The organism is Terribacillus sp. 7520-G, from assembly GCF_002271665.1.
Taxonomy (GTDB): domain Bacteria; phylum Bacillota; class Bacilli; order Bacillales; family Amphibacillaceae; genus Terribacillus.
In genome coordinates, this window is the sequence record NZ_NQFP01000023.1 from 1 (window position 1) to 57,671 (window position 57,671).

Sequence of the window (57,671 nt, forward strand, 5' to 3'; positions counted from 1 at the left end):
TAAGACAAAGAATAATATAACATATCGAAAAGCTAGATGTCAATAAAATATAAAAAATGGCGGAGGAGGGGGGATTCGAACCCCCGCGAGCCTTAAACAGGCCCCTGTCGGTTTTCGAGACCGATCCCTTCAGCCGGACTTGGGTACCCCTCCATGCTTTTGTCTCCAAAAGCTATCTCACCATATTTTCATCATTCCTGTCAAGGTCTGTGCTTAGCGAATTTCTGTTTTCCCACCCATATAAGGAATCAACACTTCCGGAATTTTCACCGATCCGTCTGCTTGCTGATAGTTTTCCAAGATGGCAGCGACCGTCCGTCCCAGTGCCAAACCTGATCCATTCAATGTATGGACAAACTCCGGCTTGCTCTTGTCATCGCGTTTGAATCGAATGCCGGCACGACGCGCTTGGAAGTCCTCAAAATTGGATACGGAAGAAATTTCGCGATACGTACCGCTGCTAGGCAGCCAAACTTCCAGATCGTATTTCTTCGCTGCAGTGAATCCAAGATCACCTGTGCACATGCTCATGACACGGTATGGAAGCCCTAGCAGCTGCAATACTTTCTCGGCATGTCCTGTGATTTCCTCCAGCACCTGATAAGAATCCTCCGGTTTGACGAACTGCACAAGCTCTACTTTATTGAACTGATGCTGACGGATCAAACCACGAGTATCCCTGCCGGCGGAACCCGCTTCGGAACGGAAGGAAGCACTGAATGCAGCAAATTTCTGCGGCAGCTGATCGCCTTTCAGGATCTCTTCACGATAGTAATTAGTCACTGGAACTTCCGCAGTCGGCACAAGGAAGTAATCCCAGCCGTCCAGCTTGAATGCATCTTCTTCGAATTTTGGAAGCTGACCGGTGCCAGTCATGCTCGTTCTGTTCACCATATATGGCGGGAGCATTTCCTGATAACCATGCTCATCCGCATGAAGATCCATCATGAAATTGATCAAAGCACGCTCCAGGCGGGCTCCTAAGCCTTTGTAGAATACAAAGCGGCTTCCTGTCACCTTTGCAGCTCGTTCAAAGTCAAGGATACCCAAATCAGCTGCAAGATCCCAATGTGCTTTTTCTTCGAAGTCCTTCTGCTGCACCTCACCCCATTTGCGCGCTTCCACATTATCATCCTCGGATTCGCCCACAGGGACGCTCTCATGCGGAATATTGGGGATGGAGAGCAATAGCATATCCAACTCACTTTCGACGGCTCTCAGCTCTTCATCGTATGCTTTGATTTGATCGCCTACTTCACGCATCTCCTTGATCTGTGCATCCGCATCCTGCTTCTCCTTTTTTAGGACCGCAATCTGTTTGGATACCTCATTGCGTTTCGCTTTCAATTCTTCCGTCTCATTGATAAGCTTACGGCGGCGTTCATCCAAATCCCCGAATTTATCAAGGTCCGTCAAATCTTCCCCGCGATTCGTAAGTTTCTGTTTTACTTCGTCAAAGTTTGAACGTAGATATTTCATATCCAGCATAATGCTTCCTCCTTTTTTCTCGAACAAAAAAACATCCCATCCCCATAGAAAAGGGACGAGATGTTCCACCCGCGATACCACCCTGGTTGAAGACAAAGATATCTTCCAGCTCGGCAAGGTAACGGTTTGTACCGGGTATGTCTCCATACCATTCCAGGATGGATTCACTTACAGTCCTGCATCGATTCCCACCAGCCATCGACTCTCTAAAAGCATGCTGTAAGCTACTATTTCCTATCATCACGTTGTCGTTATTCTTCCTACAGAATAGCTAATTCCAGGTAATTATGCAAGTATGATATGCAATTCCAGCTTTAGGATTTACATACCAGCATGGAATTATACAAAAAAAGCGGAAAGGGCTATGATCTTTTCCGCTTTCGATGTTGTCCAGCTATAGAACCAGAAACTGCGGTATAGGCGATAAATCCCTGCATGAGGAAAGGCACCCCATTCCGTGATCTCACCTATCCCTCCGTTCCTAACGTTCTTTTTCGCTTTTCGTATTAGAACCAGCCTTTGACTGTATCGGCTACGCTGTTGAAGATACTGGCGAAGAAGTCACCGATTGCCCCCAGGGAGAGCATGAACCAGTTGGACTTCTCTACATCCTCGGATGCTACGACATCGACAGTATATGAGCCGCCGTTGATATTGCCTTGGTCGTCTCCGTCATAGACAAGTGTCGCAGTTCCGACTTTATCGCCTTTTTTCACTGGAGCGACCAATTCGCCGTCAGCATTCAGCTTGTCCTTGTCGACTTTGTACTCCAAGTGGTATTTATCTTCTTCCCCATTCTTCACAGAAGTGGTGACCGAATCTTTTAGCGAGATGGCTGCACTGTCTTCTTTCCCTTTTGCCACCGGGACGGAAGCATGGTCCTTGATTTCCGTTCCAGCTTTGTAAAGTTCAGTCTGTTTGAACTGGTTGAAGCCGTAATCCAGCAGCTTTGCTGTTTCCTGGAAGCGTGCTTCTTCACTATCCGACTTCATTATCACGGTGATATAGCGCTGCCCGTCGCGCTCAGCTGTACCTGTGAAGCAGTAGCCAGCCACGTCTGTATGGCCCGTTTTCAAGCCATCCATCCCTTCATATCCATAAGCTTTCAGATAGCCAGGCATGTCCGGGAGCATCCAGTTCCAGTTCGTGATTTTCTTGCCGTCAAAATCCGTTTGTGTAACACTGGATACCTCGAGTGCTTCCGGATGATCCTTGATCAAGTTGTAAGCAAGGATACCGGTGGATTTTGCAGTCATCAGGTTTTCGTCATTGACGTTTGTTCCCTTTGGACGGTTATCCCCCAAGTCCGAATTGGAAAGTCCAGAAGCATTGACGAATTTATAATCCTTCATGCCTATTTCTTCCGCTTTTTCATTCATCATTTTGACGAATTCGGTCTCACTGCCACCTACAAGCTCTGCAAGTACGATAGTTGCGGCATTATCAGAATTGATGGCCATCGCATTATATAGATCGCGAACAGTGTAGTCCTTGTTCTGTGTGAGTCCTGTACCGGAGAAATCCGTATTCGAGGAAATGCTGTAAGCATAATCACTTACTTGCGTTGTCGTATCCCAGGAGATAGTTCCTGCTGCGATTGCATCCAAGATAAGATATTCCGACATCATCTTCGTCATGCTTGCTGGAGGTAAAGTGAGATCTGGCTTCTTCGCGTATAATATCTCGCCAGAGTTGGCGTCTATTAAAATTGCGGATTCCGCTTTGATATCCAAGCCTTCCGCAGCTTGTGTGTCTAGTGGCTTTGCTAGAAAAGTGTTAAACGTAATCAGCATCGCGAGCAAACCGATCATCGATGCTTTCAAAAGATGTTTCAAGTGTTCCTACCTCCACAAAAAATAGAATCGTTACTGTGCATCCCCGCTATTTTACCATAGACGATAGGCAATGGGGAACGTTCTTTGTACCGATTCTATATTTTGTTCACAGGTCTGGAATACACCAGTCAATCGGCTCCAATCCATTGGCTTCCAATATTTCATTCGTCTTGGAAAATGGCTTGCTGCCAAAGAATCCGCGCCTTGCAGATAATGGACTTGGATGGGCCGAGGTCAGCGTATGATGCTTTTCCGTATCTATCAGCTTCTGCTTTTCCTGTGCGTGTCTTCCCCAAAGGATGAATACGACCGGATCCTGTTTCTCATTCAATGATTCAATCACACGATCCGTGAAATGCTCCCAGCCTTTGCCCCGGTGAGAGCCCGCTTGATGAGCTTCCACCGTCAAGGCGGTGTTCAATAGCAGCACCCCTTGTTCCGCCCACTTCCTCAAATAGCCATGTGATGGGATCGGACAGCCGATATCATCCGCCAGTTCCTTGTAAATATTGATGAGCGACCGCGGTATCGCCACCTCCGGCTGTACCGAAAAGCTGAGTCCATGTGCCTGATTCGGTCCATGATAAGGATCCTGTCCCAAAATGACTACCTTTGTATCCGCAAATGATGTCATTTTGAGCGCTTCATAGATATGATGCATATCCGGATAGATTGTCCTCTCTTGATATGCTTCCTTCAAAAAGCTTCGCAGTTCCTTGTAATAGTCTTTTTCAAATTCATCCTGCAGAATTTCCTGCCAGTCATTATCGATAAGTTGTTTTGCCATGCCAATCCACCTCCAAGTCATTGTATCAGACCTATACCCGTTATGAATAAAGAAAAAAGCTGTCCTGATACAGGACAGCTCTCACTTCAGCTTGCAACCGGCTGATTCATTTCAGATCGTTTGAACATGTATTGGCATGCAATCAGTGCTGCGAAAATAATCAAGCCAGCCATGCTGAGCCAGACTCCCGGATAAATCAAGGCAAGGCCAGCTGCAATGGCAACAAGGCGCTCCGGCCAATAAAGCCTTCGGAACCAGTAACCGATCATACCTGCCCCGATGACAATCATGCCCAGGAAGGCGGTAAGGAATATCCAGGCCACCTCCACATAATTAGATGTTCCGAACAGCAGCAATTCCGGGGCAAACACAAACATATAAGGAATGATGAAGGCTGCTATTGCCAGCTTGGTCGATATAACTCCCGTAGCAATCGGCCGGCCTCCTGATATACCTGCTGCCGCAAAGGCCGCCAAGGCAACTGGTGGTGTAATGTCAGCCATGATGCCAAAGTAAAATACAAACATATGGGCCGGCAAATCATTCACTCCCAATAGGATGATTGCCGGTGCCGCTATCGTCGACGTGATGATATAGTTGGCTGTCGTCGGTGCCCCCATCCCAAGAATCAAGGATGCAATCATCGTAAAGAACAATGTCCAAAACAGCTGTTCATTCGCAAGACCTACCAGGCTGTTGGCAAGGCTGAGACCAAGACCCGTTTTCGTTACGACTGCCACGATGATACCAGCCGCGGCAGTCGCTGCAATTACGCTTAAGGCAGATCGTGCACCATCCACCAGTGCCTCGATCGTCTCCAGGAAGTTACGGTCGAAGAAGTAGCTGACAATGACAGTGGCAAGTGCGGCAATGATCAACCCATTCTCGATGGACAAGCTGCCGGTTGCGCCGCCATAGATCAAATAAGCAGCCAGCACGACTCCGAATACAATCGGATACAGATGGCGGTAGACTTCCTTTCTGACCAGGGCAATAAGGACACATGTGACGATTCCATATAAAGCGGCACGCATAATGCTGAGTCCGGAACTCAAGTAGAAAACCATCGCCAGGATAGGCAGCAGCAAATAGAGCTTGCTTAGCACTTCCTTCTTATCCGGAAGCTCTTCCTTCTTCAATCCCCGCAAACCCGTACGCTTTGCTTCAAAGTGGGTCATGATCCAAATGCCGGAAAAGTAAAGGATAGCCGGGATGATTGCCGCTTTGGCAATCGTCCAATAGCTCACACCGATGAACTCGACCATCAAAAAAGCAGCTGCCCCCATCACAGGCGGCATGATTTGTCCCCCGGTGGAAGAAGACGCTTCTACAGCTCCTGCGAAGTTTTTGGAATAGCCTAGCCTTTTCATCATCGGAATGGTAAAAGACCCTGATGTCACTACATTCGCTACCGAACTGCCGCTTACCGTCCCTTGCAATGCACTTGAGAAAATGGCAACCTTTGCCGGTCCGCCGATCCTCCTTCCGGCAACGAGCAGAGCAAGATCATTGAAATACTGCCCGACACCTGTCTTCACCAAGAATGCCCCGAATAAAAGAAAGAGAAAAATGTAGGTTGATGATACACCGATCGGCGTTCCAAGCATACCTTCTGTCGTGAAGAACAGCGAATTTACGAGTGTATCGACATCCACTCCGGGATGGACGATGAAATCAGGCAGCTGCCTGCCCCAATAGGCGTATGCCATAAAAAGGATGGCAATGATGACGATTGGGAGCCCGACAGTACGTCTGGTGGCTTCCAGGACGAGCAGTACCGCTATTGCACCTGTAGCGAAATCCAATGTCGTCATCTGTCCGCCTTGGGCAATGATACTGTCATACATGACCGGCCAATAAGCACCGACATAAAACCCTAAGGCTGCCAATATATAATCGTACCAGGCAATTCGTTTAACCTTGCTCTTGCGTTTTGCCGGGAACAATAAATAAATCAGGACAAGCCCGAATCCCAAGTGGACGGATCGATGAATCTGTGTTGGTACATTTCCGTATGTAGCTGTATAAAGCTGATATATCGAGAACGCAAGCAACAGGAAAAACACGACTGCCCCCATGATGCCCGCAAGCTTCCTGAAATTGGATTCACTGTCGTATTTCTCGAGCAGCTTCTGCTGTTCTTGATCCGACAATACGTCATTCATCGCTTTATCGTTCATTCAAGCCGTTCCCCCTTCCATAGGTTCCATAAACTTGTGTATACTGCTTGGATTTTGATAGAGGCACCTGGTCCGATATTTTCCTGGAGAGAATAGCTTTGCTTTTGGTAAACCAGCTGGTGATTCGCCACCACTTCTCCGATTGTCAGATGAAGGGCCTCCCGATAGCCTTTCATATTCCGTATATAATACTTCCCATCTTTCATTTCGAATGTCTCTTGCTGCTTTGCATCTGCATCTGCCGGCATGCCAACAGCAGTATCCTCATAGACAAGCTGATATGGGTACAGCCTGTTTTGCTTGATCGTGTACTCCTCCGTCACTTCGGAAAGATGGATCGAATGGGTGTAACGGATGCTCACATGCGCCCCATCCGCGACTGGTAAGTAAGCAAGAAGCTGATCACTCTGCAGATCTTTACAGGCGACTATATGCCGGAAGGGTACAAATATGTACGAAACAATCAGTACCATGATCATTAGACTGATCAGAAGGATAATACGGACTCGCAACACGATACACCTGCCTTTTGCAAAAAAACGCCGGTAAAGAAGCTACCGGCGTTTTTCAGTATTCAATCAGGAAGAAGGCAGCTCCACTCCTGCTTCCTCCAAATAACGCTTGGCACCAGGGTGGAATGGGATGCTTACACCATCAGCAGCCGTTTCTGCCTTTATGAACTCTGCCTTTTGATGGCCGATATCTCCTGTATTTTCATACAATGCCTTTGTCATGTTATAAACAAGTTCTTCATCCATGCCTGCTGTAGTCACAAGCATCGCATTTACGGATACTGTTTCAACTGGCTCCTCCAAGCTGTATGTGCCTGCTTCGATCGTGTAAGGAGCATAATAGGGCTTCTCTTCAATCAATTGATTCACTTTATCTTCATCCAATCCGACTATCGTGACCGGAGTCGTAGCCGAAAGACTTTCCACCGCCCCTGTCGGTGTACCGGCTGTAATGAATGCCGCATCGATCGTTCCATCCTGCATGCCAGCTGTCGATTCGCCGAAATCAAGATTCTGCACCTCGATATCATCCACATTCAAGCCATGGATTCCAAGGATATCCTCTGCACTTGCATTCGTTCCCGATCCCGGAGCGCCGATTGATACGGTTTTCCCCTTCAAATCTTTAACGGTTTGGATACCGCTATCTTCCGTTGCGACAATCTGGATCGTTTCCGGATACAAGGAACCGATGGCCTGTATGTTCTCGATTGCTTTCCCATCAAACATCAGCGTCCCTTCTGATGCATAGGCAGCGATATCCGTCTGACTGAACGCGACGATATCATCATTGCCTTCACTCAGTTTATTCATATTTTCAACGGATGCCCCCGTCGATGTAGCTGTCGCTTTTACATTTTCAACATTGGAATTAAGAATTTCTGCAATGCTTCCTCCAAGCGGGTAATATGTACCCTCCGTCCCTCCAGTGAGCAGCGTGATGAATTGCTGTCCGCCGCCGTCACCGCCGTCGGAATCCCCTGATCCCCCGGCTGTACCCCCTCCGCAGGCACTGAGAATAAGTACCATTACCGTCATAAGGATTACCGCAGAAAGTGATTTTTTCATTTTCATACATTCATCTCCCCCTTAGGCTATATCAATTCTCCATAAGGGCACCAAACCCTTCTAGTTTTTAAAATATTATTTCTATTGAAAAAAATCTGTTAATTTGTTAGATTATGTACTATAAAAAAGAAACGACGCCGATTTTGGCGTCGTCTCAAGTATGAATAAGATTAGTTGATGGAATAGTTCGGTGCTTCTTTTGTAATTTGGATATCATGCGGGTGGCTTTCGCGCAGACCTGCACCAGTCATACGGATGAACTGTGCATTCTCGCGGAAGTAAGCCAAATCAGGAGCGCCGCAGTAGCCCATGCTTGCACGCAAACCGCCAAGCAGCTGATGAACCGTATCAGCCAAAGCTCCTTTGTATGCGACACGTCCTTCGATGCCTTCCGGTACCAATTTCTTCGCTTCTTCCGTTTCACCTTGGAAGTAGCGATCCTTGGAGCCGGATTTCATGGCTCCGACAGAACCCATTCCACGGTATACTTTATATTGACGGCCTTGGAAGATTTCAGTTTCCCCAGGGCTTTCCGTCGTACCTGCAAACATGCTTCCGAGCATGACAGCATGTCCGCCTGCAGCAATTGCTTTCGCAATATCGCCGGAGTACTTGATTCCGCCATCGGCAATGATGGAAACACCATGCTTGTCAGCTTCGACTGCACAATCATTGACAGCGGTGATTTGCGGTACACCGACACCCGCCACAACACGCGTTGTACAAATGGAGCCAGGTCCGATCCCGACTTTGACTACATCGGCACCAGCTTCGATCAAGGCACGTGTGCCTTCAGCTGTTGCTACGTTTCCTGCAATCAAATCAACTTCAGGGAATTTCTCCTTGATTGCCTTCACTTGCTCCAAAACGCCTTTGGAATGACCATGCGCAGTATCCACGACAAGGACATCCACTCCAGCTTCCACCAGTTTGCTGATGCGTGTCATTGCGTCACCAGTTACCCCGACAGCAGCGCCGACTAATAGACGGCCATGTTTATCTTTTGCGGAATTCGGGAATTCGATCACTTTCTCGATATCTTTGATCGTGATCAAGCCCTTCAGTACACCCTTCTCATCGACAAGCGGAAGCTTTTCGATTTTATGCTTCTGAAGGATTTTCTCGGCCTCATCCAATGTAGTGCCCACAGGTGCTGTCACCAAGTCTTCCTTCGTCATGACATCGGAGATCGCGATGGAGTAATCCTGTACGAAACGAAGATCGCGATTTGTCAGGATACCGATCAGCTTCTGTTCTTCTTTGTTGTTAACGATTGGCACACCTGAAATGCGGAATTTGCCCATCAGATGCTCTGCATCGAATACTTGGTTTTCCGGGCATAAGAAGAATGGGTCCGTGATAACGCCGCTTTCCGAACGTTTGACGCGATCCACCTGCTCAGCTTGCTCCTCGATGGACATGTTTTTGTGGATGATCCCAAGTCCACCCTGTCTAGCCATGGCAATGGCCATGCTTGCCTCTGTTACAGTATCCATGCCAGCACTGATCAATGGGATATTCAAAGTGATATTTTTCGTCAATTTTGTCTGGAACTTCACATCACGGGGCAGCACTTCTGATTTTGCCGGTACAAGCAAGACATCATCAAAAGTCAAACCCTCTTTTGTAAACTTGTCTTCCCGCATGTTTATCCTCCTTTTATCATGAAATGTTTATATATGGTTAAAATACTGCTATTAAAACCTATTTCTACTTACAATACGCCAAGATGCGCGGTTTTTCAACTATATGAGCACTTAAAAAATATTGGAGGATTCTGTATGCATGATGAAAACGTATCCACCTTCTTTTCTTATCTTGAAGCAGAGGATGCAGCTCTTACCTTCCTGCAAAACAGCTACCGGCATCTCGACATACCAGATGCAGAAACACGCAGCTACCAGAATATTTCCGCTTTCCTAGCTTATCTGGAACACGGCAAGTCTTATTACGCCTATGGAAAAAACGCTCCGCTATTGATGAAACCTGTTTTATTATTTTACGGAATGACCCATTTTATGAAGGCTAGTTTGCTCCTGACACGCCCTGCCTATCCGGAATCCACTGCTGATTTGGCACATGGCCTCTCCACCAGGAAGCGAAAAAAACGGGATTATCAGTTCATCCTGGATGAAGTCATGTTACAGCAGCGCGGCTTATTCCCGTATTTTTCCCGTTATGTGTGCAAGCGGGACATCCCGGCTGTCAAAAAGGTTTCCATGGGGGATATGCTGCGGCTTATACCTGAACTCCAGGATCTCCTTTCCTTGCAGCAGGAAAAAAGGAGTCTCGTCGAAGCAGGCAGGAAAAAAGATATCATCGTACTTCCGGATTGCTTACTCGACGACTTCCAATATACAAAACGCCGCTTTTTGGCATTCCTGCAATCATACTCCTACCAGGCAACAGAACAGGCGCCGCTTTCCCTGCAGCAGCCGGACTCCCTTTGGCAGGCTGCAGGGCCCCTGTTTTACAATCCATTAAGCCAGCAATACTATTTTATCCGGCAAAGCTATTGGAGCGGCTTTCATGAATGCATGGCCCATTATGCACTTTCCTACAATTTAAGCATGATATGCCGCTATGAAGCGGAATGGTGGATGGATTTATTGCATATCAACCGGCGTAATGAATATCCGCTCATCATGCGTTTTCTGGAAATCACTGCGGATAAATTCCCCTTATTGATAGGATCGTATATGCTGAAGCATTTCCAGGATATAAAAAAAGCACGCTAGTCAGCGTGCTTCATCTCGAAATGATCTCAGTGATGCGTATATGCGGCATATCCTTCAAGGCTTTGACTTGCCCGGTCTGCCCCTCGCGGACCATCGGCCTGGCAGGATGGTTGTTATCCGTGAAGACGACCTCTGCGATCTCCCCGGTGGATAACCTGACCTTCGTATTTTGCTGGGCATCGACAAATGCCTGGATGAAATGCTTGATCATCACTGGATCAAAGCGCTTGAATTGTTCCTTCAGAATGATATCGACCGCTTCATATGGTGATACGGCAGCTTGATAAGGCCGATTGGATATCAAAGCGTGATAAGTATCGCAAATCGAGAGGAGACTGGCAAATGGGTGTATCTTCTCCTTCGTTAATCGCAGCGGATAACCCGTCCCATCTGCTTGCTCGTGATGCTGAAGGATGGCAAGCTTCGCTTTGGACGAAAGGATGGAGGCATCCTCAACCATCCGATAGGACAAAGTGGGATGCCGCTGGACATCAACCAGGTCCTTGTCATGAAGACGACGTTTCTGGATATGATAAGGCTGTTTTAGTTTGGACATACCGCAATCAGCCAGGAAAGCAGCCAAACCGATTTGCTTGATGTCAGCTTCAGGGAAATTGGCTCTTTGCAATACAGCCGCCACAAGAGCGGCTGTGCCTGCTGCATGCTCCGGCAGGTAATCGGATTGCTCACGATATGCGGGCAGATTGAAAACATTGCCGTCCCACTTGCGGACCTTCTCCAAAACAGGAAGAATATGATTCCGATGCAAGGGGATATCCACAGCACCGCCATGCTGCCAAGTATGGAAATGCTTTTGGTAGCCTTCAATGGCTTCTGCATATGCATCCAAAAAATGCACTTCTGTTATCGTATCTGGATTGCTTACGAAAGACTCTTCCTTAGGAATGAACGTACTGCCATCAGACAAATGACTTGCGACCGTCACTTCCTTCACGAGCAGCTTCCGTAAATAGAAAACTTCCGTATCAGTCAGTATGGTCTTACTTTTTATGAGTGGCAGGCCGCTTTTACCCATGACATCGGCTGTCACGATACAGCCAGCGACGAGTTGATTGGCTGAGACGATCATATTCCGCATCCTTTCATCCAATGGTTATGTAAAAAAAGCATTCCCACCACTATGGGAGCGGGAATGCTTTTTATCAATCTTGTTCCGGATCATCTGTCTCCGCTTCCACTGGTTCCTCCAGCATCTCATCAGAAACAGCCTCGATCTCTTCTTCTTGTTCTTTATCAATCCTGGCAACAGTGGCTACTGCTTCATTCTCCTGAATACGAATCAGGATGACACCCTGTGTATTCCGGCCGGTAACCGAGATACTGGAAACAGGCATCCGGATCAGTACACCGGAAACAGTGATGATCATGATATCTTCTTCACCAGTAACTGGTTTGGCTGATACCATCTGTCCTGTTTTTTCCGTGATTTTGGATGTCAGAATCCCTTTACCGCCTCGGTTTGTAATACGATATTCCGATTCAGGCGTCCGTTTCCCGAAGCCTTTTTCGGTAACATTCAGGATGTCCACACCTTCATCGAGGATATCCATCGATACGACGGAATCATCATCCCCGCGCAGGGTTATCCCTTTGACACCGGCAGCTGTACGGCCCATTGGTCGGATCTGTTCCTCCGGGAAACGGATCAGATAACCGTTTTTCGTCGCAATCATGATATGTTTATGGCCATCTGTCATACGGACAGAAATCAATTCATCATCCTCACGCAAGTTCAATGCGATCAGACCGCCCTTACGTATATTGGCGAATTGGGAAAGTGTCGTCCGTTTGGAGATGCCATGTTTTGTCGTAAACACCAAGAACCAATCATCGGCAAATTCCTTCACCGGGATCAAGGCATTGATCCATTCGCCCTTCTCGATTTCCAGCATATTGATGATCGGGATACCTTTTGCCGTCCGGCTGAATTCAGGTACTTCATAACCTTTGGCGCGGTATACTTTCCCTTTGTTCGTGAAGAACAGGATCGTATCATGCGTGCTGGTGGAAATCAGATGTTCAACGAAGTCATCTTCATTCGTACCCATGCCTTGGATACCACGGCCGCCGCGTCCTTGACTGCGGTAAGTGGAGGAAGGCAGGCGTTTGATGTAGCCTTGATGCGTCAATGTGATGACGACATTCTCTTCAGGGATAAGTGCCTCATCCTCGATGAAGTCGGTTCCGCCGATAACGATTTCCGTACGGCGTTCATCACCGAAGCGCTCCTTGATCTCAGTCAGTTCCTCACGAATGATCTCAAGCACTTTCTCTTCATCGGCAAGAATGGCTTTAAGCTCGGCGATCAGCTTAACCAGCTCTTGGTACTCATCTTCGATCTTATCGCGCTCCAAACCAGTCAAGCGCTGCAGCCGCATATCAAGGATCGCTTGAGCCTGTTTGTCGGAGAGCTCGAAACGCTCCATCAAAGCCTCACGGGCAATGTCCGTTGTTTGGGAACCGCGGATCAGGCTGATGATTTCATCCAGATTATCAAGTGCGATTCGCAAACCTTCCAGGATATGCGCCCTGGCTTCCGCTTTGCGCAATTCGAATTCCGTTCTGCGGCGGATGACGACTTGCTGGTGGTCCAAATAATGCTTCAGCGTCTGCTTCAGGTTGAGGATCTGTGGTTTATCATCCACAAGGGCAAGGATATTGATCCCGAAGGATGTCTGCAGAGCTGTATGCTTGTACAGATTATTCAGGATTACATTCGGATTCGCATCCCGGCGGACCTCGATCACGACCCGCATACCGTTCCGGTCTGATTCATCACGCAAATCTGTAATTCCCTCGATACGCTTATCACGGACAAGCTCGGCAATCTTCTCGACAAGCCGTGCCTTGTTCACCTGATAAGGAAGTTCCGTCACGAGGATGGTCGATTTGCCATTGTCATGCTCGATGATTTCGGTCTTTGCCCGGATTGTGATCGAACCGCGGCCCGTTTCATAAGCCTTGCGGATGCCGCTTCGTCCCAGGATCTGGGCTGCGGTAGGAAAGTCCGGTCCGAAGATATAATCATCCATCAATTCCTCGATCGTGATATCCGGATTTTTACTAAGGGCCAAAACCGCATCGATCGTTTCATTCAGGTTATGCGGCGGAATGTTTGTCGCCATGCCGACCGCAATACCCGAAGCGCCGTTCACAAGCAGGTTCGGGAACCGTGCCGGCAATACAAGCGGCTGCTTCTCCGAGCCATCATAGTTATCGCCATAATCGATCGTATCCTTGTTGATATCACGCAATAGTTCCATGGATATCTTGGACATCCTTGCTTCCGTATACCGCATTGCCGCCGCTGAGTCACCGTCCACCGAACCGAAGTTCCCGTGTCCGTCCACGAGCATATAGCGATAACTGAAATCCTGCGCCATACGGACCATCGCTTCATACACAGCCGAGTCGCCGTGCGGGTGGTATTTACCGATTACTTCCCCGACGATACGGGCCGATTTCTTGTATGCCTTATCGGCATGCATCCCCAGATCATGCAATGCATAAAGGATCCTGCGATGAACCGGCTTCAAGCCGTCCCGCGCATCTGGCAAGGCACGTGCTACGATAACGCTCATTGCATAGTCAAGGAACGACGTACGCATTTCCTGACTTATATCTCTTTCTTGCACACTTGGACGTAATTCATCCGCCATGCGAAAACCTCCTGTCAAATTGCCGGTACCAATTCATGATTGGTCAGATATCTAAATTCTGCACGTTCTGTGCATTTTCTTGTATGAAATTCCGTCTCGGCTCGACTTTGTCACCCATCAGGACATCGAAAATTTGGTCTGCATCGATCGCATCGGCCAAGCTTACTTGAAGCAATGTCCGATTCTCGGGATCCATGGTCGTTTCCCAAAGCTGCTCTGCATTCATCTCTCCCAGACCTTTATAACGCTGGACCCCAGGCTTTGGCATTTTCGGTATTTCGCTCATCACCCGGTCCAGTTCCCGGTCATTGTAGGCATAATAAGCTGTCTTACCTTGCTGGACTTTATAAAGCGGCGGCTGCGCGATGTACACATAGCCGTTCTCGATCAGTGGCCGCATGTAACGATAGAAGAACGTCAGCAGCAGTGTCCGGATATGGGCCCCATCAACGTCCGCATCTGTCATGATGACCAGCTTATGGTAGCGTGCTTTGGAAATATCGAAGTCCTCTCCGATCCCTGTTCCAAGCGCTGTGATCATGGCACGGATTTCGTTATTGGCCAAAATCTTGTCCAATCTTGCTTTTTCCACGTTGATGATCTTCCCGCGCAAAGGCAAAATGGCTTGGAAATGACGGTCACGCCCTTGCTTGGCAGAACCGCCCGCAGAGTCACCCTCTACGACATACAATTCACTGATTGATGCATCCTTGGAAGAACAGTCAGCCAGTTTACCAGGCAAGCTGCTCACTTCCAATGCACCCTTGCGGCGAGTCAGCTCACGGGCACGTTTAGCAGCAATCCGGGCACGTGATGCCATCAGCCCTTTTTCAACGACGATCCGGGCTGTATCGGGATTCTCGAATAAGAATTTGGAAAATAGCTCTGTAAATGCAGCATCCGTTACTTGACGGGCTTCGCTGTTGCCGAGTTTGGTTTTGGTCTGCCCTTCGAACTGCGGATCCGGATGCTTGATGGAAATGATGGCAGTCAACCCTTCCCGTACATCATCCCCGGAAAGATTCGGATCATTTTCTTTGAACATATTGTTCTTGCGGGCATAGTCGTTGATTACACGAGTCAGACCCGATTTGAAACCAGCTTCATGCGTCCCGCCTTCATACGTGTGGATATTATTTGCAAAAGAGTAGATACTGCTTGTGTACCCGTCATTGTATTGCAAAGCAATCTCCACAGTGATTTCCGAATCGGTATTCTCTGCATAGAATGGTTCGTGCAGCACTTCTTTGGAACGATTGAGATGCTCCACATAAGAGCGGATACCGCCTTCGTAATGGAAGGTGACAGGCTCTGGATTCTCTTCGCGTTTATCTTCCAGGCTGATTGCCAATCCTTTGTTCAGGAAGGCAAGCTCCCGGATACGGACCAGCAAAGTCTCTTTGTTATATACAGTCGTTTCCGTGAAAATCTCCGGATCCGGCTTGAAATGTGTGATTGTTCCCGTTCTGTCGGATTCACCGATGACTTTGAGATCTCCTTGCGGGACGCCTCTCTCAAAGCTTTGTTCATGGATCTTGCCATCACGGTGGACGGTTACATTCAGATGCGTCGACAAGGCGTTCACGACTGATGCACCTACTCCGTGCAAACCGCCGGAAACCTTGTAGCCTCCGCCGCCGAATTTACCGCCGGCATGCAGTACAGTCATGATCACCTCTACCGCAGGACGGCCGGTCTTCTCATGGGTCCCTACCGGGATACCGCGTCCGTTATCTTCCACAGTGATACTGTTATCTTCTTCGATGGTCACCCGGATATGATCGCAATAGCCAGCAAGTGCTTCATCAATGCTATTATCGACAATTTCCCATACCAGATGGTGCAGACCGCGTTCACTCGTGGATCCGATATACATACCAGGCCGTTTCCGGACGGCTTCCAGTCCTTCCAGCACCTGTATCTGATCTGCATCATACAACTGTTCTTCAGGCATTTTATCTTCCATTGCCATTTCAATCACCTGCATTTCTTATAGGTTATCTTCTTCTATCATTCTCGGAACCGATGTATCCGCCCGTTTCTTCAATGTCTGCACCGATAGCGGACTAGAATAGATCCGGTCAGTGGTGACAATGATAGATTTGGCCGATGCATCTTCCGCTTCATCGTTTTCTGCCTGAGCGGGATCGACTGTTTTAGCCGCTTGTCCATATTCCAGGATAGCCACGACGTCTTCAGCCCTGACGACATTATTCCAACCGATCGAAATGAACATCAGATCCCTCCCGATTCACTCACAAGCTTCCCTGATTTTATCGTGAACAGTTCGGCCTGCTTCAATGTTTCATGCTGTATTCCCGATACATTCGTAGTCGAGACAAAGGTCTGGACTTTTCCTTGTATCGTCTCGAGCAGATGGGACTGCCTGCTGTCATCGAGTTCACTCAAGACATCATCCAGCAAAAGAATCGGATAATCCCCGACTTCCCTGTAAATCAGCTCTATCTCGGCAAGCTTCAGCGATAATGCCGTCGTGCGCTGCTGCCCCTGTGAACCGAAAGCCTGAACATCTTTCCCATTCACATAAAAAGACAGGTCATCGCGATGGGGGCCTGCTAGTGTTGTCCCTCTTTCCACTTCACGCGTCCGTAATTCAGAGAATTTCTCCTCATAGGCTATTCTAAGCGTTTCCTTATCGGATTCTTCTGATACGTGCAGATTGGAAAGATATTCTATATCCAGCGTCTCCAGTCCCGTCGTGATGCCCTGATGGATGGGCTGTGCCCATTTACGGAGCAATCCCAGGAAGAGGAAACGTTTTTCTAAAATGATGGCAGCGTGCTCTATCAGCTGCTCCGTCAGCACATCAAGCATGGTCGGGTCAGCTTGGCGCCGCTGCAGGAGCTTCAGCAGATGATTCCGCTGCTTCAATACTTTTTGATATTGTCCAAGATGGTGGATATAGACCGGCTGGATCTGGCCGATCTCCATATCAATAAAACGCCTGCGAATTTGCGGACTGCCTTTCACCAGGTTCAGATCCTCAGGAGCGAACATGACGACATTGAGCGCCCCGATATAATCACTTAGGCGTTTTTGTTCCAGATGATTCAGTTTTGCTTTCTTCCCCTTGGACGATAAGACGATCTCAAGCGGAAAACGCTGCTTCCGCTTCAGGATGTTCCCTTCTATTTTAGCATAATCTTGGTCCCATTGGATAAGTTCTTTATCTTTGGGAGTGCGATGTGATTTGGAAAAGGCAAGCACATAGATGGCCTCCATCAAATTCGTCTTGCCCTGTGCATTCTCACCGATGATCACGTTCACTTTATCGTCGAATTGCAGCTGCAGCTTATCGTAATTCCGATAATGCGTAAGCGTTAGCTCTTGGATATGCATGCTCAGGTCCTTTCTCTATCCGGCAAAGCCGCTATGCCTTTTTGACAACGAATACCTCGGATGTCGCCGGCAGCTCGACACGGTCCTCCGGATAAAGCTTTCTGCCGCGCCTGTTTTCTTGCTCGCCATTCACCAGCACCGGATGATCAGCCAGATACAGCTTGACCATTCCGCCGCTTTCGACAGCATTCACTAGCTTCAGGAATTTCCCAAGCTGGATATATTCCGTGTTGATCTGAATTTCTTCGTTCATTTCCGCTCTCCTAACTTTACGTTGCCTTCTTATCATTTTACTAAAGTATCCACAACTTTGAAAGTTATTTTCATTATGTCCAAACCGCCGGGGCTTCATGTTATGCACAGAAAAAAAGCACCGCCTCCAGGCAGTGCCTTTATCCACATGTGCATAAATTCAGTAGGTCCTGACAGGTGTGATCAGCTGCAGCAGATCCTCATCATCGGTAGGACGGATGAGGAATGGGCGCATCGCACCAGTGAATTCGATTTTCACTTGTTCGCTTTCGATGACCTTAAGCGCATCCATCATGTATTTCGCACTGAAACTGATGCGCAGTTCTTCTCCCGAGATTTCCTGGACAGTCACTTCTTCGACGACACGCCCAACTTCCGGGGAATTGGAGCTGATTTCCAGCTGACCAGATTCCTGTGTCACCAGCTTCACCACATTGTTCCTGTTTTCCTTCGCCAAAAGGGATGCCCGATCGATGGAACGAAGCAATTCCTTCGTGTCGATTTGAAGGGATGTTTTGCTTTCAGTCGGGATCAAACGGGATGTATCCGGATAATTCCCTTCCAGCAAACGAGATAGGAAATATAAATGCTTCGTACGGAACAAAATCTGGTTATTCGTGATCCGGATTTCGACAGGATCCTGGTTCTCATCGAGGATTTTGTTCAATTCCGTCAAGCTTTTTCCTGGAATGACTACATTTTGGAAACCTAATGCAGCTTCATTTGTCGAAACAGGGATCCGACGGGATGCCAAACGATGGCTGTCTGTCGCAACAAAATGCAAGTCGTCATCCTGGACACGAACATTCACACCCGTGAGTAAAGGGCGTGTTTCCTGTGTGGATACTGCAAAAACAGTTTCTTTGATGACATTTTTCAGCAAATCGGCAGGCAATTCAAAGCTATCTTCGCTGTGAAGCTTCGGCAGCTGCGGATATTCATCAGCATCCTGGCCATTCAATTTGAATTCAGCACTTCCAGAACGGATGGTCACGTTCAATTGTGCATCAGATTCGATTTCCACCGCATTCATAGGTACTTTCCGAACGATTTCGGGGAAATATTTCGCTTGCAGTACGATACTTCCAGGCTCGATCTGTTCTACATAGACAATGCCGTCTTCTTCTTTTGGGATGAAAGATTCGATGGAAATGTCGGAATCACTGCCTGTCAATGTGATCCCATCTTCTTTTGCTTCGATTTTCATTCCCGTCAAGATCGGAATAGCCGTTCTGGATGAGATTGCTTTGACAACATCCTGAATACTTGCTAAGAGCCGATCACGTTGTATGACAAATTTCATGATAATTGCGTTCCTCCTATGGGGGGTTCTTCTTATTAATTATTATTTATAAAAATACAGTAGCAGTAATAGGGCCTGTGATTATGTGGATAAGTATGAAAAAGCCCTGGAATACCAACAAAAATACCCTGTGGATAAAATGTGAATAAAAAAAGCGTTTATGCACGGTTATCCACAGGGTCCAAGCATCAGAAAGATTTAAGCCTTTCTTTTATCTCATCGATTTCACGCTGCAGTTCTTCATCCTCACTCAATAGTTTGGAGATTTTCTCATGCGCGTGGATCACGGTTGTATGGTCCCGGCCGCCGAATTCTTCTCCGATTTTCGGTAACGAAAAATCAGTCAGCTCCCTTGAGAGGAACATGGCTATCTGGCGAGGGAAAGCAATTGCCTTCGTCCGTTTTTTCGCACTGAATTCTTCCAAGCGGACATTGTAGCGCTCGCCGACTTGCTCCTGGATCGCATGGATCGTGATGACCTTCGGCTTCGAGCTGGGAATGATGTTTTTGAGTGCATCTGCTGCCAGGGAAGCATCAATATCCGAGTTGATAAGGGATGAATAAGCAACAACACGTATAAGGGCACCTTCCAGCTCCCGGATATTGGTATCTATTTGATTGGCAATGTACAGCATGACCTCGTTCGGTATATCCAAGCCCTCCGCCTTCGCTTTTTTACGAAGGATGGCAATGCGTGTCTCCAGATCCGGAGGAGTGATATCGGTGATCAATCCCCATTCAAAACGGGATCGCAGCCGATCTTCCAATGTCGGGATTTCCTTTGGCGGGCGGTCACTGGATATGATGATCTGCTTATTTTCTTCATGCAGGGCATTGAATGTATGGAAGAATTCCTCCTGCGTTTGTTCTTTTCCGGCCAGGAATTGAATATCATCTATGAGCAGGACGTCGATATTGCGGTATTTCGCCCGAAATTCCGCTGTTTTGTTATCCCTGATTGCATTGATGAATTCATTAGTGAACTTTTCAGAGGATAAGTAAACGACCTTTGCGCTTGGATTATGATCCAATACATAATGTCCGATTCCGTGCATCAAGTGGGTTTTGCCAAGACCGACGCCACCATAGATGAATAACGGGTTATATGCTTTGGCAGGTGCTTCGGCAACAGCCAGGGAAGCAGCATGCGCAAATCGGTTACCCGAGCCGATCACGAAAGTATCGAATGTATATTTGCTATTCAGCATGCTTTTTGGTGATTCTGTCAGGGTGTCACTTGCCGCTGATTTCTGAGGCATCGGCTGGCGGATGATTTCCTCCTCCTGCTGAAATTCCGGAATGATGAATTTTGTCTGCAGGCGATTGCCGGTCACTTCGTAAAGTGTATCCCCGATCAGCGAGGAGTAGCTGCTTTCCAGCCAATCCCTGGCGAACTCGTTGGGAGCTTTGATCACTAATGTATCTTCTTCCAGTGCATAGGCCTGGGTATTTTTCAGCCATGTATCGAAGCTGGGCTTGCTTATCCGCTTCTCGATTGCTTGTAAGGTTTTTTTCCATAAATCTTGAATATTGTCCAACAGGCATCCCCCTTTCTGAGAAAAAATGAAAGAAGCAGTCACTTTCGATTAAGGAACTGCATCATGATAGGTAGTAAAAGGCCTTTTCAAGACATGCAAACAGAATTTTACGCATGCAAAAAGGCCGTGCACATAATTATATGGATGTGGATAAAAAATCCGCAGAATAGCGGTGATGGAACGACTTTTTCAGTTGCTCACATATCTGTTGATAACTGCATCTACAAGCCTGTGAATAGATGTCCACAGTTTATCCACAATCTGTGGATAATGGATTTTCCCAATCGGTTTATCCAATCATTAAAACACAGATATGATAACAGAATAATCCTTGTCTTGCAATGCTTAATCGACACTTATCCACAAATGCCGGCGATTGTAGACAAAAAGTATCCACAGCATGCGATTATGTGTGTAAGCTGTCGAAAACTTGTGTGGAAAAAGTTATGCACAGGGTTACTAGATTAACATGGCTTGTGGATAAAAGGAAGACGGGATACAGCAAAAATGATAGGTTGACATGTCCGCTTACTTTTACGTATAATGTTCAAGACTGTCTATGACCTTTCGCTATATTTTTTTATATATCCTCGAGGGAGGTGTTTTATATATGAAACGTACATTCCAACCTAATAACCGTAAAAGAAAAAAAGTACACGGCTTCCGTGAGCGTATGAGCACAAAAAACGGACGTAAAGTTCTAGCTCGTCGTCGTCGTAAAGGAAGAAAAGTATTGTCTGCATAAGGCCACTTACGTATGTAGTGGTCTTTTTGACTTTATATACTGATCAGTGGAACAGACGCAGCTTGCTAGCTGTGCTTTTACAAAGAGTGGAGAAGGAGAATAAACTACAAGCTTAAATGCCGCGTTTATTCTCCTTCTTTCAAATTGAACACTATTTGATGAACATTATTTCAAATAGGCATGCTTGAGGGGACCCTCCATGAAGAAAGAATATCGAATCAAAAAGAATGAAGCATTTCAGGAAGTGTTCCAGAAGGGGAGCTCTTTTGCGAACCGCCAGCTCGTTCTATATTATAAGAGGCAGGAAACAGCGGATACGCATTTTCGCATCGGCCTGTCTGTCAGCAAGAAACTTGGAAACGCTGTTATGCGGAATAAGATAAAGCGCTATTTGAGACAAGCCTTTCATGAACTGGATGAGCAAGTTGTACAAGGATATGATTTTATCGTCATTGCCAGGCAGCCAGCGAAGGATATGACTTATCAGGAACTGAAAAAAAGTTTGATCCACGTGCTTTGGAAATCACATCTGCTGAAACAGCCAAATAGAAAACAAAAAGAGAAGCAATAGGGAAAGTCTTATGCAAGGAAGTTAAGGAGGAAACATGGTGCGTAAAAAAGGTTTATTAGTATTGGCACTCGTGCTGCTCGTCGCTGCCTTGGCAGGCTGTGCACCGAGCACCGATCCAATCACTTCTGAAAGTACCGGGTTTTGGAATCAATACTTCATCTACCCGCTATCTTGGCTGATCACTTATTTTGCTAACTTGACGGGAGAAAACTTCGGTCTTGGGATCATCATCGTTACTGTGATCATCCGTTTGATTTTGCTGCCATTGAACATCAAGCAGCTGAAAAGCTCGAAAGCGATGCAGGAAATTCAGCCAGAACTAAAAGCGTTGCAGCAAAAATACAGCTCCAAAGATGCGAACACGCAGCAAAAGCTGCAGCAGGAAACAATGCAGCTCTTCCAGCGTCACGGTGTGAACCCGCTGGCAGGATGTCTGCCGATCATCGTGCAGATGCCGATCTTGCTTGCCTTCTATCAGGCAATCAGCCGGACGGAAGCCATCAAGGAGCATAACTTCCTCTGGGTACAGCTTGGAAACCCGGATCCATATTTCATCCTGCCGCTCATTGCAGGTTTGGCAACATTCCTGCAGCAGAAATTAATGATGGCAGGTAACTCAGCAATGGGAGCAAATCCGCAAATGACGATGATGCTTTACATCATGCCAGTCATGATCACTGTATTTGCATTATTCCTCCCATCTGCTTTGGCTTTGTACTGGGTAGTAGGTAACGTCTTCATGGTGGCGCAGACATTGCTCATCAATAAGCCGATGATGGCGAAGAACAAAGCTCAGGCAGACAGCAAGAAATAATGAAGCAGCTGACTGCTCGCGGTAAAACCGTAGAAGATGCAATTCAATCGGCATTACAGCAGTTGCGCGTTTCGAAAGAGGAAGTCGAAGTGGCTGTCATCGATGAAGGAAGCAAAGGTTTCCTCAATTTGTTCGGTGCCAAACCGGCAGTTGTCAGGGTGGCAGTAAAGCAGACAGACTATGTACAAGCAGCAAAAGAATATTTGGAAAGTATCATCCGTCATTTGCATCCCGATGCAGAGGCAGAGATCACTTCCGTTAAGAAAAAGCATGTGATGTTCGCGATCAGTGGTAATGATCTCGGCATATTGATCGGAAAAAGGGGACAGACGCTGAATGCGCTGGAAGTGCTGGTCGAACAATTCCTGCATCAGCAAAAAGCATATCATTTCACCGTTACCGTCGATGCGGAAGGATATCGGACAAGAAGACGGGAAACGCTTGAAACGCTGGCTGTCCAAGCAGCCAATAAGGCTTTGGCGCTGCGAAAAGCGGTGCCTCTTGATCCAATGCCGGCCAGTGAACGGAAGATCATCCATGCAGCAATTCAGAAACAAAAAGGTGTCGAAACGGATTCGAAAGGGAAGGAACCGAATCGCTATATCGTCATCCAACCAGCAAAAGAAAAGTCTTGGCAATGATGCCAAGGCTTTTTTTGCTTCTATTCACATGTGGATAACCGACCTCCGACGGGAGAAGGTATTTTTTCGTGTGGATATCTTTCTTTTTGCTGGTCACCGTGCTATTCTTATAAGTTAGTGAGTAAAAACTTAATCATGGCGATATGCTGTGGATAAATAGATAGATAAGAAAAGACAGAAAGAGGTGAAGCAGATGCAGAATGATACAATAGCGGCGATATCGACTCCTGTCGGGGAAGGTGCAATTGCCATTGTACGGCTGAGTGGGGCAGAGGCAGTTGCGATTGCTGCCAAGCTATTCGATGGCAAGAAGCTGACCGATGTGCCGAGTCACACGATTCATTACGGAAAGCTGATTGACCCGGCAACTGGAGAAGTTGCAGAAGAAGTGATGGTATCGGTCATGAAGGCGCCGAAAACATTCACACGGGAAGATGTAGTCGAAATAAACTGTCATGGTGGGCTTGTTTCTGTCAACCGTGTACTGGAGCTCGCGCTGCAGGAAGGGGCCCGGCTGGCGGAGCCTGGTGAATTCACCAAAAGGGCATTCCTGAATGGGCGGATTGATTTATCCCAGGCAGAGGCTGTCATGGACCTTATTCGTGCAAAAACAGATCGGGCGATGAATGTTGCCCTTAAACAGATGGATGGAAGACTATCCCGCCTGATTCAAAAGCTGCGCCAGGAGTTATTGGAAACGGTAGCGCATGTTGAGGTGAATATCGATTATCCGGAGTATGATGATGTGGAAGAGATGTCACACAACATGATGATCGAAAAAACGCAATATGTTTATGAAGAGATAGAGAATCTGCTCGAAATGGCCAAGCAGGGGAAGATACTGCGGGAAGGGTTGGCAACAGCGATCATCGGCCGCCCGAATGTCGGAAAATCTTCCTTGATGAATGCCCTTGTGCATGAGAATAAGGCAATTGTCACAGAAATAGCAGGTACCACACGAGATGTCATCGAAGAATATGTCAATGTGCGCGGAGTGCCTTTGAAGCTGGTCGATACAGCTGGAATTCGTGAAACAGAGGATATCGTGGAGCGAATCGGTGTAGACCGTTCCCGTCAGGTTTTGAAGCAAAGTGATCTCATTTTGCTTGTGCTGAACTATGGAGAAGCATTATCCGATGAGGACCGGCAATTATTTGAAGCTGTTGCTGGGCTTGATGTCATCGTCATCGTCAACAAAACGGATCTGCCCCGGCAGATTGATTTGGAAGAAGTCCGTCAGCTGGCAGGCGATAGACCGGTGATCACGACAGCACTGATTGAAGAAAAAGGAATCGACGAATTGGAGCTTGCCATCAAAGATACTTTCTTTGCAGGGGAAATCGATGGAGGCGACTTAAGTTATATATCGAATGTAAGGCATATCCAGCTGTTGAAGCAGGCATTATCTTCGCTTAAGGAAGCGATGAATGGCATCGAAATGCAAATGCCGATGGATATCGTCCAAATAGATGTCACAAGAACATGGGAATTGCTCGGTGAAATCATCGGGGATACCGTGCATGATAGTTTGATCGATCAACTGTTTTCACAGTTTTGCTTAGGAAAATAAAAAAGGAGAGAATGAACATGACATACGATGCTGGGCATTATGATGTCATTGTCATAGGCGCAGGACATGCCGGCTGTGAAGCGGGTGTGGCGGCTGCGAAAATGGGTGCCAATACATTGATGCTATCCATGAACCTTGACATGACAGGATTCATGCCATGTAATCCATCCGTCGGCGGCCCTGCAAAAGGTGTAGTGGTGCGCGAAATCGATGCACTCGGCGGTGTGATGGGTAAAGTGATCGATAAAACATATATCCAAATGCGCATGCTCAACACAGGTAAGGGTCCTGCAGTTCGTGCATTGCGAGCACAAGCGGATAAGCCGCTATATATCACTGAAATGAAAAAAACCTTGGAAAGCCAGGAAAACCTGACATTGCGTCAAGGTATGGTCGAACGTCTTATCATCGAGGATGGCGTCTGCAAAGGTGTCATCACGGAAACGAAAGCGGCATACTACGCCAAGACTGTTGTCATCACAACAGGGACGTTCATGCGCGGACGCGTCATCATCGGGGATATTTCCTATGAGAGCGGTCCGAACAATCAGCGTGCATCTGTTACGTTGTCGGAGCACCTCGAAGAACTAGGTTTGGAAATGGTTCGTTTCAAAACTGGCACACCGCCGCGTGTTAACAGCCGTTCCATCGACTATTCCAAAACGGAGATTCAGCCGGGTGATGAAGAACCGCTTGCATTCTCTTATGAAACAACGGAATTCATCACGGATCAGATCCCTTGCTGGCTGACATACACGAATGAATTCACACACAATATCATCAATGAAAATCTAGGTCTGTCCGCCATGTATTCTGGTATGATCAAAGGAACAGGACCACGCTACTGCCCATCCATCGAGGATAAAGTAGTCCGTTTCAACGATAAACCGCGCCACCAGATTTTCTTGGAGCCGGAAGGTCGGAATACGGAGGAAGTGTATGTCCAAGGATTGTCCACTTCCTTGCCGGAATATGTCCAAAAAGAAATGCTGCAAACAATCCCTGGTTTGGAAAACGCGGAAATCATGCGTGCCGGCTATGCAATCGAGTATGATGCAATGGTTCCGACACAGCTCTGGCCGACTTTGGAAACGAAAAAAATCCCAGGTCTTTTCACAGCTGGCCAAATTAATGGAACCTCCGGCTATGAAGAAGCATCCGGCCAAGGAATCATGGCTGGCATCAACGCCGCAGCCAAAGCACTTGGCAAAGATCCGGTCATCCTGGACCGCTCCCAAGCTTATATCGGTGTCATGATCGATGATTTGGTGACAAAAGGAACAAACGAACCTTATCGTCTGTTGACATCACGTGCGGAATACCGCTTGCTTCTTCGTCATGATAATGCGGATATGCGTCTGACCGAGCTTGGTCATCAAATAGGGATGATAAGTGACGAACGCTACGCACGTTTCCAGGAGAAAAAACGCCTGATTGAAGAAGAACGGAAACGCTTGGAAGGAATCATCATCAAAACAGAACCGCATGTACTGAAGCTGATGGACGAAGTGGGATCCGTGATGAAAGAAGCACAGCGAGCATCCGACCTATTGAAACGTCCTGAGGTCAAATACAGCTTGATCGAAAAAATCGTTCCTGCAGATAAAGATCTGCCAGCAGATGTAAAAGAACAAGTTGAAATCCAGACGAAGTATGAAGGCTATATCACGAAATCCATGCAGCAAGTAGAGCGCATGAAACGCATGGAAGATAAGAAGATACCTGATACGATCAATTATGATGATGTCAGCGGTCTGGCAACAGAGGCCCGTGAGAAATTGAAGAAAGTTCGCCCGCTATCGGTGGGTCAGGCTTCCCGGATTTCCGGTGTGAATCCTGCTGATGTTTCCATCCTGCTCGTATATATCGAACAAGGCGGACATGTAAAAGCAGCGAACCAATAATCTGTCGAAAAGAGGTACAGAATGAACCAAGCAGATTTTCTACAACAATTGGATCAGCAAGGTATCACGTTATCCGAACAGCAGCAAAAACAACTGGAGGATTACTTTCATCTTTTGGTCGAATGGAATGAAAAGATGAATCTGACAGCTATCACAGAAAAAGAAGAAGTGTACTTAAAGCACTTCTACGACTCGATTTCCGCTGCATTCTTCTACGATTTCAAAGGAAATGAAAGTATCTGTGATGTCGGAGCGGGAGCGGGATTTCCATCCATCCCGCTAAAGATCGTCTTTCCGGAACTGAAGGTGACGATTGTCGACTCGCTCAAGAAGCGGATTACATTCCTTAATGAGCTTGCATCGAAGCTTGGCTTGTCCAATGTCGCTTTTTATCATGACCGGGCAGAGAATTTCGGGAAGAATGACACTTTCCGGGAATCATTCGATTTGGTCACGGCAAGAGCAGTTGCACGGATGTCCGTATTGTCGGAGCTTTGTCTGCCGCTTTGCCGTGTGAAGGGTCATTTTATCGCCATGAAAGGGCCAAGCCTGGAAACGGAATTGCGTGAAGCGGAACCGGCAATGGAGCTGCTGGGGGGCGAATTGGTGGAGAGTCATACATTCGATCTGCCGGAAGAAGGCGGAGAACGAAATATCGCCATCATTGCCAAACGTCGCAAGACACCTAAGAAGTATCCTCGTAAAGCAGGGGTTCCCAACCGTGAACCAATTGTTTAAATACAAGAAAATTAGTGGATGAAGTGCCACACAAGCTTACCATTCTCACCCAATCTATGATAAAATAGTAGATAAGGAACTGGCTCGGCTTATGTTAAGCGCAGCAGCTTCTACAGTAGAACTGCTGCGCCTTTTTATACATGTTTCACGTGAAACATTTACTATTCCTTATGTACCTGCTTGTTAGATTAGGATTGTAAAAAAGGTGGTGTCTGAGGATGTTACACCCTTTCAGCCGCATTTTTGGGCTAGGTGATAAATCGGATTCAGCAGAAACGGAAAACGATGCACATCAGGACGAAGTAGTAAACCTTCGGGTTCAGGATATTGTCCCGAACCAATACCAGCCAAGAACCGTTTTCCAGGAGGAAAAAATCAAAGAACTGGCTCAGACGATCCGTACGCATGGCATCATCCAGCCAATTGTTGTCCGGAAAAATGCTGAGGGCAGCTATGAATTGATTGCAGGTGAACGCCGCTGGCGAGCAGTCCAGTCTTTGGAATGGGAAACTGTGCCTGCCATCATTCGTGACATGTCGGATACAGAGACAGCTTCTGTAGCATTGATAGAAAACTTGCAGCGGGAAGAGCTGACAGTCATCGAGGAAGCACTTGCATATGAGCGTTTGCTCGAGCTGCACTCCTTGACCCAGGAAGCATTGGCGCAGCGTCTCGGCAAAAGTCAATCCACTATTGCCAATAAGATGCGATTATTAAAGCTGCCAGAATCCGTACAGCAGGCTTTACTGGAAAAGAAAATTACCGAGCGGCATGCTCGTGCGCTTATTGTGTTGAAAGACGCAGAAAAGCAAGAGTTGATTTTGCAGGAAATCATCGACAAGGAATTGAATGTAAAAGAAACAGAGGCACGCATCGCCCGTATCAGGAATGCTCAACCGAAAAAGAAACGTCCTAAGCTAAAGGGTGTCAATAAGGATATGCGCATTGCCATGAATACGATTCGCCAATCGCTTTCCATGGTCTCCGACACAGGCATCAACTTAGAAACAGAAGAAGAAGACCTGGATGATTATTATCAAATTACAATTAAAATACCGAAAAAGTCATGAATAATCTCCCATGGGATCCCCATCTTTCAATAAGATGGGTTTTTATATAGGAAAAGGGAGCTAACTTTTCAAAATCTTGAATTTATCCGTCGGTCTCTATGAAAAAATGATAGAATAAATGTATTGAGTTTGAGGTAGGTGACACCATGGGCAAAGTAATCGCAATCGCAAATCAAAAGGGCGGTGTAGGAAAAACAACCTCCAGCGTCAATTTGAGTGCTTGCCTGGCTTTTTTAGGAAATAAAGTATTGCTTGTAGACATTGACCCGCAAGGAAATGCTACAAGCGGTGTTGGTGTGAACAAAGCAGATGTCGAGAATTGTGTATACAACGTTCTAGTTGAGGATATGGAGGCTGAAAAAGTCCTAGTGTCAACTGCTGTTGATAATCTGGACGTCATCCCGGCGACCATTCAGCTTGCTGGAGCCGAGATCGAGCTGGTACCGACGATCTCAAGGGAAGTCCGGCTGAAAAAGGCGATTGATAGTGTGAAAGATGATTATGATTATGTCATCATCGATTGTCCGCCTTCTTTGGGACTGCTGACTTTGAATTCACTGACAGCAGCAGATTCTGTCCTCATCCCTGTCCAATGCGAATATTATGCATTAGAAGGGCTGAGTCAGCTATTGAATACCATTCGTCTTGTCCAGAAGCATTTGAACAAGCATTTGATGATTGAAGGCGTATTGCTGACGATGCTGGATGCTCGTACCAATCTAGGTATCCAAGTCATTGAAGAAGTGAAGAAATATTTCCAGGATAAAGTGTATCAGTCAATCATTCCGAGAAATGTGCGGCTGGGCGAAGCACCAAGTTATGGTCAGCCGATCATTATTTATGATCCGAAGTCGCGTGGAGCAGAAGTTTATTTAGACTTAGCAAAGGAAGTGATGGCGCATGGCCAAAGGGTTGGGGAAAGGTCTTAATGCTTTCTTTCCGGAATTGGAAATGAAGGAAGAAGATCAGATTCAGGAAATTGCAATCAATGAATGCCGCGCGAACCCATATCAACCGCGTAAAGTCTTCTCTGCTGATGCCATTGAGGAATTGAAGCAATCCATTCAGGAATACGGCATCCTGCAGCCACTTATTGTCCGTAAAAGCATCAAAGGTTATGAAATAGTAGCAGGGGAAAGAAGATACCGTGCTGCAAAGGCTGCAGGTATGAAAAAAGTGCCCGTAATCGTCAAAACACTCGATGATGAAAAGATGATGGAACTTGCTTTGTTGGAAAACCTGCAAAGGGAAGATCTCACGCCGATCGAAGAAGCGCAAGCTTATTCCAATTTGATGAAAGAATTGGATATCACGCAAGATATCTTAGCAAGGCGATTAGGAAAAAGCCGGTCACATATAGCGAATCTCATTCGTTTATTGACACTTCCGCCTGAAATAAGTGATCTTATCAATCAAGGCAAGCTTTCGATGGGGCATGGGCGTGCCCTGTTAGGTCTGAAGGATAAAAAGAAATTGCAGCCGCTGGTTGAAAAAATACAAAATGAATCACTGAATGTCCGGCAGGTGGAACAGCTCATTATGAAGCTGAACAAAAATCTGCCTGAGCCCGAAAAGAAGAAACCCGTAAAGGATATATTTCTTGCCCAGACTGAGTCACAGCTGCGGAACCAATTAGGGACAGATGTAACAATTCATCGCGGCAAACGAAAAGGGAAGATTGAAATCCGATTCTTCTCTGATGAAGATTTAGAACGCATCTTAAATGTATTAAATAAATAAAAGCCAATAGGAGCGCACGCTTCTTTTGGCTTTTTTTGTTTGTTTCACGTGAAACATATCAATTTTCGGCGGCTGTTGTGTCGGAAGATAAAAGTGGTGCTTGTTTACGATCGATAGCAAGTAAAAGTGCACTGATTTTATATGCAAGCTGCATGACAAGATGCAAGCGTGTATTTTGCAGTACAAAATACTCCATATCCCCGCTGGCATTAACGATACCGGTTATTTGAGCATCCCCAACGGCAGGAAGGTCCTTTTTCAATGCCGCCCCCGGTCTCAGAGGTGTAGGAGAAACAATGATGGAACCTATGGAAGTCGTCCTTCCCAGGCAAGCGTCAATCGCGATCATAAAAGCATTTGGATGCTTTTCCGTAATCATTTGCATACGTTCCACCAGATTGACGGCATGGACAGGCGATTCCAGTGTTCCATATACTTGGAGCCTATTCAATGGCTTTTCTGTCAGGAATGACCCAATGATCGGTCCTAATGCATCTCCAGTCGAACGATCCGTGCCGATGCAAAGAACAACAATATCTTGGTCGTCAGGAATCCATGAGCTGATTGTTTCATAAGCTTTACTTATAAGAAGGGGGTCTTGGTAGTCACAGCGGAACTCCTTTTTTTTCGTAAATATTCTCTTCAGGCTCATAGCTTATCCTCCATACACATATTGGTAATAGTATATAGCTTTTCTACTTTTTCTATACGTGTTCATATGAAATTGGAGGGACTGTGATGTGGGCTGCTGGGATGAAATGGATGTTTTTGATATTGGCGACATTGATTGGAGCCGGATATGCGTCAGGAAGGGAGATCTGGCAATTTTTCGGCTATGAAAGTGGACTGGCTATCGTTATTTTCACCGTATTATTTTCAATATGCTGCTATGTCATCCTGCATATCAGCTTCACTGAGAAGAGCACCCATTACTTTCCAGTATTGGAGCGGCTGGTGGGCAGAAGATTGGCTGCCCTTTATGATGTACTGATCGTTTTCTATTTGTTTACAGTGACAGTCGTCATGATTGCTGCTGGAGGTGCTACAGGTACGATGTATCATATTCCGAACTGGCTTGGCATCCTCTTCATTTCGCTTATGATCATTCTGATCTTCGTATCGAATGTTGAAGGCGTTGTTTCCATGAATAGCTATATCCTGCCTATTTTAGTCGGCGGTCTCGTCATCGTGCTTTTAGTCTATACGAAACATGAACAGATCGATTTGCTTGATGATTGGCGTGAACAAGCAAATTGGCGGGCAGCATTTCCATTTACGGCGCTGAATATCCTTCCTGTCGTTGCCGTCATAGGAGCAATCGGCAAACAAATGAAAGGGAAGGGGGAATTATGGATTGCAAGCATCGGCAGCGGGCTCATCATTGGTGCTCTTACATATTTGTACAATAATGACCTGATGCATATAAGTCATGCAATCCCAAATTATGATATTCCGCTATTCTATATCTTGAAGAATTATCCCTCTTTCGTTTTGATCGGAATCAGTATCGTGTTATGGCTCGCCATCTATACATCAGCTGTTTCGGGAGTACTTGGCATCGTCTCGAGATTCCAAACAAAGTGGAGGGGACCGCTCTGGCTGCAAGCTGCTGTTCTTATCATAATGATGCTGCCACTGACTCAGCTCGGCTTTACAGACTTGATAGCTTTGATGTACCCGCTTTTTGGGTTTGCTAATCTTTATATTCTTTCGGCAATCCTCGTATATCCCTTACTAAAACGTACAAAATGAAATAGATATTTGATAATATATAAAGAAAACAAATGGACGAGGAGATACACACATCATGAATGTAGAGGAGCAATGGACCAGTATTTTCGATTATTTGACGAGTGCCGAGCTCTGGACCAGCATTGGTTTTGTAGTATTGAAGATAGTTATGATCATTATATTGTCCATGGTGGTCGTACGTGTGGCCAATAATATTGTGGAGAGGACTTTCAATAATTCTTTGAGGGAAAAGGCTAATCTCAAGTCGCCGATAGTCTCGGAACGTCGAGAGAAAACATTAAAAAAATTGATTCAAAATGTAATCACCTATGTTGTGTACTTCACTGCTGTAGTGATGGTGTTGTCACAGCTTGGCTTAAATATAGGAGCGTTGATAGCAAGTGCAGGAGTCGCCGGCTTGGCTATCGGTTTCGGTGCACAAAGCTTGGTGAAGGATGTAATCAGCGGTTTCTTCATCATTTTTGAGAATCAATTTTCCGTAGGCGATAATATCCAGACAGCCGGAATCAGGGGAGACGTTGAAGAAATTGGCTTGCGTACATGTAAGATACGAAACTGGACAGGCGAATTGCACATCATACCGAATGGTAATATTACGCAAGTCACCAATTTCTCTGTGCATAACAGTTTAGGGGTATTGGATATCAACGTTCCATATGAGGCTGATTTGCAACTGGCTGAAGAAGTCATCATGCAGGTATTATTGGAGCTGCCGGCCGAATACCCGGAAATTCAATCAACACCGCAGTTGTTAGGAGTGGAGACTTTATCTACTTCGCATATCGTCCTGCGCGCCATCATTGAGACGTTACCGATGGAACATTTTGGTGTGGCCCGGGAAGCAAGAAACCGGATCAAAACAAAATTACTGGAACGAAATATCAGTATTCCAGCTCCTAGACTGGTCATGTATAATAAACAAGAAGCAGAAGAACTCATGAAGGAAAATGCCATAAGGGGGAGTGCTCGTGAATGACAAAGTCTATCAGCTGAATGATGTGGTGCAAATGAAAAAGGCCCATCCATGCGGCGAAAATCGCTGGAAAATCATCCGATTGGGAATGGATATCCGGATTAAATGTGAAGGCTGCGGTCATAGCGTGCTCATTCCTCGGAAAAAATTCGAGACAAAGATGAAAAAAGTTTTGGAGCACGCAGAAGAACCGACAAATTAATATGACTTGTTTCACGTGAAACATAGAAGCCTGGCTGATGTTGTCATCGGACAGGCTTTTTTATTCTGTAAAATCGTTTTACTGCAATCAATAAGTATATAAATGACTAAAATCCTTACATATTTTTGCTGTTTCATACAGAATAGTGTACTCTAGAAGTACGTATGTTTACTTGGACAAAGTAAGGGAAAACTGGCATGCTAAGCGTAAGTCAGTTACCGGTGCTGCCCCATCTTCCCTGTCCCTGGGCGGAGTGTTCAGTAAGCAGATCTATATTGGTTCGCTGTGTTCGATGAAAAGCGGCCAGGACACTTAAGGAGTGGAAGATTACATGGCTTTAACAGCAGGTATTGTCGGATTACCGAACGTCGGTAAATCCACATTGTTCAATGCGATCACACAAGCGGGGGCGGAATCTGCCAACTATCCGTTCTGTACGATCGATCCAAATGTCGGCATTGTAGAAGTCCCGGATTCACGTTTAAATAAATTGACTGAACTGGTCAAACCGAAGAAAACCATCCCAACTGCATTCGAATTCACTGATATCGCTGGTATTGTGAAAGGTGCGAGCAAGGGAGAAGGACTTGGCAACCAGTTCCTATCCCACATCCGTCAAGTAGACGCAATCGTTCACGTCGTTCGCTGCTTTGATGATGAAAATATCACGCATGTATCCGGTAAAGTCGATCCAATCGATGATATCGAGACAATCAATCTGGAATTGATCTTTGCAGACCTTGATTCTGTCAATAAACGCCTGCAGCGTGTAGAGAAGCTTGCCCGTCAAAAAGACAAAGAAGCTGTTGCAGAACAAGAAGTCCTATCCAAGATCAAAGAAGCACTAGAGAATGAACAGCCTGCCCGTGCGCTGGAATTCACGGATGAACAGCAAAAGATCGTAAAAGGCTTGCATCTTTTGACAAGCAAACCGGTTTTGTACGCTGCTAACGTGAGTGAAGAAGAAGTTGCAGATCCGTCCGCTAATGAAAATCTTGCCAAGGTACAGGAGTTTGCGGCAAATGAAGGCGCACAGGTAATCGTTGTTTGTGCGAAGATCGAGTCGGAAATTGCTGAGCTTGAAGGCGAGGAAAAGGAAATGTTCCTCGAAGAGTTAGGCATTCCAGAGTCAGGTTTGGATCAGCTGATCAAGGCTTCTTACAGCCTGCTTGGCTTGGCGACTTATTTCACGGCCGGGGAACAGGAAGTGCGGGCTTGGACCTTCAAGAAAGGTATCAAAGCGCCTCAGGCTGCAGGTATCATTCATACTGATTTTGAAAAAGGGTTCATCCGGGCAGAAACCGTTTCTTATGAGGACCTGGTTGATGCTGGTTCCATGGCTGTCGCAAAAGAGCGCGGGAAGGTTCGCTTGGAAGGTAAAGAGTATTTGGTGCAAGACGGAGATGTCATGCATTTCCGTTTCAACGTGTAAGGTCGGATCCTCATCACATAAATATGTGGAATAAGCTTGCTTAACGGCAGATAATTTGCTATAATTCTTCATTGTGAGTAATTACGTTTTTTAAAGATTACTCCTTGCTCTTATGAGAGATAAGAGCCGTTAAGTCCAAAAGGAGGTGCAAACGGATGAGAGATTACGAAATCATGTACATCGTCCGCCCAGATATCGAGGAAGAAGCTAAAACTGCTCTAGTTGAGCGTTTCAACGGAATCCTGACTGATAATGGTGCGGAAATCGAGAAAGTTGACGAGAAAGGCAAAAAACGCCTTGCTTACGAAATCAACGACTATCGTGATGGCTACTACTACGTCATTAATCTTAAAGGCACTGAAGCCGCTATTAATGAATTCGACCGTCAGGCGAAATTCTCTGATGATATCATTCGTCAGATCGCGATTCGTCTAGACGAGAAATAAGGAGGGGTTCTGATGTTAAATCGTGTCGTACTTGTCGGCAGATTAACCAAGGATCCGGACCTGCGTTACACACCAAATGGAGTGGCAGTTGCCAACTTTACCTTAGCAGTAAACCGTCCTTTCTCTAATCAGTCAGGCGAACGTGAGGCAGATTTCATCAACTGTGTTGTATGGAGGCGTCCAGCTGAGAATCTGGCGAACTTCATGAGCAAAGGAAGTCTGGTTGGCGTCGATGGCCGTGTCCAAACGAGAAGCTTTGATAATCAAGAGGGCAACCGTGTATTTGTAACGGAAATCGTTGCAGACAGCGTACAATTCCTCGAGTCCAAAGGCAGTTCTCAAGGAGGCGGACAAGGTTCTTCTGGATACCAAAATCAGAACTCGAACTTCAACAATAATAACAATAACTTCAATAGCAATAACAACTTTAACCGGAATAACGACCAAGATCCTTTCCGTGATAAAGGGGAACCGATCGATATTTCCGATGATGATTTACCATTCTAATTTAAGGGAGGCAATCTGACATGGCAGCACGTCGCGGTCGCGCTAAGCGCAGAAAAGTATGCTATTTCACAGCAAATGGCATCACTTACATCGATTACAAAGACGTTGATTTGCTAAGACGTTTCATCTCCGAGCGTGGAAAAATTCTTCCTCGCCGTGTGACTGGAACTTCTGCAAAATACCAGCGTAAATTGACAATCGCAATTAAACGAGCTCGTCAAATGGCTCTATTGCCATACGTGAGCGAGTAATGCATAAAAGCATCGTCCATTTGGATGATGCTTTTTTATATATCTTAATAGTTTTTCCTCATATAGAAAGTCCCTGGAACAGGGGCTTTTTTTATTGGATAGTTTTCGGAATTTAATTAATTTGATGATATGCCAGGTTGATAAACAAGATGCTTGAATCTAGATGCATAACTTCTATAATGGAAAAAGTTGATTTTTAATCTGACCGAAGAAAGGAGCATCCATATGGCTGTTGCTACACAAACAATCGATAAACATGTGCAAGTGGAAAATCGTATTCCGCTGATTATTGTCTTGATGGTGGGGAATTTCATTGCGCTGATAAATGAGACCGTCATGAATGTCGCTTTGCCGAATATAGAAGAGACCTTGGGAATCAAAACGACAACTGCGCATTGGCTTTCTACAGGATATATGCTGACAATCGGTATACTCATTCCGATCAGTGCGTACTTGATGCAGCGTTTTACGACGAGGCAGCTGCTGCTTACTGCACTATCGTTTTTCTTTATCGGGACACTGGTTGCCGGTGTTGCTCCTGACTTTGCTGTTTTGCTGCTTGGACGTGTGATTCAGGCTTCTGGTTCAGGGATCATCATCCCGCTGGTGACGACAGTGATCATTACGATCACACCGCTGGCCAAACGTGGTTCGATGCTCGGTCTTCTGATGGTCGTCATTTTGTTTGCGCCAGCGATAGGTCCGGTATTTTCCGGTCTTGTGGTGGAGCAGGCTTCCTGGCGGTATGTGTTTATCAGTGTACTGCCCCTGACGCTTGCCTTGCTTGGTTTTGCTGCTTATTATGTGCGTAATGTATTGGAGACGAAACGTACGAAAATCGATATATTGTCTGTCGTTTTGTCGGTAATCGGTTTCGGTTCGGTCGTGGTCGGCTTCAGCGGTGCCGGAGCGCAAGGATGGACCAGTCCGCTCGTACTGGGTGCCTTATTGATTGGCTTTGCTGCCATTGCGTACTTTGCTTATCGTCAATTTAACTTGGAGATGCCGATGCTTGATTTGCGGCCATATAGAAATAAGAACTTCCTGATGGCGATCCTGGTCACGATCACTGTCATGATGTGCTTTTTCGCCGCTATGATTCTATTGCCTGTGTTCATGCAGGATGCTTTGGGGATCAGTGCTTTTGATTCCGGCATTGTCCTGTTCCCGGGCGGTATCATGATTGCTGTGATGGCACTGTTTACAGGCCGGCTTTCTGATCGATTCGGACCTAAGCCCTTTGCTGTGACCGGAACAGTCCTCTTAGTGGGGATGATTGCATTGATGGCGACTATATCGACTGATACGTCCATGCTGCAGTTTACTTTGCTATATGTCGGCTTTACCTTTGCGATCGGGTTGATTTTGACTCCGATGACGACATTAGGCCTCAATCAGCTGTCAGAGGAGCTCTATTCCCACGGCAGTGCTTCCTTGAATGCTTTCAACCAAATCTCCGGGGCGATCGGTCCGGCGCTGTTCATCACCCTGATGAGCAGCGGGAGCCAAGCTGCAGCCGCCCAGGGTGCAGCTCATGCCATGACAGCTGGTGTACAGTTTGCTTTCACTATTGCGGGTGCTTTTGCCATAGCTGCTGTCGTTTTCGTCCTGCTCGTTAAACAATCCAAACCCATCCACCACTATCGATACGAATGAGAAATAGCGAGTTCCTAAGGGGGAGCTCGCTATTTTTGCAGCTGCTTTACGATTTTGGAAAGATCATCATGAATGACGACATCGAACAGCTCATCCATGACCGTTGGTTCCCGGTTGATCAAAATGGAGGGTTTGCCAAGTGAATTGGCATACTGGGGGAGTATGTTGAATGGACTCACGAGCAGGGAAGTGCCCAGTACAAGTATCAGTTCACTTTGCCGTATCGCCCTTTCTGATCGGTCATGTTCTGTGATCGGGTCGCCAAACAGGACTACATCGGGTTTAAGTATTTGCTCACATTCTTTACATACAGGGGTATCCGTTTCCAATAGGTAAGGTAAGTCATAGGACCTGCCGCAGTTTGGACAGGTGGCAGTATTCAAGGTTCCATGGTATTCGATGACATGCTCATTGCCGGCAAGTGTATGGAGGCCATCGACATTTTGGGTGATGACAGTGATTTGCTTGCCGTCCGTTTCCAGCTTTTTCAGATAACGATGTACATGGTTCGGACCGTAATCCTTAAGCAATTTCACGCGGAAGATATCCTTGTATTTCTGCCAGAAATCCACGGGATCCTTATAAAAGTAGTGGTTGGAAATATAATATTCCCTGCTTTGATCAGCGGTCCAAAGACCATCCGTTGAACGGAAATCGGGTATACCGCTGGCAGTGGATACGCCGGCACCAGTCAGGACTGCCACTGAAGAAGCTCCTGCTATCATCCTTGCTGCTGTTTCCAATTGCATAGAATATCCCTCCAGGTCATTTTCCATTTGGTCCAGTATAGCAAAAAAGCAAGGAACAAGCAGATTCTCGTAAAATCCGAACAATCCGATTTGCTAAAATTATTAGAAAATGTATTGACAATAGCTGTATGTCTGCTATGATAAATAAAAAATTGAACCAAATGATAACTATGTCGATGAAGATCATACCTTTGTTCGTGCTTATCCAAGAGAGCTAGTGGCTGGTGTAAACTAGTATAATCCGTCAAAGGGCAGCACTTCTGAATAGGCAGGCTGAATCCAGTAGGCTTGTCCGGTTTATGTCCGTTACGCATAGCTTCAATGAAGGCTGTCATGTCAGAACAGGCAGTGAAAAAAGGGTGGCACCGCGTGAGTGGATTCAAGCTTTTCGCCCCTTACTTAATAACAGGTAAGGGAGCGGAAGGCTTTTCTTATGGGCTTTTTTACCTGTTAAGATATCTTACAATCCAAGGAGGAAAAGAATTTATGTTACCAGATCAGCTTTTACTACGGATTCCAGGACCGTCACCAATACCGCCGAGCGTACAGCGTGCGATGAGCCAGCCTATGATAGGTCATCGCGGTGCAGAGACAACTGCTTTGCTGCAGCGGATCAAGCCTAAATTGAAGCCGGTCTTCGGTACGAAGCAGGATGTGCTGCTTGTGACGGGCAGCGGAACTGCCGGATTGGAAGCAGCAGTGGCCAATACCTCCAAGCCGGGAGATGAAGTGCTGGTCGTCGTCGTGGGTGCTTTCGGCGATCGGTTTGTCAAGATAGCCCAAGCATATCAGCTTCTGGTCCATCGCCTGGATGTGACTTGGGGAGAAGCGGCGAAACCGGATGATATAAAGAGTTACTTGGAAGAACATCCGGGAATCAGCTCGGTCTTTGTCACCTATTGTGAAACATCCACAGGAGTGCTGAACCCGATCAAAGAAATTGCTGAAGCTATCCGTGAAGCTTCAGAGGCCTTGGTCATCGTGGATGGCGTATCCTGTGTGGCGGGTGTGGAGACGGAATTCGATGAGTGGGGCATCGACATTTTGGTGACAGGCACACAGAAAGCATTCATGCTTCCGGGCGGGATGTTCTTTGCTGTAGTCAGTGATCGGGCATGGCGAGTGATCGAGGAGAATCCGCAGCCGCGATTTTACTTGGATTTGACGAAATATCGGGATGGTCTGGAAAAGGACAGCACGCCTTTTACACCAGCTTTATCCATTATGTTCGGACTCGAGCAAGTGCTGACATTGCTTGAGGAGGAAGGATTGGAGCAAGTGTATGCAAGGCATCGGCTGATGCGTGATATGACAAGAGCTGCCTTCCGTGCATTGGGGATACCGCTGCTTGTGGAGGATGCATATGCTTCCCCGACGGTGACTGCGATCAAACCGGACGATTTTGATGCGGAGCAGCTGCGTAAGCAATTGAAGCAGGAATTCAATTTGGCTTTTGCAGGCGGCCAGCAGCATATGAAGGGACAAATCTTCCGGATCGGTCATATGGGATATTGCTCGCCGGCAGATGTACTGCAGGTAATCGGGGCAGTGGAAATAGGTCTTGTACAGATCGGCAAACAAGTGACAATGGGAGCAGGAACAGCAGCGGCACAGCAAATCTACTTGGAACGGGGAGTGAAGTGATATGATGATGTACCGTGTATTGATCAGTGATCCATTAAGCAAAGAAGGCATGGCACCATTAACACAGGCAGATGATTTCAGCGTAACTGTGGATACCGGAATGGATGAAGCAGAGCTCATCCAAAAAATCGGTGATTATCATGCATTGCTCGTCCGCAGCCAGACGACGGTCACACGTGCGATCATGGAAGCAGCACCGGATCTCAAGGTAATCGGGCGTGCCGGTGTGGGGGTGGACAATATCGATTTGGAAGCAGCGACAGAGCTTGGCATCGTCGTTGTCAACGCCCCGGACGGTAATACAAACTCGGCCGCTGAACATACGGTGGCGATGATGATGTCGCTTGCTCGCAACATTCCGCAGGCATTCCTGGCATTGAAGGAAGAACGCTGGGAACGCAAGCAGCATATCGGTGTCGAATTGAAAGGCAAGACACTTGGTATCGTCGGAATGGGCCGGATCGGAGCGGAAGTAGCATATCGGGCGAAGGGACAGCGTATGGATGTGATTGCATATGATCCGTTCCTGACCAAGGATCGAGCAGACAAGATGGGAATCGGCTATGGAACATTGGAGGAGGTTTTTGCTGCGAGTGACTTCTTGACCGTCCATACCCCATTGCTGAAAGAGACGCGGCATATGATTTCCACTGAGGCCTTTGCTCAGATGAAGGAAGGTGTTCAGATACTGAACTGTGCCAGAGGCGGAATCATCGATGAAGAGGCGCTGTATGATGCGATCATCAGCGGGAAGGTAGCTGGGGCAGCATTGGATGTTTTCGAAGAAGAACCGGCCGTTCATCATAAGCTGCTGGAGCTGCCGCAAGTGATTGCCACACCGCATTTGGGGGCAAGCACGGTGGAAGCGCAGGAAAACGTCGCAATCGACGTCAGCAAAGATGTGATGCAGATCCTCAGGGGCGGCCAGGCTATCCATCCGGTCAACTTCTCCTCGATTTCTCCTGAAGTCATGCGGAAAATCCAGCCTTACTTTGATCTTGCGGAAAAGCTTGGAGCCTTCCTGGCCAGGACAATGCCGGATGCCATCGAAGAAGTGACTGTCTATTATGCAGGCGACCTGGCAGATCAAGAAGTGGCGCCACTGACAAGGAACACAGTGAAGGGCTTGCTGCAGCGTTATTTAGGAAATGTGAATGAAGTGAATGCGACGCATCTTGCCAAAAAACGAGGTATCACGATCAATGAGCAGAAGACTTCCACGACACGAGGTTTCACCAGCTTGGTGACAGTGGAAGCTAAATCGGCTACCGTGACGCATCAGGTGGCAGGGACACTCGTCAATGGACTGGGGGCCCGCATCGTAAAAGTGGATGACTATTATGTCGATGTGACACCTGCTGGCCATATGCTCCTTGTACGGCATAAAGACCAGCCAGGAGCAATCGGCCGAGTCGGGACCTTGCTGGCGAAATATGAGGTGAATATTGCGACGATGCAGGTAGGGCGGTCCAATGAGGGCGGCGATGCGATCATGATGCTCACCGTCGATAAAGAGCCGCAGGCGGACGAAGTCGAAGGTTTGAAACAGCTGGATGATATTTTTGATGTGACAGCTATCACGATATAAAAGAAAGCGAGCAGATCTTGTCTGCTCGCTTTTTTAACGCCGTCTTGCTTTCAAAATATAGAATATCGGAAGACCGATGACTGCTACTCCGATTGAAAAGAGGCAGCTTAGGAAATCTGTGAACAGTGTACTGATCAAGACAAATAAGGAGCCTGCAATGGCAGCGATCGGGATGAATGGGTAAAGCGGCACACTATAGGCGCGTTTTTTCCCTTTGTTTCGTTTGCGTAAGATGAACACAGCATAGAAAGCCAGGACATAAAACATGTAAATCGTGAAAATGCTCATTTCCGACAGCTTATCAGGGTTGCTGACAAGCATGAAGATGATAGAAAGCACAAGCTGGAGCACGACTGCCGCCCAAGGTGTATGCAAGGCAGGATGCACTTTTTTCAGCAAATTGGAAAAAGGCAGCTGACCTCGCTCAGCCATTGCGAACGGGATACGCGGGAACGTCAGGATTTTCCCATTGAGACAACCGAAAATGCTGACGATGATACCCAGGCTGACAATGATTTCACCAGCATCACCGAGGACAAGCTTGGCAGCTGTGCTGGCTGCATTTGTATTCAAGCTGACGATTTCCCCCGCCGGCAGGATATAAAGCATTGCTGCGTTGATAAGCAGATAACAAGCAGTAACGATCAAAATACCGCCAATCATCGCTTTAGGCAGTGTTTTCTCTGGATTTTTCATCTCACCGCCCATGGAGGCCAGCATGATCCAGCCGTCATAAGCGAATAATGTCGCCAGCACGGCAGCTCCGAAATTCATATCGGAAATTGCTTCTGGTACGGCACTGAAAAAGTCCTCATCTCCTTTCCAGAAGCCGAATGCCACGATTAAAATGATCGGAAGCAGTTTGCCGATTGTCGTAACGAGCTGTACCGCCCCGCCGAGTTTCGTACCGAGAATATTGATGAGGCAAAGAAACGCGACACTTGCAATACCTACAGCAGCTGTCCATTTCGTATCCCAGCCGAACAGATTGACTAAAAGGGTGCCGAAGTAAAGTCCCAAAGCACCGATGATGGCAGGTCCGTATAGGATCGTTTGCACCCAGCCGCAAAGGAATCCCCACAGCTCTCCGTAGGTTTCCTCCAGATAAGCGTACAATCCGCCTGTTTTCGGAATCTGTACACCCACTTCCGCAATGGTCAGACCGCCGGCAAGTGTCAGCAATCCTCCGATCAGCCAGGCCAGCATGGCAATTTCAGAGCTTCCCGCATGACTAAGTACAGGTCCTGGTTTCATAAACACGCCAGACCCGATGATCGTTCCTACAACTATGGATAATCCTAGAAAAATTCCAATTTCCTTCTTTAGTGCTGTGTTCTCCGATTGGTTCATGATGTCACTCCTTCTTCTGACGCCGCATACTGCATTCCTTTAGTGTAGTGATGGATATATGTAGTCCATTATAGGAAATGTGCCTGCAAATAGAAATTAGAAAAAGTATTCTGACTTGTAAGGGATTACCTGCATAAAAGAAAGGAGCTTGCAGCAAATCTGCAGCTCCTTTCCATTAATGTTTCCATCTGTCGATATGATCATTCATTTGTTCAGCCGATAGGCATCGCTTTTCGCTGCCTTTTTTCGAATGTCTGGATTTCGGTATACCCGACACGTTTGGCGAGTTCGATTGCCTGATCATATGCATAGCCTACATGCTTCGGTGCATGTGCATCAGAGTTGATGACGATGCCGACACCTGCATCAAAGCATTTTTGCAGCAGGACGGGATCCGGATATATTTCACCGACTGGTTTGCGCAAACCCGCTGTACTGATCTCGATACATGTATCATTTTCAGCGAGTGCCCGTACAACCCGATCATATTCTCCTTCGATGAAGTCTTTGTCATCCGGTTTATAGCCGAATATCTTGATTAAATCGATGTGGCCGACAAAGCTGAAGAGCCTGGATTCGGCAAGTGTGATGATTTGATCATAATAATCGCGATAGGCCTGCTTCAAGTCCCGTTTTTCATATTCTTCTTTGAAGATATCAAGGTCGATTCCCCAATCCCGAATCCAATGAACGGATCCGATGACATAATCGAAAGGATGCTGTTCGAGGAATTCTTTCATCTCCGCTTCTTTGCCTGGTGTATAGTCCATCTCGATGCCCATTTTGACGGGAAGTCCTGCTTGCTTGATTTCTTCGAAGAATTCAAGATAATCCTTGAAGTGGAGCGTCCGGCGGTTTTCGACCCACGGGTTTGACAGGATTTTATTTGTTTCCTGGAAAAAGTAAGCATGCTCGGATATGCCGAATTCCTCTATACCTTTTTCTTTAGCCGCTTTAAGGTATTCGCGGATGTACTCCAAAGTGAACGAGCCTGTTTCTGCCATATGTACATGATAATCTGTCAACAAAACGTCCCACTCCCAATAGTTAGTTAAAAATATTTTGACATATTCTGCAGGATGTTCCAAGAGGGGATTTTTCAGCATGCGCCTGGGTGAGCGTCCATTTACCATATAGAGCAAATAAAAAAGCTCCGCCTTTTTACAGGAAGAGCTTGCATGGAGTATGGAATCAGAAGATAGAGTGCAAGTAGCCGCCGATACTGCTGATCAATAGAGTCGCTGCAAGGATGGCATTGAAATGACTATTTTTCATGAGGTTTCTTTCCTTTCTTTAGATTGGATTAGTTTTGTTTACCCGATTCTTTTATATATAATCTGTTCTGATCTTGTATTCATCATAGCATTTTGAAATCTTGTACTTCTTCTGGTTTCAGTAGAAAAAATGTGTAAAAAGTGTGGAATGGAAAAAATCGGCGGCATGCTTGACGCGATGCCGCCGATCTTGACGTTCGTCCCATTAGTGGCTAATGAGGTGTAAGTATGTAGTGCTGACCTATTGTAAGGCTGTCTTATCATTATAAAGGGTCATTCCGAAAAAATAAACAACAAATTAAGAACTTCACAAGCTGAGTGATAAGTCTGTTTACTCTTTATGGCGAAACATTTGTTTGAATACTTGCTTTCAGGTATAATCGTGGGGTAGCAATTTTTCGGATGAAATGGCTTTTGATACGATTTCGTCCATACAAACGAACGATAAGCACAGCCTATGCAGCTGTGCTTTTTCTACAATTGCATGATTACATATTCAAATGGGGTGTCACGTTTCATGAACAATGCTCGAAAACTGACGGAAGGAGCCATGCTGGGAGGGATTTATCTCGTTCTGCTGCTTATGGCAATCTTTGTGCCAGTGCTCAACTTACTGGCGATGCTTGTCATGCCAGTGCCGATCATCCTCTATTGGATCCGGCATGGTTTTAAGTCAGGGATCTACTTTTCTGCAGCCATCCTGCTTTTATCCTTCATCGGAACAGTTGCTGGGTTCTTAATGACGATCGCAATCGCGATCGGGGCAGCTGCAACAGGCTACATCCTTCATCAAAAGCATTCCACATATGAAGCTTTATTGAAGGGGGCAGTGGGATATGCGCTCGGGTTCACGATATTCCTTGCAGGTTCACAATTCATATCGGGAATCAACATCATCGGGATGATCCAGGACAGCTATCAGGATACGATCCAGACAGTCAAATCCGAAGTGGATACCGTCGGGGTGACAGTACCGGAGGCCCAATGGGAGCAAATGGATGCTGCCTTCGATTATGTGCTGGTGCTGATCCCTACAATGATCGCTGTGTCCTCCTTGCTGTTTGCTTTCGTCTCTCAATGGCTGGCTCACCAAGTTCACAATCGTCAGAGTAAACAACGGATCCTCTATCCGCCATTCCGCCGGTTCAACTTGCCGGTCATCGTATTGTTCATCTACTTTATCGGTTCCATCGCCCGCTGGTTCGAAATGGATCAGAATGGCTGGATTTATCCGATTGTCACAAATGTCACGGAGCTTGCCGGCATCCTGCTTGTCCTGCAGGGATTTTCTTTCTTTTTCCATTTCGCCTATCATCGGAAACTGCCGAAGGTGCTGCCGATTCTTGCAGTGGTGATCTCGATTCTTTTCGCGCCGGTACTGCTGTATCTTGTACGCATTTTGGGTATAATTGATGTAGGATTCAGGCTGCGGGAACGGATGGGCAGCAAGAAGTAGGATGGTCGCGGAATATAGGTTTAGGAGCTGACATATATGCCAGAGATATTTAAAAAACCAGCATTGAGTAAGCATTTGATCGTGATATATGTAATTGCTGTCATCTTGCTTATTTGTGTGTGGTTTTATGAATGGAAGCTTGGGCTGCCGCTTACAGTGCTCCTGGCGCTGTCTTTCTTCTACAGCATACTGACGGAACAGCGGATGCAGGATCAGACGGAGGAGTACATATCCACGATGTCCCACCGTGTGAAGAAAGTCGGCGAGGAAGCGCTCTTGGAGATGCCGATCGGTATCGTGCTGTACAGCGAGAATTATCAGATTGAATGGACGACACCGTACATGAACCGGTTTACAGAGGATACGCTTGTGGGCGTTTCGCTTGATGACCTGTCAAATGCGCTGATACCGGCAATCAAGGATGAAAAGAATGAGGTTTGGATCACACTTGATGACTATGATTTCCTGACGGTGATCAAGCGGGAAGAGCGGCTGCTGTATTTATTCGACCGGACGAAGCAGCTGGAAATCCAGAACTTATATAATGAAGAACAGACAGTCCTAGCTATCATTTTCCTCGATAACTATGAAGAAATGACGCAGAATCTTGATGATACAGCGAAAAGTCAGATCAATTCCCGGGTTACCGCGCAGTTGAATGAATGGTCGCGTCAGAAAGGGATTTATTTGAAGCGTACCTCACAGGAACGTTTTCTTGCTGTGCTCAATCAGCGTATCTTGAAGGAGCTGGAGCGGACGAAATTCGAAATCCTGGATGAAATACGCGGATTGATAACGGATCAGAATATCCCGATCACGCTGAGCATCGGTGTCGGAGCCGGCGGTCAGACATTGCCGGAACTCGGCGAACTGGCGCAATCAAGCTTGGATTTGGCCCTTGGCCGGGGCGGGGACCAGGTTGCCATCAAAGGAGAGGCCGGAAAGGTACGCTTCTATGGCGGAAAGACGAATCCGATGGAGAAAAGGACCAGGGTGCGGGCGCGTGTCATTTCCCACGCGCTGAAGGAATTGGTCAAGCAAAGTGAACAAGTGCTCATCATGGGGCATAAGGCACCGGATATGGATTCGATCGGAGCTGCTATCGGCATCCTGAAAATCGCGGAAGCGAATGATATCGTCGGGCATATCGTCCTTGATAAGGCGGATACCCATAGTGTTTCCAAGCTGATGGCATCTCTTCAGCAGGATGAAGAGCTGTGGGAGCAATTCATCAGTCCGGAAGAAGCACTTGACAGGGTGACGAAGAATACGCTTGTGGTCGTCGTCGATACCCATAAGCCGATGCTGGTGGCTGAGGAAAGGCTGCTTAGCAAAACGGAGCATGTCGTTGTCATCGATCACCACCGCCGGGCAGAGGAATTCATTGAGAAACCGACGCTTGTCTACATGGAGCCTTATGCTTCCTCGACAGCTGAGCTTGTGACCGAGCTCCTGGATTACCAGCCCAAAAAGCTGCGATTATCCACCCTGGAGGCAAGTGCGTTGCTTGCAGGGATCATTGTCGACACGAAAAGCTTTACGCTCCGTACCGGTTCCCGTACGTTCGATGCGGCATCGTATTTGCGCTCCAAAGGCGCGGACACGGTGCTTGTGCAGCGATTTATGAAAGAGGATCTGGAAACCTATGTGAAACGGGCGCATTTGATTGAACACACGGATATCTACCGGGAGGGCATTGCGATCTCTGCGGCAAAAGACGGGCAGGTATTCGGGCCGGTCGTCATTGCCCAGGCTGCAGATACACTGCTGACGATGGATGGTGTGAGTGCAAGTTTTGTCATCTCCGAGAGGGAAGACGGCCGCATCGGAATCAGTGCCAGATCCCTCGGGCAAGTCAATGTCCAGGTGATCATGGAAAAAATGAACGGCGGCGGACATTTGACCAATGCTGCCACGCAGATCGCCGATACAACCGTACAGGAAGCCAAGAAGGACCTGCAGCGGATCATCGATGAGTATGTTGAAGGGAGAAATGAAGAATGAAAGTCATTTTTACAAAAGACGTCAAAGGTAAAGGGAAAAAAGGACAAGTAAAAGAAGTGCCGGATGGTTATGCACGTAATTACTTGCTTAAGAATGATTTGGCTGTGCCTGCAACCAAAGGCAATATGAAAGTGCAGGAAGCGAAAGAGAATAAACAGCATCAGTTGGAGCTTCAGGAAGTGGAAGAAGCGAAAAAACTGCGTGATACACTTGCCAATCTGACTGTGGAGGTCAAAGCGAAATCCGGTGAAGGCGGTCGTCTATTCGGATCCATCACAAGCAAACAGATTGCCGATGAATTGAAGAAGGCACATAATATCAAGATCGATAAACGGAAAATCGAGTTGAATGAACCGATCCGCGCCTTGGGTTATCGCGACTTGGAAGTGAAGCTGCATCCGGAAGTGACCGGCAAAGTGAAAGTTCATATCAGCGAGCAATAATATTTTTTCCAACAAAATACTAGCATTTTTCCATCCCCCTTTTGACACAAAAGGGGGATATTTCGGTACAATGATAGCAGTATGCCAGAAATGGGGGAATCATGATGGAAGAAGTCTGGAATGACCGGACGCCTCCTCATAATATAGAAGCAGAGCAAGCCGTGATTGGTGCCATCTTTCTGGAACCTGAAGCACTATCGAGAGCGTCGGAGCAAGTAGTAGCGGAAGATTTTTACCGTGCAAGCCATCAGCGGATTTTCGATGCGATGATGCGCTTATCCGATAGGGGCGAACCAGTGGACCTTGTCACGGTCACGACTGCGCTTGCCAATGCAAAACTGTTGGAGGAGGTCGGCGGGGTTTCGTATTTGAGCGATCTTGCCAATGCCGTTCCGACAGCAGCAAATATTGAGTACTATAGCAAGATCGTGGCTGAAAAGGCGCTGCTGCGCAGGCTGATACGTTCTGCCACCGATATTGTCACCTCAAGCTTCGCTAAGGAAGATGCTGTCGAGGACGTGCTCAACGAAGCAGAGAAATCGATTATGGAGGTTTCCGGACGAAAGAATTCCGGTGCTTTTCAGAACATCAAGGATGTTTTGATCGATGTTTACGATAATATCGAGAAATTGCACCATCAGAATGCCACGGTCACAGGTGTCCCTACGGGGTACCGGGATCTGGATAAGATGACATCCGGTTTCCAGCGGAATGACTTGATCATCATTGCCGCGCGTCCATCGGTGGGGAAGACGGCCTTTGCATTGAACATCGCACAGAACGTCAGTATCCATGCGGGCGAAAATGTCGCCATCTTCAGTTTGGAGATGGGAGCGGAGCAGCTCGTTTCGCGTATGCTTTGTGCAGAAGGCAATATCGATGCACAGCGATTGCGTACAGGGAGCCTCCAGGCAGAGGACTGGGGCAAGCTCACGATGGCAATGGGAAGCTTGTCCAATGCCGGTATTTATATTGATGATACACCTGGTATCCGTGTCAGCGATATCCGGTCCAAGTGCCGCCGCCTGAAGCAGGAAAGCGGATTGGGAATGATCTTGATCGATTATCTGCAGCTCATCATGGGCTCAAGCTCCGGAAAAGGAGAAAACCGTCAGCAGGAAGTTTCCGAGATTTCCCGTTCCCTGAAGGCTTTGGCGCGTGAGCTGGAAGTTCCGGTCATCGCACTGTCGCAGCTTTCCCGCGGAGTTGAGCAGCGGCAGGATAAACGCCCGATGATGTCCGACTTGCGTGAATCCGGTAGTATCGAGCAGGATGCCGATATCGTCGGATTCCTGTACCGTGACGATTATTATGACAAAGAGTCGGAGAAGCAGAATATCATCGAGATCATCCTGGCCAAGCAGCGTAATGGTCCGGTCGGGACAGTGGAGCTGGCCTTTGTGAAGGAATATAATAAATTCGTAGATTTGGATCATAGATATTCGGAAAGTGATGTCCCGCCAGCATGATAAAAACACCCTATCCATGGATAGGGTGTTTTTTAACGAACGAATCTAAGATATGTATAATAAATGTTCGGTTGTATCATTGACATGTGTTTTGGGGATTGATAAACTTTAGAGGTCTTAAAAATAGTTATTTGGCGGAGGTGCCACACAGATGTCCTCAGTAGTTGTAGTAGGAACCCAATGGGGAGATGAAGGGAAAGGGAAGATCACTGACTTCCTTTCACAGAATGCCGAAGTTGTTGCGCGTTACCAAGGCGGAAACAATGCTGGCCACACAATTAAATTCGATAATGTCACATATAAGCTTCACTTGATTCCATCCGGTATCTTTTTCCCGGAAAAGAAATGTGTCCTGGGTAACGGTATGGTGATCGATCCCAAAGCATTGATTAAAGAATTGGAATATTTGCACGAACGCAATGTCAGCACAGATAATTTAGTCATTTCAAACCGTGCGCATGTCATTCTTCCGTATCATCTGAAACTGGATGAACTGCAGGAAGAATCCAAAGGAGCCAATAAAATCGGTACGACTAAAAAAGGCATCGGACCTGCTTACATGGATAAAGCAGCAAGAATGGGTATCCGTATTGCAGATTTATTGGACAAGGATGCTTTCAGGGAAAAGCTGGAGCAGAACCTGGAAGAAAAGAACCGTCTGTTCGAAAAAGTTTATGAAAGCAATGTCTTCACGGTGGAAGAGATCCTCGATGAATATTATGAATATGGTCAGCAAATCGCCAAGTATGTAACGGATACTTCCGTTGAGCTGAACAATGCATTGGATCAAGGCCGCCGCGTATTGTTTGAAGGCGCCCAAGGTGTCATGCTTGATATCGACCAAGGTACGTATCCATTCGTCACAAGCTCCAACCCGATTGCCGGCGGTGTCACAATCGGTTCCGGTGTCGGCCCGACGAAGATCAACCACGTCGTTGGCGTTTCCAAGGCATACACGACACGTGTCGGCGATGGTCCGTTCCCGACAGAATTGCATGATGAAATCGGCGATCAGATTCGCGAAGTCGGCCGTGAGTACGGTACGACGACTGGCCGTCCGCGTCGTGTCGGCTGGTTCGACAGCGTTGTTGTGCGTCATGCGCAGCGTGTGAGCGGCATCACAGATCTCTCTTTGAACTCGATTGACGTATTGACAGGCATCGAAACGCTGAAAATCTGTGTAGCATACCGCTATAAAGGCGAAGTCATGGAGCACTTCCCGGCAAGCCTGAAAGAGCTCGCGCAATGTGAGCCAGTTTATGAGGAACTGCCAGGCTGGACAGAAGATATCACAGGTGTCCGTAATTTGAATGAACTGCCTGCTAATGCGCGCCACTATATCGAGCGTATTTCCCAGCTGACGGGCATCCCGCTCAGTATCTTCTCTGTCGGTCCGGATCGCACCCAAACGAATGAAGTAAGAAGTGTATATAGCCAATAAGCAGAAAAAATCGTCCTGGCGGGCGATTTTTTCTTTTTTCTTCCAAAAATCATCGGTTTACCCCCTTCCAAAGACATTTGGGCGGAATTGCTGTAAAATAGGAAGGGTATGCAAACACTGAACTAGTAATATAATGTTAGACCATTTCAGATAAAAAACACTAGAAAGCGTGGGAATACGATGAACCATAAAATTTTAGTGGTTGATGACGAAAAACCAATCGCTGATATATTGAAATTCAATTTGGAAAAGGAAGGGTATGAGGTGATCTGTGCTTATGACGGTGATGAAGCCGTGGAACTTGTGCAGCAGGAAAATCCTGATCTGATCCTTTTGGATATCATGCTTCCGAATAAAGATGGCAATGAAGTATGCCGGGAAGTGAGGAAGACGCATAATATGCCGATCATCATGCTGACTGCGAAGGATGCCGAAATCGATAAGGTCCTTGGCCTGGAGCTCGGTGCCGATGACTATGTGACAAAGCCTTTCAGCAATCGGGAAGTCATTGCGCGTGTCAAAGCGAATTTGCGCAGACAGGCGCAGATCCCCGAGGAGGATAACAAGGAGAATAAAGATATTGAAATCGGCAAGCTCGTCATCCATCCGGAAGCATATACCGTCACAAATGATGGTGTACAGGTGGAACTGACGCATCGTGAATTCGAATTGCTTCATTACCTTGCCCGTCATAGCGGACAAGTCATGACGCGTGAACATTTGCTGGAGACGGTATGGGGATATGACTATTTCGGTGACGTACGTACAGTGGACGTAACGGTGCGCCGTCTCCGCGAGAAGATCGAGGACAATCCGAGCAGCCCGCTCTGGATCATCACACGAAGGGGTGTAGGATATTATCTTCGCAGCCCTGAACAGGAGTAATATCTATGAATAAGATAGGCTTTTTCCGTTCCGTGAGCCTAAAACTGGTCGTCGTTTACATTTTGCTGCTGATCATCGCTCTTTTGCTGATCGGCGTCTTTTTTACCAACAGCTTGGAGAATCAGCTGATTCAAAATAAACGGGATTCGCTTGATTCCAATATGTTGTGGCTTAAACAATCCTTGGCTCAGGAATTCGAGGAGGAACGTTCCCCCACTGACCCTACATTGGAAGAAGACATTGCTGATTTGCTAAAAACCTACTCGAATGGTGAACGAACAAAGATTCAGGTGATCGATATTCAAAGACAGCTTGTGGGAACAAGCGAGCTTGGTGAGCAGGATTCGATCGGTGCCAGGGTGACAGACAATAATATCATTCAGGCGATTACCAATAACGGATTCGCAGTTCCATCTGAAACAAAGCCCAATATCGTCATAGATGAGGATACAGGAGATCGGACGCTGAGATCTTATTACAATATCGAGGGTACGGACAGTAATGGGGAGAGTGAATTACTCGGCTTGATTTATGTTCGGACATCGATCGAGGATGTATATGAACAGCTGAAAAGCACGAATCTCATATTCTTGCGTGCTACATTCATCGCCCTTATTTTTGCTGCCATCCTGGGAATTCTCATTGCCCGGGCAATAACGAAGCCTATCAAGGAAATGCAAAGGCAGGCCCGTGTCATGGCAACCGGAGATTTCTCCAAGCGAGTGAATGTCTATGGGGAGGACGAAATAGGTCAGCTTGCCCGCACTTTCAATCATATGAATGACGAACTCCGGCAAGCGCATATGCGGACAGAAGGAGAGCGTCGTAAACTCAGTTCCGTACTTTCCCACATGTCAGATGGTGTCATCGCCACCGACAGGAATGGTGCCATCACATTGATGAATGCGCCGGCAGAGAGTCTGATCGGGAGAAGTGCTGACGAAGTGCGCGGTCAATTCCTGATTGAAGTACTGAACTTGAATGAAAAGATAGTCGATATAACGGAAATACAGGAAACGGGATCGATCATCATTGATATGAGTGATGATGATCAATATTTGCTGCTTCGCTGCAATTTCTCCATCGTACAGGATGAATATGAGCAAATCAGCGGATTCATCACCGTAATCAGTGATGTTACCGAACAAGAGCAGATCGAACAGGAGCGGCGGGAATTCGTTTCCAATGTATCGCATGAGCTCCGGACCCCGCTGACAACGATGCGGAGCTACTTGGAGGCACTGACGGATGGAGCATGGAAGGATGAATCGATTGCACCGCATTTCCTTGATGTCACACAGCAGGAAACGGATCGCATGATTCGACTGGTCAATGACCTGCTTCAGCTCTCCCGTATGGATAGCAGCAATTATACAATGGAATGGGAACGAGTCAATTTCGTCGATTTCTTCCATCATGTGATTGACCGCTTTGAAATGAATAAGCGAGAGGATATCCACTTTGAGCGCTATTTGCCGAAAGAGGAAGCGTTCATCTCGATTGATAAAGATAAAATCATGCAAGTTCTGGATAATATCATCAGTAATGCCATCAAGTATTCACCGGATGGCGGAACGATCCGTTTCCGTCTCCGAAAGGATAGTCAAAAGCTATTGGTCAGCATCTCGGATGAGGGGATGGGTATTGCTTACGAAAAACTGGACAAGATATTCGAACGATTCTATCGGACGGATAAAGCCCGTACCAGGAAGCTGGGCGGTACAGGTCTGGGTCTGGCAATAGCTAAAGATCTTGTCGAAGCGCATCACGGCGTAATCTGGGCCGAAAGCAAAGAGGGCAGAGGCACAACCGTGCTCTTCACTATTCCGCTTAACCGGAAAAGGGGTGAGGTGCGTTGAAGTTAGAGACATTCAATACGATTTTGTTAGTCATTCTGGTTGCGGTGAGTCTGATTTTGACAGCCTATGTATGGACTTTCCAGCCAAACAGCCTGAAATCGGAAGGAATCGGAACCGAGGAAGCAAAGACGCTGAACGGCGTGGAGAAGCAGCTGGCGGATGTAGTCCGGCCGACACATGTCTATGTTCATAATGGTGATAATCACTTTGTTTTTAATTCCAAGGAAGAAGAACAAAGTTTCATTGATGAATTGTCGGATTTGACGCTCACGAATACCAAAAACGATAGCTTGGACGAATTGCCGAAGACAAGTGTCGAGCTCGTTTATCCAGTGACGATAGCTTATTCCCAGCTGAATGCTTTATTCACAGTGGAAGGGGCCGAGAACGTCACAAGCAGGCTTGGAAATGGCGGTTTTACAAATTTGTATTTGGAACCAAATGAGGATGATACGACGGATTTGATCTTTGTGAATGAACGGCAGGAGAACCCCTTGCAAAATGTCGTAAGAGCAACAGTGACGGACAATATCCAAAATACGATCCTTGATGAGGACAGCCTTACTGCCGCTGTCTCTCTATCAGGGACGGATACGGATGACTTGAATCAGATCTACCTGCCACAGGAGATTGTCGTGAAAGACAGCAATGTCCGCGGAGAGACTATTTCCAGGAATGTATTTGCTGATATTTATATGGATAATAATTACACCATTCAAGGAACAGACCAATACACCGATAGCAATCTATTGGAAATGATCAAGTTCAGTAATAATGGGCAATTTGCTTCCTATCAATATAATTCGACATCTCCTGGAGCAGGGACGACGAGCAGGGCGGAACAGCTGCAGGCTGCAATCCATACAATCAATAACCATAAAGGCTGGACGGATGATTATAATTTGTTTGCAGTGAGCGGTGAAAGCAACTTCACCTTCCAATTCAGGATGATGAACGATGGTTATCCGGTATTCCAGACAAAAGGTTTATCTTTGATGACCATCCGGATGCAGAGCACGCTGTCCGAACCAGTAAGCTATGAGCGGACCCTGCTCAACTTGGGTGTTTCCGGGGGATCACGAGGGAACTATTCGCTGAAAGCCCAGCAAGTGAAGGACTGGATAAATGAGAAGGAATACAATCCGCGTGATATACAGGATGTAGTCATTGGCTATCAGTTGGAAGACAGCGATTCGGATATTTACAAATATCATCTGAAACCTAGTTGGTATGTGAAATATGATGGGGAATGGAACGAGGTCGGAGACAGTGAGACAGGAGGGGAGAGCTGATGCAATGGAATAAAATAAAGCTCATGTTCATCCTCGCCTTCCTTGTCTTGGACATCTATCTCATCTTCCAGCTGATTCCGCAGGAAGAAACGGAACAGCTGGTATTGGAGACAGAAAGCCAGGATAAGGTTCTGTCCAGTGTCACGGGATATAACAAGCTCTCAGATGAAGAAACAGAAACCAATCAGCAATATGAAGCAAAGAAACATCATTTTACCAATGGGGATTTGGAAGATATTCCGTCGAGGGATGAAATGGACTTCGATATCAGTTCGGGTGATCAGCTGGTGGCGACATTCAAGGAACCGAAGAAGCTGCCAGTCGAGATTTCGGTCGATGATGATGAAGAGCAGATGAAGGAAGAGTTAAGTGATTTTGCCGAGGATTATGTCTTCGACGGAAAGGATTATACTTACTGGGGCAGACAAGGCAATAAACTGCTATTCTTCCAAAAGACAAGCGAGGGGCAAACCTATTTCAGTTCAGATTGTCTGCTGCTAGTCACCCTGAATAGTGAATACGAGGTAACGGAGTATACACAAACGCATATCGAGGACTTTAAAAAGAGTGAAAATCAGGAGAATCTGAAACATTATTCGGAGAAGGAAGCAGTTAAAGCATTACAGAGTAAACAGCTGATTGAATTCAACGATAAGATTGAAGTGGAAAAGGGCTTTTACCCAACCATCGAGCTTTCTTCAAAGCTTAATTTCGCCCCTGCCTACAAAATCACCGTCAATGGGACGAAGCATTATTTTTATATGTTGCTTCCGGACTACCCATATACGAATGCTCCGACTGAGTCGGTATTTCTAAGCAGCTTAGAGTCAGAGACAGAAGAAACACAATAAGAGGTGAAACAGCATGACGTTAAGCTTTAGCGTACTTGCTTCCGGCAGTTCCGGGAATGCGTTCTTTATCGGGACAGAAAAAGAGCGCATCCTGGTCGATGCGGGATTGACAGGCAAGGAGCTGCAGCGTTTATTGGAGGAGGCAGGAATCGATCCGGCGTCACTGACGAAAATCCTGGTCACACATGAGCATAGCGACCATATAAAAGGATTAGGTGTGGCAGCAAGAAAATTCGATTTGCCGATTTATGCAAATGAAAAGACATGGAAGGCAATGGAGAACAGCATCGGAAAGATTCCCCTGGATCATAAATTCATCTTCGGGATGGAAGAAACGAAAACATTCGGTGATTTGGATGTGCAATCTTTTGGTGTTTCCCATGATGCGGCAGAGCCGATGTTCTATACATTCCACCATGAAGGAAAGAAAGTCGCACTGGTGACGGATACTGGTTACGTCTCCGATCGAGTGAAAAAGATAGTTGAAAAAGCCGATGCTTACATTTTTGAAGCAAATCACGATGTAGGTATGCTGCAGATGGGCAGCTATCCATGGAATGTCAAACGGAGGATCCTGGGTGATCTGGGCCACGTATCCAATGAAGACAGTGCACTGGCGCTTACAGACTTGATTGATAACAATACGAAGCGTATTTATCTAGCGCATTTGAGCCGCGATAACAACATGAAGGACCTCGCACGGCTAGCTGTCGGGAACATCTTGCAGGAGCGGGGCTTCGACTTGAATAAGCATATCGAATTGCATGATACAGATCCAAAAACACCGACACCGATTTTCCAGGTAGTTTAATTTTCCGATATCGTGGAAAGATAGCTATATCGAAAAGAATTGGAACGGAGGCTAACATGGACCATTTTGATGATCAACACAAGGAACCGGAAAAGCCGAAGCGTGCAAGCTGGCTGCTGCCGGCTATATTAGGCGGTATCATCGGTGCCGGTATCGTATTGCTTGTCGCTTATGGGCTTGATCGGGACAGTCTGATGCCGAACGACCAATCACAGTCACAGCAAGGAGAGACTACGAAGCTCGCAGCGGATTCGGATCGACCTCAAAATCTGCAGGATGTAAGTGTCGATGTCCAATCAGGCATTACGGAGATTGTGGATGAAACCGCACCGGCTGTGGTGGGAGTAGTGAATTTGCAGCAAGGTGATGCCCTTTTCTCACAGGAAGAGAGCGCGGCTGGAAGCGGATCTGGCGTCATATATAAAAAAGAAGGCGATAAGGCCTATGTAGTGACGAATCATCATGTCGTCGAAGGAGCAACGGATGTCGATGTCATCCTGCATAATGGCGCAGAGGTTTCCGCGAAACTGCTCGGAAGTGATGTCTTTACCGATTTAGCAGTTTTAGAGATGGATGCTTCGCGAGTGGAACAGGTGATTGACATCGGTACGTCCTCCACTGTTAAAACGGGGGAGCCCGTCATTGCAATCGGTGATCCGTTGGGATTTTCGGGATCAGTCACGCAAGGTATCATCAGCGGTGTAAACCGTACGGTGCCGCAGGATTTTAATGGAGACGGCCGAGCTGATTGGCAGGCAGATGTCATGCAGACGGATGCCGCAATCAATCCTGGTAATAGCGG

51 protein-coding genes, 1 tRNA gene and 2 other annotated features (1 of these 54 running past the window's edge) are annotated in these 57,671 nt (G+C 46.8%); of the genes, 32 read left to right on the forward strand and 20 right to left on the reverse strand.

Annotated elements, in window-relative coordinates:
- Positions 1–57 precede the first annotated feature (57 nt).
- From CHH53_RS08515 to guaB, 8 genes are all read right to left on the reverse strand, one after another.
- Positions 58–153, reverse strand: a tRNA-Ser gene (locus CHH53_RS08515).
- Positions 154–213: 60 nt separating this feature from the next.
- Positions 214–1,488: a serine--tRNA ligase gene (serS, locus tag CHH53_RS08520; RefSeq protein ID WP_095215701.1), complete on the reverse strand. Its 1,275-nt coding sequence runs from the start codon at positions 1,486–1,488 to the stop codon at positions 214–216.
- A gap of 48 nt (positions 1,489–1,536) precedes the next feature.
- Positions 1,537–1,738, reverse strand: a binding site (T-box leader).
- 256 nt (positions 1,739–1,994) lie between these two features.
- Positions 1,995–3,323, reverse strand: a complete 1,329-nt coding sequence (locus tag CHH53_RS08530; RefSeq protein ID WP_233134964.1) for a serine hydrolase — start codon at positions 3,321–3,323, stop codon at positions 1,995–1,997.
- Positions 3,324–3,429: 106 nt separating this feature from the next.
- The gene (locus tag CHH53_RS08535) at positions 3,430–4,110 is read right to left on the reverse strand and encodes a uracil-DNA glycosylase (protein WP_095215703.1); all 681 of its coding nucleotides are present in this window, start codon (positions 4,108–4,110) and stop codon (positions 3,430–3,432) included.
- An 86-nt stretch (positions 4,111–4,196) separates the two neighbouring features.
- A complete protein-coding gene (locus CHH53_RS08540; protein ID WP_095215840.1) occupies positions 4,197–6,275 on the reverse strand; it encodes a TRAP transporter permease in 2,079 nt (692 codons plus the stop codon).
- Positions 6,276–6,286: 11 nt separating this feature from the next.
- Positions 6,287–6,802 (reverse strand): DUF1850 domain-containing protein, encoded by a 516-nt coding sequence (locus tag CHH53_RS08545; RefSeq protein ID WP_095215704.1) that lies wholly within the window; start codon positions 6,800–6,802, stop codon positions 6,287–6,289.
- A 66-nt stretch (positions 6,803–6,868) separates the two neighbouring features.
- Positions 6,869–7,876, reverse strand: coding sequence for a TAXI family TRAP transporter solute-binding subunit (locus CHH53_RS08550; protein WP_095215705.1), 1,008 nt, complete (start codon positions 7,874–7,876; stop codon positions 6,869–6,871).
- A gap of 164 nt (positions 7,877–8,040) precedes the next feature.
- Positions 8,041–9,516 carry an IMP dehydrogenase gene (guaB, locus tag CHH53_RS08555; RefSeq protein WP_095215706.1) on the reverse strand — a complete coding sequence of 492 codons (1,476 nt, stop codon included), beginning with the start codon at positions 9,514–9,516 and terminating at the stop codon, positions 8,041–8,043.
- 135 nt (positions 9,517–9,651) lie between these two features.
- On the opposite strand from guaB, the gene CHH53_RS08560 reads away from it, so the two are divergent.
- The gene (locus CHH53_RS08560) at positions 9,652–10,608 is read left to right on the forward strand and encodes a YaaC family protein (RefSeq protein WP_158221517.1); all 957 of its coding nucleotides are present in this window, start codon (positions 9,652–9,654) and stop codon (positions 10,606–10,608) included.
- Between the two features lie 10 nt (positions 10,609–10,618).
- On the opposite strand, the gene CHH53_RS08565 is transcribed toward CHH53_RS08560, so the two are convergent.
- The 8 genes from CHH53_RS08565 to dnaA all read right to left on the reverse strand — a co-directional run bounded on the left by CHH53_RS08565 (position 10,619) and on the right by dnaA (position 20,741).
- Complete coding sequence (locus CHH53_RS08565) at positions 10,619–11,698, reverse strand: HD-GYP domain-containing protein (protein ID WP_158221518.1); 1,080 nt, start codon at positions 11,696–11,698, stop codon at positions 10,619–10,621.
- A gap of 73 nt (positions 11,699–11,771) precedes the next feature.
- Entirely contained in the window at positions 11,772–14,288 is a 2,517-nt protein-coding gene (gene gyrA / locus CHH53_RS08570) for a DNA gyrase subunit A (RefSeq protein WP_095215709.1), read from the reverse strand.
- 43 nt (positions 14,289–14,331) lie between these two features.
- Positions 14,332–16,260, reverse strand: coding sequence for a DNA topoisomerase (ATP-hydrolyzing) subunit B (gyrB, locus tag CHH53_RS08575; RefSeq protein WP_095215841.1), 1,929 nt, complete (start codon positions 16,258–16,260; stop codon positions 14,332–14,334).
- An 18-nt stretch (positions 16,261–16,278) separates the two neighbouring features.
- Positions 16,279–16,524: an extracellular matrix regulator RemB gene (gene remB / locus CHH53_RS08580; RefSeq protein ID WP_095215710.1), complete on the reverse strand. Its 246-nt coding sequence runs from the start codon at positions 16,522–16,524 to the stop codon at positions 16,279–16,281.
- Complete coding sequence (gene recF / locus CHH53_RS08585) at positions 16,524–17,648, reverse strand: DNA replication/repair protein RecF (RefSeq protein ID WP_095215711.1); 1,125 nt, start codon at positions 17,646–17,648, stop codon at positions 16,524–16,526. Before recF ends, remB begins: the two co-directional genes overlap by 1 nt.
- 31 nt (positions 17,649–17,679) lie before the next feature.
- On the reverse strand, positions 17,680–17,901 hold the full coding sequence (yaaA, locus tag CHH53_RS08590) for a S4 domain-containing protein YaaA (RefSeq protein WP_095215712.1): 222 nt from the start codon (positions 17,899–17,901) through the stop codon (positions 17,680–17,682).
- Between the two features lie 159 nt (positions 17,902–18,060).
- Entirely contained in the window at positions 18,061–19,203 is a 1,143-nt protein-coding gene (gene dnaN, locus CHH53_RS08595; protein ID WP_095215713.1) for a DNA polymerase III subunit beta, read from the reverse strand.
- 188 nt (positions 19,204–19,391) lie between these two features.
- Complete coding sequence (gene dnaA / locus CHH53_RS08600; RefSeq protein WP_095215714.1) at positions 19,392–20,741, reverse strand: chromosomal replication initiator protein DnaA; 1,350 nt, start codon at positions 20,739–20,741, stop codon at positions 19,392–19,394.
- Positions 20,742–21,351: 610 nt separating this feature from the next.
- On the opposite strand from dnaA, the gene rpmH reads away from it, so the two are divergent.
- The 10 genes from rpmH (at position 21,352) to CHH53_RS08655 (ending at position 30,534) form a co-directional block, all read left to right on the forward strand.
- On the forward strand, positions 21,352–21,486 hold the full coding sequence (gene rpmH, locus CHH53_RS08610; protein WP_093726343.1) for a 50S ribosomal protein L34: 135 nt from the start codon (positions 21,352–21,354) through the stop codon (positions 21,484–21,486).
- 199 nt (positions 21,487–21,685) lie between these two features.
- The gene (gene rnpA / locus CHH53_RS08615) at positions 21,686–22,057 is read left to right on the forward strand and encodes a ribonuclease P protein component (RefSeq protein ID WP_095215716.1); all 372 of its coding nucleotides are present in this window, start codon (positions 21,686–21,688) and stop codon (positions 22,055–22,057) included.
- A gap of 37 nt (positions 22,058–22,094) precedes the next feature.
- Positions 22,095–22,871 (forward strand): YidC family membrane integrase SpoIIIJ, encoded by a 777-nt coding sequence (gene spoIIIJ / locus CHH53_RS08620; protein WP_095215842.1) that lies wholly within the window; start codon positions 22,095–22,097, stop codon positions 22,869–22,871.
- Positions 22,871–23,512, forward strand: a complete 642-nt coding sequence (jag, locus tag CHH53_RS08625) for an RNA-binding cell elongation regulator Jag/EloR (protein WP_095215717.1) — start codon at positions 22,871–22,873, stop codon at positions 23,510–23,512. The genes spoIIIJ and jag overlap by 1 nt, the downstream gene beginning before the upstream one ends.
- A 193-nt stretch (positions 23,513–23,705) precedes the next feature.
- A complete protein-coding gene (gene mnmE, locus CHH53_RS08630) occupies positions 23,706–25,082 on the forward strand; it encodes a tRNA uridine-5-carboxymethylaminomethyl(34) synthesis GTPase MnmE (protein ID WP_095215718.1) in 1,377 nt (458 codons plus the stop codon).
- A 17-nt stretch (positions 25,083–25,099) separates the two neighbouring features.
- Positions 25,100–26,986 (forward strand): tRNA uridine-5-carboxymethylaminomethyl(34) synthesis enzyme MnmG, encoded by a 1,887-nt coding sequence (mnmG, locus tag CHH53_RS08635; RefSeq protein ID WP_095215719.1) that lies wholly within the window; start codon positions 25,100–25,102, stop codon positions 26,984–26,986.
- A gap of 21 nt (positions 26,987–27,007) precedes the next feature.
- On the forward strand, positions 27,008–27,724 hold the full coding sequence (rsmG, locus tag CHH53_RS08640; protein ID WP_095215720.1) for a 16S rRNA (guanine(527)-N(7))-methyltransferase RsmG: 717 nt from the start codon (positions 27,008–27,010) through the stop codon (positions 27,722–27,724).
- Positions 27,725–27,942: 218 nt separating this feature from the next.
- Positions 27,943–28,794: a nucleoid occlusion protein gene (noc, locus tag CHH53_RS08645; protein WP_095215721.1), complete on the forward strand. Its 852-nt coding sequence runs from the start codon at positions 27,943–27,945 to the stop codon at positions 28,792–28,794.
- 146 nt (positions 28,795–28,940) lie between these two features.
- Positions 28,941–29,723 carry a ParA family protein gene (locus tag CHH53_RS08650; RefSeq protein ID WP_095215722.1) on the forward strand — a complete coding sequence of 261 codons (783 nt, stop codon included), beginning with the start codon at positions 28,941–28,943 and terminating at the stop codon, positions 29,721–29,723.
- Positions 29,695–30,534, forward strand: a complete 840-nt coding sequence (locus CHH53_RS08655; RefSeq protein WP_095215723.1) for a ParB/RepB/Spo0J family partition protein — start codon at positions 29,695–29,697, stop codon at positions 30,532–30,534. Before CHH53_RS08650 ends, CHH53_RS08655 begins: the two co-directional genes overlap by 29 nt.
- 58 nt (positions 30,535–30,592) lie before the next feature.
- On the opposite strand, the gene yyaC is transcribed toward CHH53_RS08655, so the two are convergent.
- Positions 30,593–31,186, reverse strand: coding sequence for a spore protease YyaC (gene yyaC / locus CHH53_RS08660; RefSeq protein WP_095215724.1), 594 nt, complete (start codon positions 31,184–31,186; stop codon positions 30,593–30,595).
- Between the two features lie 86 nt (positions 31,187–31,272).
- On the opposite strand from yyaC, the gene CHH53_RS08665 reads away from it, so the two are divergent.
- The 8 genes from CHH53_RS08665 (at position 31,273) to CHH53_RS08700 (ending at position 37,753) form a co-directional block, all read left to right on the forward strand.
- Positions 31,273–32,286, forward strand: a complete 1,014-nt coding sequence (locus CHH53_RS08665; RefSeq protein ID WP_095215725.1) for a YkvI family membrane protein — start codon at positions 31,273–31,275, stop codon at positions 32,284–32,286.
- A gap of 55 nt (positions 32,287–32,341) precedes the next feature.
- On the forward strand, positions 32,342–33,262 hold the full coding sequence (locus CHH53_RS08670) for a mechanosensitive ion channel family protein (RefSeq protein ID WP_095215726.1): 921 nt from the start codon (positions 32,342–32,344) through the stop codon (positions 33,260–33,262).
- Complete coding sequence (locus CHH53_RS08675) at positions 33,255–33,461, forward strand: DUF951 domain-containing protein (protein WP_095215727.1); 207 nt, start codon at positions 33,255–33,257, stop codon at positions 33,459–33,461. Before CHH53_RS08670 ends, CHH53_RS08675 begins: the two co-directional genes overlap by 8 nt.
- A gap of 331 nt (positions 33,462–33,792) precedes the next feature.
- Complete coding sequence (gene ychF, locus CHH53_RS08680) at positions 33,793–34,893, forward strand: redox-regulated ATPase YchF (protein ID WP_095215728.1); 1,101 nt, start codon at positions 33,793–33,795, stop codon at positions 34,891–34,893.
- A 155-nt stretch (positions 34,894–35,048) separates the two neighbouring features.
- Complete coding sequence (gene rpsF / locus CHH53_RS08685) at positions 35,049–35,339, forward strand: 30S ribosomal protein S6 (protein WP_095215729.1); 291 nt, start codon at positions 35,049–35,051, stop codon at positions 35,337–35,339.
- A 12-nt stretch (positions 35,340–35,351) separates the two neighbouring features.
- A complete protein-coding gene (gene ssb / locus CHH53_RS08690; RefSeq protein WP_095215730.1) occupies positions 35,352–35,846 on the forward strand; it encodes a single-stranded DNA-binding protein in 495 nt (164 codons plus the stop codon).
- 20 nt (positions 35,847–35,866) lie between these two features.
- Entirely contained in the window at positions 35,867–36,097 is a 231-nt protein-coding gene (gene rpsR, locus CHH53_RS08695) for a 30S ribosomal protein S18 (protein WP_095215731.1), read from the forward strand.
- A 225-nt stretch (positions 36,098–36,322) separates the two neighbouring features.
- Positions 36,323–37,753 carry an MDR family MFS transporter gene (locus CHH53_RS08700; protein WP_095215732.1) on the forward strand — a complete coding sequence of 477 codons (1,431 nt, stop codon included), beginning with the start codon at positions 36,323–36,325 and terminating at the stop codon, positions 37,751–37,753.
- A gap of 29 nt (positions 37,754–37,782) precedes the next feature.
- Here the strand turns inward: CHH53_RS08700 and CHH53_RS08705 are convergent, their stop codons facing one another.
- Positions 37,783–38,502: an NAD-dependent protein deacylase gene (locus tag CHH53_RS08705; protein ID WP_095215733.1), complete on the reverse strand. Its 720-nt coding sequence runs from the start codon at positions 38,500–38,502 to the stop codon at positions 37,783–37,785.
- Positions 38,503–38,666: 164 nt separating this feature from the next.
- Positions 38,667–38,901: a binding site (T-box leader), on the forward strand.
- Between the two features lie 87 nt (positions 38,902–38,988).
- Here CHH53_RS08705 and CHH53_RS08710 point away from each other — a divergent pair.
- Together CHH53_RS08710 and serA are read left to right on the forward strand one after the other, a co-directional pair.
- On the forward strand, positions 38,989–40,146 hold the full coding sequence (locus CHH53_RS08710; protein WP_095215734.1) for a pyridoxal-phosphate-dependent aminotransferase family protein: 1,158 nt from the start codon (positions 38,989–38,991) through the stop codon (positions 40,144–40,146).
- A gap of 4 nt (positions 40,147–40,150) precedes the next feature.
- Entirely contained in the window at positions 40,151–41,734 is a 1,584-nt protein-coding gene (gene serA, locus CHH53_RS08715; protein WP_095215843.1) for a phosphoglycerate dehydrogenase, read from the forward strand.
- Between the two features lie 33 nt (positions 41,735–41,767).
- Here the strand turns inward: serA and CHH53_RS08720 are convergent, their stop codons facing one another.
- Both CHH53_RS08720 and CHH53_RS08725 read right to left on the reverse strand, forming a co-directional pair.
- Entirely contained in the window at positions 41,768–43,084 is a 1,317-nt protein-coding gene (locus CHH53_RS08720; RefSeq protein ID WP_095215735.1) for an APC family permease, read from the reverse strand.
- Between the two features lie 212 nt (positions 43,085–43,296).
- Positions 43,297–44,112, reverse strand: a complete 816-nt coding sequence (locus tag CHH53_RS08725; protein ID WP_095215736.1) for a histidinol-phosphatase — start codon at positions 44,110–44,112, stop codon at positions 43,297–43,299.
- Between the two features lie 763 nt (positions 44,113–44,875).
- Between CHH53_RS08725 and CHH53_RS08730 the strand changes: the two genes are divergently transcribed.
- The 11 genes from CHH53_RS08730 to CHH53_RS08780 all read left to right on the forward strand — a co-directional run.
- Positions 44,876–45,814: a YybS family protein gene (locus tag CHH53_RS08730; RefSeq protein ID WP_158221519.1), complete on the forward strand. Its 939-nt coding sequence runs from the start codon at positions 44,876–44,878 to the stop codon at positions 45,812–45,814.
- 36 nt (positions 45,815–45,850) lie between these two features.
- Positions 45,851–47,818 (forward strand): DHH family phosphoesterase, encoded by a 1,968-nt coding sequence (locus tag CHH53_RS08735; protein ID WP_095215738.1) that lies wholly within the window; start codon positions 45,851–45,853, stop codon positions 47,816–47,818.
- The gene (rplI, locus tag CHH53_RS08740) at positions 47,815–48,261 is read left to right on the forward strand and encodes a 50S ribosomal protein L9 (protein WP_095215739.1); all 447 of its coding nucleotides are present in this window, start codon (positions 47,815–47,817) and stop codon (positions 48,259–48,261) included. The genes CHH53_RS08735 and rplI overlap by 4 nt, the downstream gene beginning before the upstream one ends.
- A 104-nt stretch (positions 48,262–48,365) precedes the next feature.
- The gene (dnaB, locus tag CHH53_RS08745; RefSeq protein ID WP_095215740.1) at positions 48,366–49,730 is read left to right on the forward strand and encodes a replicative DNA helicase; all 1,365 of its coding nucleotides are present in this window, start codon (positions 48,366–48,368) and stop codon (positions 49,728–49,730) included.
- 151 nt (positions 49,731–49,881) lie between these two features.
- Positions 49,882–51,171 carry an adenylosuccinate synthase gene (locus CHH53_RS08750; protein WP_095215741.1) on the forward strand — a complete coding sequence of 430 codons (1,290 nt, stop codon included), beginning with the start codon at positions 49,882–49,884 and terminating at the stop codon, positions 51,169–51,171.
- Between the two features lie 180 nt (positions 51,172–51,351).
- Positions 51,352–52,056: a response regulator YycF gene (gene yycF, locus CHH53_RS08755; RefSeq protein ID WP_093726317.1), complete on the forward strand. Its 705-nt coding sequence runs from the start codon at positions 51,352–51,354 to the stop codon at positions 52,054–52,056.
- A 5-nt stretch (positions 52,057–52,061) separates the two neighbouring features.
- The gene (gene walK / locus CHH53_RS08760; protein ID WP_095215742.1) at positions 52,062–53,915 is read left to right on the forward strand and encodes a cell wall metabolism sensor histidine kinase WalK; all 1,854 of its coding nucleotides are present in this window, start codon (positions 52,062–52,064) and stop codon (positions 53,913–53,915) included.
- Positions 53,912–55,207 carry a YycH family regulatory protein gene (locus tag CHH53_RS08765; RefSeq protein WP_095215743.1) on the forward strand — a complete coding sequence of 432 codons (1,296 nt, stop codon included), beginning with the start codon at positions 53,912–53,914 and terminating at the stop codon, positions 55,205–55,207. The genes walK and CHH53_RS08765 overlap by 4 nt, the downstream gene beginning before the upstream one ends.
- On the forward strand, positions 55,207–56,058 hold the full coding sequence (locus CHH53_RS08770; RefSeq protein WP_095215744.1) for a two-component system regulatory protein YycI: 852 nt from the start codon (positions 55,207–55,209) through the stop codon (positions 56,056–56,058). Before CHH53_RS08765 ends, CHH53_RS08770 begins: the two co-directional genes overlap by 1 nt.
- 13 nt (positions 56,059–56,071) lie before the next feature.
- Positions 56,072–56,869 (forward strand): MBL fold metallo-hydrolase, encoded by a 798-nt coding sequence (locus CHH53_RS08775; protein WP_095215745.1) that lies wholly within the window; start codon positions 56,072–56,074, stop codon positions 56,867–56,869.
- A gap of 56 nt (positions 56,870–56,925) precedes the next feature.
- Positions 56,926–57,671 carry the 5' portion of a S1C family serine protease gene (locus CHH53_RS08780; protein ID WP_095215746.1) on the forward strand. 463 nt of this gene lie beyond the right edge of the window, so only the first 746 of its 1,209 coding nucleotides appear in the window; it begins with the start codon at positions 56,926–56,928; its stop codon lies off the right edge, out of view.

Bases quoted from the DNA above. Each gene is read 5' to 3' on its own strand.
- rpmH (WP_093726343.1), top strand. From the start codon at position 21,352: ATGAAACGTACATTCCAACCTAATAACCGTAAAAGAAAAAAAGTACAC.
- ychF (WP_095215728.1), top strand. From the start codon at position 33,793: ATGGCTTTAACAGCAGGTATTGTCGGATTACCGAACGTCGGTAAATCC.
- mnmE (WP_095215718.1), top strand. From the start codon at position 23,706: ATGCAGAATGATACAATAGCGGCGATATCGACTCCTGTCGGGGAAGGT.
- gyrA (WP_095215709.1), bottom strand. From the start codon at position 14,288: ATGGCGGATGAATTACGTCCAAGTGTGCAAGAAAGAGATATAAGTCAG.
- CHH53_RS08710 (WP_095215734.1), top strand. From the start codon at position 38,989: ATGTTACCAGATCAGCTTTTACTACGGATTCCAGGACCGTCACCAATA.
- rpsF (WP_095215729.1), top strand. From the start codon at position 35,049: ATGAGAGATTACGAAATCATGTACATCGTCCGCCCAGATATCGAGGAA.
- jag (WP_095215717.1), top strand. From the start codon at position 22,871: ATGAAGCAGCTGACTGCTCGCGGTAAAACCGTAGAAGATGCAATTCAA.
- CHH53_RS08560 (WP_158221517.1), top strand. From the start codon at position 9,652: ATGCATGATGAAAACGTATCCACCTTCTTTTCTTATCTTGAAGCAGAG.
- dnaB (WP_095215740.1), top strand. From the start codon at position 48,366: ATGGAAGAAGTCTGGAATGACCGGACGCCTCCTCATAATATAGAAGCA.
- yaaA (WP_095215712.1), bottom strand. From the start codon at position 17,901: ATGAACGAAGAAATTCAGATCAACACGGAATATATCCAGCTTGGGAAA.
- remB (WP_095215710.1), bottom strand. From the start codon at position 16,524: ATGTTCATTTCGATCGGTTGGAATAATGTCGTCAGGGCTGAAGACGTC.
- rsmG (WP_095215720.1), top strand. From the start codon at position 27,008: ATGAACCAAGCAGATTTTCTACAACAATTGGATCAGCAAGGTATCACG.
- noc (WP_095215721.1), top strand. From the start codon at position 27,943: ATGTTACACCCTTTCAGCCGCATTTTTGGGCTAGGTGATAAATCGGAT.
- CHH53_RS08550 (WP_095215705.1), bottom strand. From the start codon at position 7,876: ATGAAAATGAAAAAATCACTTTCTGCGGTAATCCTTATGACGGTAATG.
- CHH53_RS08540 (WP_095215840.1), bottom strand. From the start codon at position 6,275: ATGAATGACGTATTGTCGGATCAAGAACAGCAGAAGCTGCTCGAGAAA.
- CHH53_RS08770 (WP_095215744.1), top strand. From the start codon at position 55,207: ATGCAATGGAATAAAATAAAGCTCATGTTCATCCTCGCCTTCCTTGTC.
- CHH53_RS08730 (WP_158221519.1), top strand. From the start codon at position 44,876: ATGAACAATGCTCGAAAACTGACGGAAGGAGCCATGCTGGGAGGGATT.
- CHH53_RS08720 (WP_095215735.1), bottom strand. From the start codon at position 43,084: ATGAACCAATCGGAGAACACAGCACTAAAGAAGGAAATTGGAATTTTT.
- rpsR (WP_095215731.1), top strand. From the start codon at position 35,867: ATGGCAGCACGTCGCGGTCGCGCTAAGCGCAGAAAAGTATGCTATTTC.
- ssb (WP_095215730.1), top strand. From the start codon at position 35,352: ATGTTAAATCGTGTCGTACTTGTCGGCAGATTAACCAAGGATCCGGAC.
- guaB (WP_095215706.1), bottom strand. From the start codon at position 9,516: ATGCGGGAAGACAAGTTTACAAAAGAGGGTTTGACTTTTGATGATGTC.
- CHH53_RS08735 (WP_095215738.1), top strand. From the start codon at position 45,851: ATGCCAGAGATATTTAAAAAACCAGCATTGAGTAAGCATTTGATCGTG.
- yycF (WP_093726317.1), top strand. From the start codon at position 51,352: ATGAACCATAAAATTTTAGTGGTTGATGACGAAAAACCAATCGCTGAT.
- CHH53_RS08700 (WP_095215732.1), top strand. From the start codon at position 36,323: ATGGCTGTTGCTACACAAACAATCGATAAACATGTGCAAGTGGAAAAT.
- CHH53_RS08655 (WP_095215723.1), top strand. From the start codon at position 29,695: ATGGCCAAAGGGTTGGGGAAAGGTCTTAATGCTTTCTTTCCGGAATTG.
- serA (WP_095215843.1), top strand. From the start codon at position 40,151: ATGATGTACCGTGTATTGATCAGTGATCCATTAAGCAAAGAAGGCATG.
- CHH53_RS08670 (WP_095215726.1), top strand. From the start codon at position 32,342: ATGAATGTAGAGGAGCAATGGACCAGTATTTTCGATTATTTGACGAGT.
- CHH53_RS08650 (WP_095215722.1), top strand. From the start codon at position 28,941: ATGGGCAAAGTAATCGCAATCGCAAATCAAAAGGGCGGTGTAGGAAAA.
- recF (WP_095215711.1), bottom strand. From the start codon at position 17,648: ATGCATATCCAAGAGCTAACGCTTACGCATTATCGGAATTACGATAAG.
- CHH53_RS08535 (WP_095215703.1), bottom strand. From the start codon at position 4,110: ATGGCAAAACAACTTATCGATAATGACTGGCAGGAAATTCTGCAGGAT.
- yyaC (WP_095215724.1), bottom strand. From the start codon at position 31,186: ATGAGCCTGAAGAGAATATTTACGAAAAAAAAGGAGTTCCGCTGTGAC.
- CHH53_RS08750 (WP_095215741.1), top strand. From the start codon at position 49,882: ATGTCCTCAGTAGTTGTAGTAGGAACCCAATGGGGAGATGAAGGGAAA.
- CHH53_RS08775 (WP_095215745.1), top strand. From the start codon at position 56,072: ATGACGTTAAGCTTTAGCGTACTTGCTTCCGGCAGTTCCGGGAATGCG.
- serS (WP_095215701.1), bottom strand. From the start codon at position 1,488: ATGCTGGATATGAAATATCTACGTTCAAACTTTGACGAAGTAAAACAG.
- walK (WP_095215742.1), top strand. From the start codon at position 52,062: ATGAATAAGATAGGCTTTTTCCGTTCCGTGAGCCTAAAACTGGTCGTC.
- gyrB (WP_095215841.1), bottom strand. From the start codon at position 16,260: ATGGCAATGGAAGATAAAATGCCTGAAGAACAGTTGTATGATGCAGAT.
- dnaN (WP_095215713.1), bottom strand. From the start codon at position 19,203: ATGAAATTTGTCATACAACGTGATCGGCTCTTAGCAAGTATTCAGGAT.
- rnpA (WP_095215716.1), top strand. From the start codon at position 21,686: ATGAAGAAAGAATATCGAATCAAAAAGAATGAAGCATTTCAGGAAGTG.
- CHH53_RS08705 (WP_095215733.1), bottom strand. From the start codon at position 38,502: ATGCAATTGGAAACAGCAGCAAGGATGATAGCAGGAGCTTCTTCAGTG.
- mnmG (WP_095215719.1), top strand. From the start codon at position 25,100: ATGACATACGATGCTGGGCATTATGATGTCATTGTCATAGGCGCAGGA.
- rplI (WP_095215739.1), top strand. From the start codon at position 47,815: ATGAAAGTCATTTTTACAAAAGACGTCAAAGGTAAAGGGAAAAAAGGA.
- CHH53_RS08565 (WP_158221518.1), bottom strand. From the start codon at position 11,698: ATGATCGTCTCAGCCAATCAACTCGTCGCTGGCTGTATCGTGACAGCC.
- CHH53_RS08665 (WP_095215725.1), top strand. From the start codon at position 31,273: ATGTGGGCTGCTGGGATGAAATGGATGTTTTTGATATTGGCGACATTG.